General features: G+C 62.3%; 54 protein-coding genes (2 of these 54 only partly in view). 32 read left to right on the top strand and 22 right to left on the bottom strand.

The features are described 5' to 3' along the window. Positions 1-223 carry the start of a M949_RS01915 family surface polysaccharide biosynthesis protein gene (locus tag LVS58_RS11505; protein WP_233691157.1) on the bottom strand. Its footprint begins 473 nt before the window's first position, so 223 of the gene's 696 nt are visible here — the first part of the coding sequence; its start codon is at positions 221-223; its stop codon lies off the left edge, out of view. A 150-nt stretch (positions 224-373) separates the two neighbouring features. Between LVS58_RS11505 and rapA the strand changes: the two genes are divergently transcribed. After that, on the top strand, positions 374-3,220 hold the full coding sequence (gene rapA, locus LVS58_RS11500; RefSeq protein ID WP_233691156.1) for an RNA polymerase-associated protein RapA: 2,847 nt from the start codon (positions 374-376) through the stop codon (positions 3,218-3,220). A gap of 276 nt (positions 3,221-3,496) precedes the next feature. Beyond that, a complete protein-coding gene (locus LVS58_RS11495; protein ID WP_233691155.1) occupies positions 3,497-5,761 on the top strand; it encodes a putative bifunctional diguanylate cyclase/phosphodiesterase in 2,265 nt (754 codons plus the stop codon). Here the strand turns inward: LVS58_RS11495 and LVS58_RS11490 are convergent. Beyond that, positions 5,661-6,548 (bottom strand): NAD(P)-dependent oxidoreductase, encoded by an 888-nt coding sequence (locus LVS58_RS11490; RefSeq protein WP_012051428.1) that lies wholly within the window; start codon positions 6,546-6,548, stop codon positions 5,661-5,663. The two genes, LVS58_RS11495 and LVS58_RS11490, sit on opposite strands and share 101 nt — an antisense overlap. A gap of 193 nt (positions 6,549-6,741) precedes the next feature. Next, positions 6,742-7,053: a DUF2288 domain-containing protein gene (locus LVS58_RS11485; protein WP_233691154.1), complete on the bottom strand. Its 312-nt coding sequence runs from the start codon at positions 7,051-7,053 to the stop codon at positions 6,742-6,744. 360 nt (positions 7,054-7,413) lie between these two features. On the opposite strand from LVS58_RS11485, the gene LVS58_RS11480 reads away from it, so the two are divergent. The 8 genes from LVS58_RS11480 (at position 7,414) to nhaA (ending at position 16,304) form a co-directional block, all read left to right on the top strand. After that, the gene (locus LVS58_RS11480) at positions 7,414-8,529 is read left to right on the top strand and encodes a branched-chain amino acid ABC transporter substrate-binding protein (protein ID WP_233691153.1); all 1,116 of its coding nucleotides are present in this window, start codon (positions 7,414-7,416) and stop codon (positions 8,527-8,529) included. Between the two features lie 185 nt (positions 8,530-8,714). After that, positions 8,715-9,638, top strand: coding sequence for a high-affinity branched-chain amino acid ABC transporter permease LivH (livH, locus tag LVS58_RS11475; RefSeq protein ID WP_008097482.1), 924 nt, complete (start codon positions 8,715-8,717; stop codon positions 9,636-9,638). Then, positions 9,635-10,891 carry a high-affinity branched-chain amino acid ABC transporter permease LivM gene (locus LVS58_RS11470; protein WP_233691152.1) on the top strand — a complete coding sequence of 419 codons (1,257 nt, stop codon included), beginning with the start codon at positions 9,635-9,637 and terminating at the stop codon, positions 10,889-10,891. The genes livH and LVS58_RS11470 overlap by 4 nt, the downstream gene beginning before the upstream one ends. After that, positions 10,888-11,655, top strand: coding sequence for a high-affinity branched-chain amino acid ABC transporter ATP-binding protein LivG (gene livG, locus LVS58_RS11465; protein WP_003254878.1), 768 nt, complete (start codon positions 10,888-10,890; stop codon positions 11,653-11,655). Before LVS58_RS11470 ends, livG begins: the two co-directional genes overlap by 4 nt. Beyond that, entirely contained in the window at positions 11,656-12,357 is a 702-nt protein-coding gene (locus LVS58_RS11460) for an ABC transporter ATP-binding protein (RefSeq protein WP_003254879.1), read from the top strand. Positions 12,358-12,446: 89 nt separating this feature from the next. After that, complete coding sequence (locus LVS58_RS11455; protein WP_233691151.1) at positions 12,447-13,121, top strand: COG3650 family protein; 675 nt, start codon at positions 12,447-12,449, stop codon at positions 13,119-13,121. A 103-nt stretch (positions 13,122-13,224) separates the two neighbouring features. Further along, positions 13,225-14,832 (top strand): NAD(P)/FAD-dependent oxidoreductase, encoded by a 1,608-nt coding sequence (locus LVS58_RS11450; RefSeq protein WP_019750617.1) that lies wholly within the window; start codon positions 13,225-13,227, stop codon positions 14,830-14,832. A gap of 278 nt (positions 14,833-15,110) precedes the next feature. Beyond that, entirely contained in the window at positions 15,111-16,304 is a 1,194-nt protein-coding gene (gene nhaA / locus LVS58_RS11445) for a Na+/H+ antiporter NhaA (RefSeq protein ID WP_233691169.1), read from the top strand. A gap of 69 nt (positions 16,305-16,373) precedes the next feature. Here the strand turns inward: nhaA and LVS58_RS11440 are convergent, their stop codons facing one another. Further along, positions 16,374-16,838, bottom strand: coding sequence for a glycine zipper 2TM domain-containing protein (locus LVS58_RS11440; protein ID WP_003254883.1), 465 nt, complete (start codon positions 16,836-16,838; stop codon positions 16,374-16,376). Between the two features lie 147 nt (positions 16,839-16,985). On the opposite strand from LVS58_RS11440, the gene LVS58_RS11435 reads away from it, so the two are divergent. Continuing rightward, positions 16,986-17,219, top strand: a complete 234-nt coding sequence (locus LVS58_RS11435) for a hypothetical protein (RefSeq protein WP_233691150.1) — start codon at positions 16,986-16,988, stop codon at positions 17,217-17,219. Positions 17,220-17,258: 39 nt separating this feature from the next. On the opposite strand, the gene pdxH is transcribed toward LVS58_RS11435, so the two are convergent. The 5 genes from pdxH to dinG all read right to left on the bottom strand — a co-directional run bounded on the left by pdxH (position 17,259) and on the right by dinG (position 24,740). Continuing rightward, entirely contained in the window at positions 17,259-17,906 is a 648-nt protein-coding gene (gene pdxH, locus LVS58_RS11430; RefSeq protein ID WP_233691149.1) for a pyridoxamine 5'-phosphate oxidase, read from the bottom strand. A gap of 19 nt (positions 17,907-17,925) precedes the next feature. After that, positions 17,926-18,903 (bottom strand): OmpA family protein, encoded by a 978-nt coding sequence (locus LVS58_RS11425; protein ID WP_233691148.1) that lies wholly within the window; start codon positions 18,901-18,903, stop codon positions 17,926-17,928. 99 nt (positions 18,904-19,002) lie between these two features. Then, positions 19,003-20,148: a serine hydrolase domain-containing protein gene (locus tag LVS58_RS11420; RefSeq protein WP_233691147.1), complete on the bottom strand. Its 1,146-nt coding sequence runs from the start codon at positions 20,146-20,148 to the stop codon at positions 19,003-19,005. A 133-nt stretch (positions 20,149-20,281) separates the two neighbouring features. Further along, positions 20,282-22,516, bottom strand: coding sequence for a beta-galactosidase (locus LVS58_RS11415; RefSeq protein WP_233691146.1), 2,235 nt, complete (start codon positions 22,514-22,516; stop codon positions 20,282-20,284). A gap of 79 nt (positions 22,517-22,595) precedes the next feature. Then, a complete protein-coding gene (dinG, locus tag LVS58_RS11410) occupies positions 22,596-24,740 on the bottom strand; it encodes an ATP-dependent DNA helicase DinG (protein ID WP_233691145.1) in 2,145 nt (714 codons plus the stop codon). Between the two features lie 98 nt (positions 24,741-24,838). Between dinG and LVS58_RS11405 the strand changes: the two genes are divergently transcribed. Then, on the top strand, positions 24,839-25,303 hold the full coding sequence (locus LVS58_RS11405) for a CopD family protein (RefSeq protein ID WP_233691144.1): 465 nt from the start codon (positions 24,839-24,841) through the stop codon (positions 25,301-25,303). Between the two features lie 121 nt (positions 25,304-25,424). On the opposite strand, the gene LVS58_RS11400 is transcribed toward LVS58_RS11405, so the two are convergent. From LVS58_RS11400 to LVS58_RS11390, 3 genes are all read right to left on the bottom strand, one after another. Continuing rightward, on the bottom strand, positions 25,425-25,700 hold the full coding sequence (locus tag LVS58_RS11400; RefSeq protein WP_233691143.1) for a DUF1145 domain-containing protein: 276 nt from the start codon (positions 25,698-25,700) through the stop codon (positions 25,425-25,427). 97 nt (positions 25,701-25,797) lie between these two features. Then, entirely contained in the window at positions 25,798-26,517 is a 720-nt protein-coding gene (locus LVS58_RS11395) for an OmpA family protein (protein ID WP_233691142.1), read from the bottom strand. 89 nt (positions 26,518-26,606) lie between these two features. Beyond that, entirely contained in the window at positions 26,607-27,299 is a 693-nt protein-coding gene (locus LVS58_RS11390; protein WP_003254894.1) for an OmpA family protein, read from the bottom strand. Between the two features lie 159 nt (positions 27,300-27,458). On the opposite strand from LVS58_RS11390, the gene LVS58_RS11385 reads away from it, so the two are divergent. Genes LVS58_RS11385 through LVS58_RS11370 form a run of 4 tightly spaced genes read left to right on the top strand, consistent with a single transcriptional unit; the run spans position 27,459 to position 29,113 of the window. Further along, a complete protein-coding gene (locus tag LVS58_RS11385) occupies positions 27,459-27,953 on the top strand; it encodes a DUF6231 family protein (RefSeq protein ID WP_233691141.1) in 495 nt (164 codons plus the stop codon). A 2-nt stretch (positions 27,954-27,955) separates the two neighbouring features. After that, positions 27,956-28,432 carry a YchJ family protein gene (locus LVS58_RS11380; RefSeq protein WP_029615445.1) on the top strand — a complete coding sequence of 159 codons (477 nt, stop codon included), beginning with the start codon at positions 27,956-27,958 and terminating at the stop codon, positions 28,430-28,432. 2 nt (positions 28,433-28,434) lie between these two features. After that, positions 28,435-28,908, top strand: coding sequence for an LEA type 2 family protein (locus LVS58_RS11375; protein ID WP_233691140.1), 474 nt, complete (start codon positions 28,435-28,437; stop codon positions 28,906-28,908). A 7-nt stretch (positions 28,909-28,915) separates the two neighbouring features. After that, positions 28,916-29,113 (top strand): SEC-C metal-binding domain-containing protein, encoded by a 198-nt coding sequence (locus LVS58_RS11370; RefSeq protein WP_233691139.1) that lies wholly within the window; start codon positions 28,916-28,918, stop codon positions 29,111-29,113. 150 nt (positions 29,114-29,263) lie between these two features. Here LVS58_RS11370 and LVS58_RS11365 read toward each other — a convergent pair whose 3' ends face one another. The 4 genes from LVS58_RS11365 to LVS58_RS11350 are packed head-to-tail and all read right to left on the bottom strand — an operon-like array spanning position 29,264 to position 32,869. After that, positions 29,264-30,166: a pyridoxal-phosphate dependent enzyme gene (locus LVS58_RS11365; protein WP_233691138.1), complete on the bottom strand. Its 903-nt coding sequence runs from the start codon at positions 30,164-30,166 to the stop codon at positions 29,264-29,266. Continuing rightward, a complete protein-coding gene (locus LVS58_RS11360; RefSeq protein WP_233691137.1) occupies positions 30,163-31,374 on the bottom strand; it encodes an MFS transporter in 1,212 nt (403 codons plus the stop codon). Before LVS58_RS11360 ends, LVS58_RS11365 begins: the two co-directional genes overlap by 4 nt. Beyond that, positions 31,371-32,159: an alanyl-tRNA editing protein gene (locus LVS58_RS11355; RefSeq protein ID WP_233691136.1), complete on the bottom strand. Its 789-nt coding sequence runs from the start codon at positions 32,157-32,159 to the stop codon at positions 31,371-31,373. The genes LVS58_RS11360 and LVS58_RS11355 overlap by 4 nt, the downstream gene beginning before the upstream one ends. Then, entirely contained in the window at positions 32,156-32,869 is a 714-nt protein-coding gene (locus LVS58_RS11350) for a serine O-acetyltransferase (RefSeq protein ID WP_233691135.1), read from the bottom strand. The genes LVS58_RS11355 and LVS58_RS11350 overlap by 4 nt, the downstream gene beginning before the upstream one ends. 169 nt (positions 32,870-33,038) lie before the next feature. On the opposite strand from LVS58_RS11350, the gene LVS58_RS11345 reads away from it, so the two are divergent. The 7 genes from LVS58_RS11345 to pdeM all read left to right on the top strand — a co-directional run bounded on the left by LVS58_RS11345 (position 33,039) and on the right by pdeM (position 44,114). Next, positions 33,039-34,397: an aminotransferase-like domain-containing protein gene (locus tag LVS58_RS11345; protein WP_233691134.1), complete on the top strand. Its 1,359-nt coding sequence runs from the start codon at positions 33,039-33,041 to the stop codon at positions 34,395-34,397. 85 nt (positions 34,398-34,482) lie between these two features. Next, positions 34,483-36,924: a penicillin acylase family protein gene (locus tag LVS58_RS11340; protein ID WP_233691133.1), complete on the top strand. Its 2,442-nt coding sequence runs from the start codon at positions 34,483-34,485 to the stop codon at positions 36,922-36,924. A gap of 125 nt (positions 36,925-37,049) precedes the next feature. Further along, a complete protein-coding gene (locus tag LVS58_RS11335; RefSeq protein WP_233691132.1) occupies positions 37,050-38,066 on the top strand; it encodes a ligase-associated DNA damage response exonuclease in 1,017 nt (338 codons plus the stop codon). After that, on the top strand, positions 38,063-39,721 hold the full coding sequence (locus LVS58_RS11330) for an ATP-dependent DNA ligase (protein ID WP_233691131.1): 1,659 nt from the start codon (positions 38,063-38,065) through the stop codon (positions 39,719-39,721). The genes LVS58_RS11335 and LVS58_RS11330 overlap by 4 nt, the downstream gene beginning before the upstream one ends. 112 nt (positions 39,722-39,833) lie before the next feature. Then, positions 39,834-40,949, top strand: a complete 1,116-nt coding sequence (locus LVS58_RS11325; RefSeq protein WP_233691130.1) for a succinylglutamate desuccinylase/aspartoacylase family protein — start codon at positions 39,834-39,836, stop codon at positions 40,947-40,949. A gap of 67 nt (positions 40,950-41,016) precedes the next feature. After that, positions 41,017-43,467: a ligase-associated DNA damage response DEXH box helicase gene (locus LVS58_RS11320; protein ID WP_233691129.1), complete on the top strand. Its 2,451-nt coding sequence runs from the start codon at positions 41,017-41,019 to the stop codon at positions 43,465-43,467. After that, positions 43,464-44,114 (top strand): ligase-associated DNA damage response endonuclease PdeM, encoded by a 651-nt coding sequence (gene pdeM, locus LVS58_RS11315; protein WP_233691128.1) that lies wholly within the window; start codon positions 43,464-43,466, stop codon positions 44,112-44,114. The genes LVS58_RS11320 and pdeM overlap by 4 nt, the downstream gene beginning before the upstream one ends. A gap of 6 nt (positions 44,115-44,120) precedes the next feature. Here pdeM and LVS58_RS11310 read toward each other — a convergent pair whose 3' ends face one another. Both LVS58_RS11310 and dcd read right to left on the bottom strand, forming a co-directional pair. Beyond that, the gene (locus LVS58_RS11310; RefSeq protein ID WP_003254918.1) at positions 44,121-44,348 is read right to left on the bottom strand and encodes a hypothetical protein; all 228 of its coding nucleotides are present in this window, start codon (positions 44,346-44,348) and stop codon (positions 44,121-44,123) included. 94 nt (positions 44,349-44,442) lie between these two features. After that, on the bottom strand, positions 44,443-45,009 hold the full coding sequence (gene dcd / locus LVS58_RS11305) for a dCTP deaminase (protein ID WP_003254920.1): 567 nt from the start codon (positions 45,007-45,009) through the stop codon (positions 44,443-44,445). 326 nt (positions 45,010-45,335) lie between these two features. On the opposite strand from dcd, the gene LVS58_RS11300 reads away from it, so the two are divergent. Then, positions 45,336-45,545: a cold-shock protein gene (locus LVS58_RS11300; protein WP_027594207.1), complete on the top strand. Its 210-nt coding sequence runs from the start codon at positions 45,336-45,338 to the stop codon at positions 45,543-45,545. Between the two features lie 122 nt (positions 45,546-45,667). Here LVS58_RS11300 and apbC read toward each other — a convergent pair whose 3' ends face one another. Then, positions 45,668-46,762 carry an iron-sulfur cluster carrier protein ApbC gene (gene apbC, locus LVS58_RS11295; protein WP_003254924.1) on the bottom strand — a complete coding sequence of 365 codons (1,095 nt, stop codon included), beginning with the start codon at positions 46,760-46,762 and terminating at the stop codon, positions 45,668-45,670. Between the two features lie 158 nt (positions 46,763-46,920). Between apbC and metG the strand changes: the two genes are divergently transcribed. The 7 genes from metG to LVS58_RS11260 all read left to right on the top strand — a co-directional run bounded on the left by metG (position 46,921) and on the right by LVS58_RS11260 (position 52,623). Continuing rightward, entirely contained in the window at positions 46,921-48,960 is a 2,040-nt protein-coding gene (metG, locus tag LVS58_RS11290) for a methionine--tRNA ligase (RefSeq protein ID WP_233691127.1), read from the top strand. Positions 48,961-49,066: 106 nt separating this feature from the next. After that, the gene (locus LVS58_RS11285; RefSeq protein ID WP_233691126.1) at positions 49,067-49,615 is read left to right on the top strand and encodes an Rnf-Nqr domain containing protein; all 549 of its coding nucleotides are present in this window, start codon (positions 49,067-49,069) and stop codon (positions 49,613-49,615) included. Continuing rightward, a complete protein-coding gene (locus tag LVS58_RS11280) occupies positions 49,612-50,583 on the top strand; it encodes an RnfABCDGE type electron transport complex subunit D (RefSeq protein WP_233691125.1) in 972 nt (323 codons plus the stop codon). The genes LVS58_RS11285 and LVS58_RS11280 overlap by 4 nt, the downstream gene beginning before the upstream one ends. After that, positions 50,580-51,182, top strand: a complete 603-nt coding sequence (locus tag LVS58_RS11275; RefSeq protein WP_233691124.1) for an RnfABCDGE type electron transport complex subunit G — start codon at positions 50,580-50,582, stop codon at positions 51,180-51,182. Before LVS58_RS11280 ends, LVS58_RS11275 begins: the two co-directional genes overlap by 4 nt. Beyond that, positions 51,175-51,699 (top strand): Rnf-Nqr domain containing protein, encoded by a 525-nt coding sequence (locus LVS58_RS11270; RefSeq protein WP_233691123.1) that lies wholly within the window; start codon positions 51,175-51,177, stop codon positions 51,697-51,699. The genes LVS58_RS11275 and LVS58_RS11270 overlap by 8 nt, the downstream gene beginning before the upstream one ends. A 4-nt stretch (positions 51,700-51,703) precedes the next feature. Next, on the top strand, positions 51,704-52,342 hold the full coding sequence (gene nth / locus LVS58_RS11265) for an endonuclease III (protein ID WP_233691122.1): 639 nt from the start codon (positions 51,704-51,706) through the stop codon (positions 52,340-52,342). 104 nt (positions 52,343-52,446) lie between these two features. Then, the gene (locus LVS58_RS11260) at positions 52,447-52,623 is read left to right on the top strand and encodes a PA3496 family putative envelope integrity protein (RefSeq protein ID WP_233691121.1); all 177 of its coding nucleotides are present in this window, start codon (positions 52,447-52,449) and stop codon (positions 52,621-52,623) included. A 70-nt stretch (positions 52,624-52,693) separates the two neighbouring features. On the opposite strand, the gene LVS58_RS11255 is transcribed toward LVS58_RS11260, so the two are convergent. Further along, on the bottom strand, positions 52,694-53,317 hold the full coding sequence (locus LVS58_RS11255) for a response regulator transcription factor (protein ID WP_003254939.1): 624 nt from the start codon (positions 53,315-53,317) through the stop codon (positions 52,694-52,696). Between the two features lie 366 nt (positions 53,318-53,683). Between LVS58_RS11255 and LVS58_RS11250 the strand changes: the two genes are divergently transcribed. After that, positions 53,684-54,166: a hypothetical protein gene (locus LVS58_RS11250; RefSeq protein ID WP_233691120.1), complete on the top strand. Its 483-nt coding sequence runs from the start codon at positions 53,684-53,686 to the stop codon at positions 54,164-54,166. Positions 54,167-54,233: 67 nt separating this feature from the next. Here the strand turns inward: LVS58_RS11250 and LVS58_RS11245 are convergent, their stop codons facing one another. Together LVS58_RS11245 and LVS58_RS11240 are read right to left on the bottom strand one after the other, a co-directional pair. Then, positions 54,234-55,451 carry an argininosuccinate synthase gene (locus LVS58_RS11245; RefSeq protein ID WP_003254941.1) on the bottom strand — a complete coding sequence of 406 codons (1,218 nt, stop codon included), beginning with the start codon at positions 55,449-55,451 and terminating at the stop codon, positions 54,234-54,236. 185 nt (positions 55,452-55,636) lie between these two features. Next, positions 55,637-56,386, bottom strand: partial view of a flagellar protein MotY gene (locus LVS58_RS11240; RefSeq protein ID WP_233691119.1) — the 3' portion only. It continues 192 nt past the right edge of the window; 750 of the gene's 942 nt are visible here — the last part of the coding sequence; its start codon lies beyond the right edge, outside the window — the gene reads right to left on this strand; it ends in the stop codon at positions 55,637-55,639.

The following is a 56,386-nucleotide window of genomic DNA, read 5'->3' as shown; positions in this document are numbered from 1 at the left end:
CCAGGTCGCTGGCCTGGCCATCGCTGCGGCTCAGAACCAGCAGCCCTTCGCCGTCACCGTCACGAAAGTGCACGCTCTTTATCGGCGTCTGCACGCCCAGTACCTCAAGCTGCTCCATCGGAATGGGGGGCAATGTCTCAAAGTTTTTCTGCTCGCAGGCGCTCAGCAGCACCAGGCTGCCCACGGCCATCGAAGCGCTGATCCAGCGGTGCTTGGCAGACATGTTGATCCGGGGCCCTCATCGGCGGCGCTGTGCAGGGCGATGAAACGACTAGACTGTGCCTTTCGATACCTTTCGGTGCGCTCGGCACTTTGGTCTGACCGGCCGATCCGTTAACATAATCGGCTTTTTCATCGCGGGAGTTCAGGCAGTATGGCGCAGCAGTATCAACCGGGGCAACGCTGGATCAGCGACAGCGAAGCAGAGCTCGGCCTGGGTACCATCCTGGCGCAGGATGGCCGCCTGTTGACCGTGCTCTACCCGGCCACTGGCGACACCCGCCAGTATTCCCTGCGCAATGCGCCGCTGACCCGCGTGCGCTTCTCGCCAGGTGACCAGATCACCCACTTCGAAGGCTGGAAGCTGACCGTACGCGAAGTCGAGGACATCGACGGGCTGATGGTCTACCACGGCCTGGACGGGCAGAACCAGCCTCGCACCCTGCCCGAAACCCAGTTGTCGAACTTCATTCAGTTCCGCCTGGCCAGCGACCGCCTGTTCGCGGGGCAAATAGACCCACTGTCGTGGTTCAGCCTGCGCTACAACACCCTGCAGCACACCAGCAAGCAGATGCAATCGGCACTGTGGGGGTTGGGCGGCTGCCGCGCACAACCCATCGCCCACCAACTGCACATTGCCCGCGAAGTCGCCGACCGCAGCGCCCCGCGCGTTCTGCTGGCCGACGAAGTGGGCCTGGGCAAAACCATCGAAGCCGGCCTGGTCATTCACCGCCAGCTGCTGTCGGGTCGCGCCAGCCGCGTACTGATCCTGGTGCCGGAAAACCTCCAGCACCAATGGCTGGTGGAAATGCGCCGGCGCTTCAATCTGCAAGTGGCGCTGTTCGACGCCGAGCGTTTCATCGAAAGCGACGCCAGCAACCCGTTCGAGGATGCCCAACTGGCGTTGGTTGCCCTGGAGTGGCTGGTCGACGACGAAAAGGCTCAGGACGCGCTGTTTGCCGCTGGCTGGGACCTGATGGTCGTCGACGAAGCCCACCACCTGGTCTGGCACGAAGATCAGGTCAGCGCCGAATACGGCCTGGTCGAGCAACTGGCCCAAGTGATTCCGGGCGTACTGCTGCTCACCGCCACCCCCGAGCAGCTTGGCCAGGACAGCCACTTCGCGCGCCTGCGCCTGCTGGACCCCAACCGTTTTCACGACCTGGCCGCTTTCCGCGCCGAAAGCGAGCACTACCGCCCGGTAGCCGAGGCGGTGCAGGAACTGCTCGACGAGGGCCGCCTGTCGCCCAAGGCCCACGCCACCATCCTGGGCTTCCTGGGTGCCGAAGGCGAAGCCCTGCTGGCTGCGGTCAGCGACGGCGACAGCCAGGCCAGCGCCCGGCTGATTCGCGAGCTGCTGGACCGCCACGGCACCGGACGCGTGCTGTTCCGAAACACCCGTGCGGCGATTCAGGGCTTCCCCGAGCGCCAGCTGCACCCCTACCCGCTGGCCACGCCCGAGCAATACCGCGACCTGCCCGCCGGCGAGCACGCCGAGCTGTACCCGGAAGTGGCCTTCCAGGCCCAGGGTGAAGTGGCCGATGACGCGCGCTGGTGGCGTTTCGACCCACGCGTCGACTGGCTGATCGACACCCTGAAGATGCTCAAGCGCACCAAAGTGCTGGTGATCTGCGCCCACGCCGAAACCGCCATGGACCTGGAAGATGCCCTGCGCGTGCGCTCCGGCATCCCGGCCTCGGTGTTCCATGAAGGCATGAGCATCCTCGAGCGCGACCGCGCCGCTGCCTACTTCGCCGATGAAGAGTTTGGCGCCCAGGTCCTGATCTGCTCGGAAATCGGCAGCGAAGGCCGCAACTTCCAGTTCGCTCATCACCTGGTGATGTTCGACCTGCCAGCGCACCCCGACCTGCTCGAACAGCGCATCGGCCGCCTTGACCGGATCGGCCAGAAGCACACTATCCAGTTGCACGTCCCGTACCTGCAGGACAGCCCGCAAGCGCGCCTGTTCCAGTGGTACCACGAAGGGCTCAACGCCTTCGTAAACACCTGCCCCACCGGCAATGCCCTGCAGCACCAGTTCGGCCCGCGCCTGCTGCCGCTGCTGGAAGGCGGCGAACACAAGGCCTGGGATACCCTGGTGGCCGACGCCCGCAGCGAGCGCGAGCGCCTGGAGGCCGAACTGCACACTGGCCGTGACCGCCTGCTGGAGCTCAATTCCGGCGGAGCCGGCGAAGGTCAGGCGCTGGTCGAGGCCATTCTCGAACAGGACGACCAGTTCGCCCTGCCGATCTACATGGAAACCCTGTTCGACGCCTTCGGCATCGACAGCGAAGACCACTCCGAGAACGCACTGATTCTCAAGCCGAGCGAGAAGATGCTCGATGCCAGCTTCCCGCTGGGTGACGATGAAGGCGTGACCATCACCTACGACCGTGGCCAGGCGCTGTCGCGCGAGGACATGCAGTTCCTCACCTGGGAGCACCCGATGGTGCAGGGTGGCATGGATCTGGTGCTGTCAGGCTCGATGGGCAATACCGCAGTGGCGTTGATCAAGAACAAAGCACTCAAACCAGGCACCGTACTGCTTGAACTGCTGTTCGTCAGCGAGGTGGTGGCGCCCCGCAGCCTGCAGTTGGGCCGCTACCTGCCGCCGGCGGCACTGCGCTGCCTGCTCGACGCCAATGGCAACGACCTGGCGTCCCGCGTGGCCTTCGAAACCCTCAACGACCAGCTCGAAAGCGTACCGCGCGCCAGCGCCAACAAGTTCGTCCAGGCCCAGCGCGATGTGTTGGCCAAGCGTATCAGTGGTGCAGAGGAGAAGATCCTGCCGGCCCACAACGAGCGCGTGGCCGAAGCCCAGCGCCGCCTGGCAGCCGAGGCCGACGAAGAGCTGGCGCGCCTGGTGGCATTGCAAGCGGTCAACCCAAGCGTGCGTGACAGCGAAATCGACGCCTTGCGCAAGCGGCGTGAAGAGGGCCTGGCAATGCTGGAAAAGGCCGCCCTGCGCCTGGAAGCCATTCGTGTGTTGGTGGCCGGCTAACGCAGGCCCCGCGCCCCTTGTGGGAGCGAGCAAGCCCGCGAACACCGGCGAAGCCGGTGGCATCCACCGCGGTGGATGCTTCGCGGGCTCGCCCGCCCCCACAGGAAGGCATTAGGGCCCCAACTTTATTCCTCGCTGCGATTGAAGTTATAACCAAATCGTAGAAATCAATATGCCATTAGTCAGGAAGGCTTAAATACTCCTTCCTATACTGCCTCTGGACAGTCTGCACAGAGTGTAGCGCAGACGAGTGAAAACTCGATCAAGAGGCATTCCATGGAATGGCTGGGGCTGCAACTGTTCGCCGACCTTCCCGTATCCGGGCGCATCGTCATCGACTGCCGTCATGAGCCGCTCCTGGTTCTGCTCGCCTATTTCGTTGCTTGCGCGGCCTGTTTCGCCACCCTCGACATGGCCGAGCGCCAGTCCCACAGCGACGACCCCACCGCCCACCGGCAATGGAACATGCTTGGAGCCTACTGCCTGGCAGGCGGCATATGGGCCATGCACTTCATCAGCATGCTGGCCTTTCGGGCCCCGGTAGAAGTGCACTACGACGTCTCCCTGACCATTCTTTCGCTGCTCATCGCACTGTGCGTGGCCTGGCTGGCCATGCACAGCCTCGAACGCAGCAAGATGCGCGCGTACCACTTCGTGCCGAGCGCAGGGCTGATCGGCCTGGGCATCATCCTCATGCATTTTGTCGGCATGGCCGCGATGGAAACGGGTGCCCGCCAGTACTACCAAACCGGCTTGCTACTTGCCTCTGCCGCCATTGCACTGCTCACCGGCCTGACCTCGCTGTGCCTGGCCCGCTACTTGCGCAATGGCAGCGGCACCCTGTACCAGGCCATGAAGTACGGCGCCAGCCTGCTGATGGCGGGCGGCATCGTCGCCACTCATTTCACCGCGATGTCGGCCATGACCTTGGTCATCCCTGCCGATACGGCACTGCGCCTGCCGTCTGGCGACAACAGCCTGCAGCTGGGCCTGGGCATCGGCTTCATCACCCTGCTGATCAGTGGCGCCAGCATCAGCGCCGCGCTGGCCGACAAGAAGCTGCAAAGCAAGGAGCACGACCTGCGCCGGGTCAGCGTGCTGCTCAGCCAACTGGACCAGGCCCGCGCTTCGCTGCAGCAGGCGGCGCACTATGATGCTCTGACCAATCTGCTCAACCGCCGTGGATTCAACCAGGTATTCGCCGAGCGCCTGGTCGAAACGCAGGCCAGCGAAAACCGCCTGGCCGTGATGTTTCTCGACATTGATCATTTCAAGCGCATCAACGACAGCCTCGGCCACGACGCCGGTGACGAGCTGCTCAAGGTGATCGCCCACCACATCAAGGCCGCTACCCGCAGCCATGACCTGGTTGCGCGCTTTGGTGGCGACGAGTTCTGTGTGGTCACCGGCCTGAACAGCCGCGACGAAGCCCGCCACCTGGCCCAGCGCATCATGCAACGGATGAAGGACCCCATCGACCTAGGCGGGCGGCGCATGGTCATGACCACCAGCATTGGTATCAGTATCTTCCCGGACGATGGCGGCACAACCGAAGAGCTGCTCAAGCATGCCGACCTGGCCCTCTACCAATCCAAGGACAACGGGCGCAACAGCCTGAATTTCTTCAATGACAGCCTAAAGGCACGCGCGTCGATCGCCTTGCAACTGGAAGAAGAGCTGCGCCTGGCGCTGCTCGAAGAGCGCGGGCTGTGCGTGCACTACCAGCCGATCTTTGACCTGCGCAGTGGACAAGTAGCCAAACTGGAAGCACTGGTACGCTGGCAACATCCTCAACACGGCCTGCTCGGGCCCGACCGTTTTGTCGGCATTGCCGAAGCCAACGGCCTGATCATTGACCTGGACCTGTGGGTGCTGCGTCACGCCTGTGCCGACCTGGCCCACTTGCAGCGCCACGGCTACGACGAGGTCCAGGTCACGGTCAATTGCTCGGCAGTCACCCTCAGCCACGACGAACTGCCCAACGAAGTTGAAAAGGCGCTGTTCCACGCCGGCCTTGCGCCGCGCCACCTGGAGCTGGAAGTGACCGAGAACGCCCTGGTGGGCGATATCCAGCGCACGGTCAGCCTGCTCAAACGCGTCCGGGCCTTGGGGGTGGCACTTTCGATCGATGATTTTGGTACCGGCTACTCCTCGCTGGCCTACCTCAAGCGCCTGCCGTTGGATGTGCTGAAGATCGACCGCACCTTCCTGCAGGAGGTACCGGGCAGCCAGAAAGACCGCGAAATTGTCCAGGCGATCATCGCCATGGCGCATACCCTGCACCTGCGGGTAGTCAGCGAGGGCGTGGAAACCACCGAACAGCGGGCGTTCCTCGAAAGCCATGGCTGCGACTACCTGCAGGGCTACCTGTTGGGGCGCCCCGTACCGCTGGCCGAGTTGCGCCCACTGCTGGAGCGGTTGCAGCGTCAGAACGGCCGGATCACACCTTGTTGCGGTACAGTTCTACCAGGGTCGCCGGATCTTTTTGCAGGTAACCCTGGCTACCGTGCAAGCGCATCAGTTGCGCGGCAAGGCCACTGAGCGGCGTCGCCGAGCCTTGCTCGCGGGAAAACTTGACCGCACCATCAAGGTCCTTGAGCAGCGTGCGTACGTGCCACTTGATGGGCTCGAAGCGGCTCTCGGCCATTTGCGGCGCAAGAATCTGCAATGGTTTGGAATCGGCAAAGCCACCCGCCAGCGCTTCAGCGATCAGCGTCGCGTCCACGCCCGACTGTTCGGCCAGCGCCACCACTTCTGCAATTACCAGCGCATTGCACGCCACGATCATCTGGTTGCAAGCCTTGGTCACCTGCCCCGTGCCCACCGCGCCCATATGCGTCACGCGCTGACCAAGCACCTGCAGCACCGGGCGTGCACGCTGCAAGTCGGCCGCTTCACCGCCAACCATGATCGCCAGCGTGCCAGCTTCGGCACCGGGCGTACCGCCAGAGACAGGTGCATCCAGCCAGGCCATGCCGCACAGTGCTGCCAGTTCGGCAGCCATTTCACGGGTGGCGGTGGGTTCCAGGCTAGAGAAATCGATCAGTAACTGGCCGCTGCGCCCGCCCTGGGCAATGCCTTGCTCGCCAAACACCACTTCACGCACCACCGCCGTATCGGCCAGGCACAGCAGTACCATGTCACTGTCACGGCACAATTCGGCCGGGCTGCTGGCCAGGCGCGCGCCAGCAGCGACCAGTGCCGCGCACTTGTCCGGGCTGCGGTTCCATACCGTCAGCGGATAACCCGCTGCCAACAGCCGGCGGCACATGGGCAGCCCCATCAGGCCGATGCCGGCGAATCCAAGCGAAGGTAGTGCAGTGCTCATCGATAAACTCCTGACTGATTCGAACATTTCACAGGCTGGCTACGATCCCCGTGGGCGCCTGGCAGAACGACGGCCACATTACGCATCCCGTAAACTGTTACCGCCACGCCGAATTGTTACTTCCCTCTACCCGCCGTGATTGCTTTCAAGCACCAAAACGGAGCTGGTGCGTATTTATGCGCACCAAAAAAGATCACGCTTCTTTCTGGGGCTTGACCTGTATCACGATGAACGGCGAAACCACCACCGCCCAGATCTCTGGCTCGCGGCTTTGCAGGTCCAATGCCTGCTCGGCCGAGACCGGCCCAACAGTGCCATCACTACGCCACTTGGCGAAGATCTCGCTGCGATTCTCGGCCATCGCCTCAGCAACGGCGATCAGGTCAAGGCTGGGGTCGACCCAAATCAGGTCACCCTTGGCCCAGAAACGCTCCAGCGCTTTCCACTCGATGATTGCCGTCTCGCCAAGCAATTTGGCATAGAGGGTGCTTGTTTGATCAGTCATGGGCGGTATCCGCAAAAAATCGGTCAATAAAAAAGGCCGGCATTTTTGCAGAAAAACCCGGTTTCAAATATGTAATTTGGTCGATTGACCCCGAAGTTATGGGGCGGGATCGCAGATGCAGGCAGTTTGATGGCGCCTTTCTGTATCTTTCTGTCGATCAAGCGACAACGCAGGAAAGACGCACTTTTCGACCGCTTTTCAAGCGCTCGAACAGCGCTCTACACTGTACCGGTACAGTTCCGGGACATGTTCCGGGGGAAGGTGGGCTAGCGCGTTGGCATGGCCACGCCGCAAATCCCGCCCGGTCTGTAGCCCTGGCCGCCAGGACTATAAGAATTACAACAGAATGAGTGGAGCACTATGATCAAGATTTCCAAGCTGTTCGCCGCAATGGTACTGGCCGGGGTAGCCAGCCATTCGTTTGCCGCCGATACCATCAAGATCGGCATCGCCGGTCCCAAGACGGGTCCTGTGACCCAGTACGGCGACATGCAGTTCATCGGCGCCAAGCAAGCCATCAAGGATATCAACGCCGCGGGCGGCGTCGATGGCAAGATGCTCGAAGCCAAGGAATACGACGACGCGTGCGACCCTAAACAGGCCGTGGCAGTCGCCAACAAAGTGGTCAACGACGGCGTCAAGTTCGTGGTCGGCCACCTGTGCTCCAGCTCCACCCAGCCTGCGTCCGACATCTACGAAGACGAAGGCGTGATCATGATCACCCCGGCCGCCACTTCGCCGGAAATCACCGCCCGTGGCTACAAGCTGATCTTCCGCACCATCGGCCTGGACAGCGCCCAGGGCCCGGCCGCCGGCAATTACATCGCCGACCACGTCAAGCCGAAGGTCGTTGCCGTTCTGCACGACAAGCAGCAGTACGGTGAAGGCATCGCCACCGCCGTCAAGCAGACCCTGGAAAGTAAAGGCACCAAGGTTGCTGTCTTCGAAGGCCTGAACGCCGGTGACAAGGACTTCTCCTCGATCATCCAGAAGCTCAAGCAGAACAACGTCGACTTCGTCTACTACGGCGGCTATCACCCAGAGCTGGGCCTGATCCTGCGCCAGGCTCAAGAGAAGGGCCTGAAAGCCAAGTTCATGGGTCCGGAAGGCGTAGGTAACGACTCCATTTCGCAGATCGCTCAGAACGCGTCCGAAGGCCTGCTGGTCACCCTGCCGAAGTCGTTCGACGCAGACCCGGCGAACAAGAAGATCGTCGACGCCATCAAGGCTGACGGCAAGGACCCAAGTGGCCCGTTCGTATTCCCTGCCTACTCGGCTGTCGAGCTGATCGCTCAAGGCATCAAGAAAGCCGGCTCCGATGATACCGACAAGGTGGCCAAGGCCATCCACGAAGGCACCTTCAAGACCCCGACCGGCGACCTGTCGTACGACGAGAAAGGCGACCTGAAAGACTTCAAGTTCGTGGTCTACGAATGGCACTTCGGCAAGCCGAAGACCGAAGTCTCCCCTCAGTAACTGCGTGACTAATAGCTGACCTACGAGCCCACTGTGCGAGCAGTGGGCTTCGTTTTATGAGGTTCATGGGCCCGATCCCCGCGATCCGGGGGCAGGCTCACCTGAAAATCTTAAAACCGTCACCCGCGGTTTCCTGGCCGTACCCCTGCCAGTGAAATGCAAATCAGGTTTTTAGGAGCGCTGTAATGCCTGAGATCTACCATTTCTTCCAACAACTGGTTAATGGATTGACCATCGGCAGCACCTATGCCTTGATCGCCATCGGCTACACGATGGTGTACGGCATCATTGGCATGATCAACTTCGCCCACGGCGAGGTGTACATGATCGGTTCCTACGTGGCCTTCATCGCCCTGGCGGGCCTGGCCATGATGGGTATCCATTCGCTGCCGATCCTGATGACCGTCGCCTTCGTCGCGACGATCTTCGTCACCAGTGCCTATGGCTACAGCATCGAACGGGTTGCCTACCGCCCCTTGCGCAACAGCAACCGTCTGATCCCGCTGATTTCCGCCATCGGCATGTCGATTTTCCTGCAGAACACGGTCTTGCTTTCGCAGGACTCCAAGGACAAGTCTATCCCCAACCTGATCCCCGGCAGTTTCTCCTTCGGGCCAGGCGGTGCTGAAGAAGTACTGATCAGCTACATGCAAATCCTGGTGTTCGTCGTCACCCTGGTGGCCATGACCCTGCTCACCCTGTTCATCTCTCGTTCCCGTCTGGGCCGCGCCTGCCGCGCCTGCGCCGAGGACATCAAGATGGCCAACCTGCTGGGCATCAACACCAACAACATCATCGCCCTCACTTTCGTCATCGGTGCCGCCCTGGCTGCCGTGGCGGCCGTGCTGCTGAGCATGCAGTACGGGGTGATCAACCCCAACGCCGGTTTCCTGGTGGGCCTTAAGGCTTTCACCGCGGCGGTGCTGGGCGGCATCGGCAGCATCCCGGGCGCCATGCTCGGCGGGCTGGTGCTGGGCGTGGCCGAAGCGTTCGGTGCCGATATCTTCGGCGACCAGTACAAGGACGTGGTGGCATTCGGCTTGTTGGTTCTTGTCCTGCTATTCCGGCCGACCGGCATCCTGGGCCGCCCGGAGGTTGAAAAAGTATGAACAGAAATCTCAAACAGGCGTTCTTCAGCGCCTTGCTGGTCTGGGCCGTGGCCTTCCCGGTACTGGGCCTGAAACTGAGCATCGACGGCATCAGCCTGGTCGTGCACAGTCAGGGCTCGTTCACCATCAGCATCATTGCCGTGTGTTCGGTGCTGATGTTCCTGCGCGTGCTGTTCGACAAGCAGTGGAGTTCGGTGATGGGCCGCCGATCGGATCGCAAGCTGATCCCCCCGGCAGTCAGCAACTACCTCACCCTGCCCAAGACCCAGCGCTACGTCATCATCGGGTTGATCGTGATGGCACTGGTATGGCCGTTCTTCGGCTCTCGCGGTGCGGTCGACATTGCCACGCTGATCCTGATCTACGTGTTGCTGGGCCTGGGCCTGAACATCGTGGTCGGCCTGGCGGGCCTGCTCGACCTCGGCTACGTGGGCTTCTATGCCGTCGGTGCCTACAGCTACGCCATGCTCTCGCATTACCTGGGCTGGAGCTTCTGGGTCTGCCTGCCGATTGCCGGCCTGATGGCTGCCACATTCGGCTTCCTGCTCGGCTTCCCGGTGCTGCGCCTGCGTGGCGACTACCTGGCGATCGTGACCCTCGGTTTCGGTGAGATCATCCGCCTGTTCCTGCGTAACCTCACCGATTGGACCGGCGGCCCCAACGGCATCAGCAACATCCCCAAGCCGGAGTTCTTCGGCCTGACCTTCGAACGACGTGCGGCCGAGGGCATGCAGACCTTCCACGAGTTCTTCGGGCTGGAATACAACTCGATCAACAAGGTCATCTTCCTGTACCTGGTGGCCCTGCTGCTGGCCCTGCTGGCATTGTTCGTGATCAACCGCCTGCTGCGCATGCCGATCGGCCGTGCCTGGGAAGCCCTGCGTGAAGACGAGATCGCCTGCCGTGCACTGGGCCTGAACCCGACCGTGATCAAGCTCTCGGCATTCACCCTGGGTGCCTGCTTCGCCGGTTTCGCCGGCAGCTTCTTCGCCGCGCGCCAAGGCCTGGTGACGCCGGAGTCGTTCACCTTCATCGAGTCGGCGATCATCCTCGCCATCGTCGTACTGGGCGGCATGGGCTCACAACTGGGCGTGATTCTCGCGGCCATCGTGATGATCCTGCTGCCTGAGCTGATGCGTGAGTTCAGCGAATACCGCATGCTGATGTTCGGTGCGCTGATGGTGTTGATGATGATCTGGCGTCCGCAAGGCCTGCTGCCTATGCAACGTCCACACATGGAGCTGCGCCGATGAGCCGCGAAATTCTGCAAGTCAGCGGCCTGAGCATGCGCTTCGGCGGCTTGTTGGCGGTCAACGGCGTGGCCCTGACCGTCAAGGAAAAACAGGTGGTGGCATTGATCGGCCCGAACGGCGCCGGCAAGACCACCGTGTTCAACTGCCTGACCGGCTTCTACAAGCCCAGCGGCGGCACCATCCTGCTCGATGGCCAGCCGATTCAGGGCCTGGCCGGCCACCAGATCGCCCGCAAGGGCGTGGTGCGGACCTTCCAGAACGTGCGCCTGTTCAAGGAAATGACCGCACTGGAAAACCTGCTGATCGCCCAGCACCGCCACCTCAACACCAACTTCTTCGCCGGCCTGTTCAAGACGCCGAGCTTCCGCCGCAGCGAGAAGGAGGCCATGGAACGGGCGCAGTACTGGCTGGAGAAGGTCAACCTGACCGAGTTCGCCAACCGTACCGCCGGCACCCTCGCCTACGGGCAGCAACGCCGCCTCGAAATCGCGCGCTGCATGATGACCCAGCCACGCATCATCATGCTCGATGAACCGGCGGCCGGCCTGAACCCGAAGGAAACCGAAGACCTCAAGGCACTGATCGCCTACCTGCGTGAGTCGCACAACGTCACCGTGCTGCTGATCGAGCACGACATGAAGCTGGTGATGAGCATTTCCGACCATATCGTGGTGATCAACCAGGGTACCCCCCTGGCCCACGGCACGCCGGAAGAGATCCGCGACAACCCTGACGTGATTAAAGCCTACCTGGGGGAAGCGTAAATGCTGAAGTTTGAAAACGTTTCCACTTTCTACGGCAAGATTCAGGCGCTGCACAGCGTCAACGTGGAGATCAACCAGGGCGAGATCGTCACCCTGATCGGCGCCAACGGTGCCGGTAAGTCGACCTTGCTGATGACCCTGTGCGGTTCGCCGCAGGCGCACAGCGGCAGCATCAAGTACCTGGGTGAAGAGCTGGTCGGCCAGCCGTCCTCGCACATCATGCGCAAGAGCATCGCGGTAGTGCCGGAAGGCCGCCGCGTGTTCGCTCGCCTGACCGTCGAGGAAAACCTGGCCATGGGCGGCTTCTTCACCGACAAGGGCGACTATCAGGAGCAACTGGACAAGGTCCTGCAACTGTTCCCGCGCCTGAAAGAGCGTTACATCCAGCGCGGCGGCACCATGTCCGGTGGCGAGCAGCAGATGCTGGCCATCGGTCGGGCGCTGATGAGCAAGCCCAAGCTGCTGCTGCTCGATGAGCCTTCGCTGGGCCTGGCGCCGATCATCATCCAGCAGATCTTCGACATCATCGAACAGCTGCGCCGCGATGGCGTGACGGTGTTCCTGGTGGAGCAGAACGCCAACCAGGCGCTGAAGATCGCTGACCGGGCGTATGTGCTGGAGAACGGTCGGGTGGTGATGCAGGGCACCGGTGAGGCACTGCTGACCGACCCGAAGGTGCGCGATGCCTACTTGGGAGGTTGAATGAAAAAGGGCCTTCGGGCCCTTTTTTCTGCCCGCAGGACGTGTATCGTGGCCAGCTCTTTGGCAAAGATTCCCCGGAGCCCGCCCCCATGCGCCTCACCCCTACCCTGCTGCTCAGCGCCCTGTTGCCCCTGTTCGCTGGCTGCCAGCTACTGGCCGAGCCGCCCCGCGACCCGAACATCGGCACCACACGCATGCAGGGCGAACTAAGCGCCAACGGCGGCCGCCTGTTGTTCAAGCCCTGCAGCGAGGCACGCCGCTTCGTGATCAACGACGTCGCCGGCACCGGCATCCTGCAGGAGTCCGCCAACCTGGCCAAGGACGCCAACGCCAAGTTGTTCGCCGACGTGCGCGGTCGCCTCACTGGCGCCAAGCAGGCCGACAACGACGGCCAGCTGGAAGTCAGCCGCCTGTACCGCCTGGAACCCTCCACACGCGCTTGCGACGACCCCAATTTCAAGCAGCTGACCCTGCGCGCCAATGGCCACGAACCAGACTGGGACGTCAAGGCCAGCGGCAAGGGCATGGTGCTCAACCGCATCGGCAAAGACCCGCTGCCTCTGCCCTTCCTCGAAGAAGAAGTGCCCGGCGGCGGCCTGACCCTGACCAGCGAAGCCAACGGCCAGCACGTGGAACTGTGGGTCGCCCCGCAACGCTGCGTCGACAGCGCCACCGGCGCCATCCACCACCTGCGCGCCGAACTGCGCATCGACGGCCAGACCCTGCGCGGCTGCGGTTACTACGGTGGTGCGCGCGACAACTGATCGCCGGGCGCTTTTATCCTGCCAGTCGGGGCGTCTAACAGCTTATACTTGGCGGTTTGTGTAAAGCCGCCGGCCGCCCATGGCCGGGATACTGGACCCTGCCATGCTACGAATCACCGAACTGAAGCTGCCCCTGGACCATCCCGACGAAGCGTTGCGCGAAGCCATCGTCCAGCGCCTGGGCATCCGCGACGAGCAACTGCTCAGCTTCAACCTGTTCAAGCGCAGCTACGATGCGCGCAAGAAGAACAGCGAACTGCTGTTCATCTACACCATCGACCTGGAAGCCAGCAACGAGGCCGAGCTGCTCAGCAAGTTCGCTGATGATCGCAACATCGGCCCAGCGCCAGATGTCACCTACAAGTTCGTCGGCCAGGCCCCGGCAGGCCTGCAGGAGCGCCCGATCGTGGTCGGGTTCGGCCCGTGCGGCATCTTTGCCGGCCTGTTGCTGGCACAAATGGGCTTCAAGCCGATCATCCTCGAACGCGGCAAGGAAGTGCGCCAGCGCACCAAGGATACCTGGGGCCTATGGCGTAAAAGCGTGCTCAACCCTGAGTCCAACGTGCAGTTCGGTGAAGGCGGCGCCGGTACCTTCTCGGACGGCAAGCTGTACAGCCAGATCAAGGACCCGCAACACCACGGCCGCAAAGTGCTGGAAGAATTCGTCAAGGCCGGTGCGCCAGACGAAATCCTCTACATCAACAAGCCGCACATCGGCACTTTCCGCCTCACCGGCATGGTCGAACAGATGCGCCAGGACATGATCGCCCTGGGGGCCGAAGTGCGCTTCCAGGAGAAGGTCACCGACCTGCTGATCGAGGATGGCCAACTGACCGGTGTAGTGCTTGAAAGTGGCGAGCAGTTGCACAGTCGCCATGTGGTATTGGCCCTGGGCCACAGCGCCCGCGACACCTTCCGCATGTTGCATGCCAAAGGTGTGTACATGGAAGCCAAGCCGTTCTCGGTGGGCTTCCGTATCGAGCACCCGCAAACACTGATCGACAAGGCACGTCTGGGCAAGTACGCCGGCCACCCGAAACTGGGTGCCGCCGACTACAAGCTGGTCTACCACGCCAAGAATGGCCGCTCGGTATACAGCTTCTGCATGTGTCCGGGTGGCACCGTGGTAGCGGCCACCAGCGAGCCAGGGCGAGTCGTGACCAACGGCATGAGCCAGTATTCGCGTAACGAGCGCAACGCCAACTCCGGCATTGTCGTCGGCATCGACCCCGAGCGCGACTACCCGGGCGGCCCGTTGGCCGGTATCGAACTGCAGGAGCGCCTGGAGGCGCACGCCTATGTAATGGGCGGCAGCAACTACCAGGCCCCGGCGCAACTGGTGGGTGATTTTGTCGCCGGCCGGCCCTCGACCGCGCTGGGCAGTGTCGAGCCGTCCTACAAGCCGGGCGTGACCTTGGGTGACCTGGCGCCGAGCCTGCCGGACTTCGCCATCGAGGCGATCCGTGAGGCACTGCCAGCGTTCGACAGGCAGATCAAGGGCTATAACCTGCATGACGCGGTGTTGACCGGGATCGAGACGCGTACCTCGTCGCCACTGCGGATTACCCGGGGAGAGGATTACCAGAGCCTGAACCTCAAAGGGCTGTTCCCGGCGGGTGAAGGGGCCGGGTACGCGGGTGGGATCCTGTCTGCCGGTGTGGATGGCATTCGCATCGCAGAGGCGGTGGCGCGGGATATGCTCGGCCTCTGACTCTTTATCGACTGACAGGGCTTCTTCGCGGGTAAACCCGCTCCTACACGGACCAATGGTTCCCCGGTAGGAGCGGGTTTACCCGCGAAAGGGCTCGGGCAGGCATCAGAAGATTCCAGCACCTACTCCAGACTTCCCCTCCCCCCTCCTTCCCCAAATCAATCTAGGCTTGCCCCAGGCCTGTCGGCAACACCATATAACAAAAACGAATATTGTTTTTGTTTGAAAGCATATCTCTACAGGCTAGGGTGTCCGCCCGTACCATTCGTAAACTGCTCATGGAGGGCCTACCACCCGTGCGTAGCCTGTTTACCCGCTTCTTCCAGCTCGAAGCTGCCAGCGGCCTGCTGCTGATCACCGCCGCCGTTCTGGCCCTGATCATCAACAACTCGCCGCTGTCCTACCTGTACGGCGGCTTGCTCGATGTACCCGTTGCCGTCCAGGTCGGCGCGCTGAACATCGCCAAGCCATTGCTACTGTGGATCAACGACGGCCTGATGGCCCTGTTCTTCCTGCTCATCGGCCTTGAGGTCAAACGCGAGGTGGTCGACGGTCACCTGTCCAAGCCCTCACAAGTGATCCTGCCTGCCACCGCAGCGGTGGGCGGCATGGTGGTGCCAGCGCTGATCTACTGGTTCATCAACCGTGACAATCCTGCAGCTGTGGCAGGCTGGGCGATCCCTACCGCCACCGACATCGCCTTCGCTCTCGGCGTCCTGGCCCTGCTCGGCAAGCGTGTACCGGTGTCACTGAAGCTGTTCCTGATGACCCTGGCGATCATCGACGACCTGGGTGCGATCATTGTCATCGCCCTGTTCTATTCCGGCACCCTGTCGAGTGTGTCGCTGCTGCTGGCTGCGGCCTGTCTGGTGGTACTGGTGGCAATGAACCGGCTTGGCGTGGTCAAGCTTGGGCCCTACATGATCGTTGGCCTGATCCTGTGGGTCTGTGTGCTCAAAAGTGGCGTGCACGCCACTCTGGCTGGTGTCGCCCTGGCCTTGTGCATACCGCTGCGTACACGCAATGCTGAATCGTCGCCTCTGCTGGCACTGGAACACGCCCTGCACCCCTGGGTGGCCTATGCCATCCTGCCGATTTTCGCCTTCGCCAATGCCGGCGTTTCGCTGGCAGGCATGACCCTGGACAGCTTCACCCACCCCGTGCCGATGGGCATCACGGTCGGCCTGTTGCTGGGCAAGACCGTGGGGGTTTTCGGCCTGACCTGGGTGGCGGTCAAACTGCGCCTGGCCGCGCTGCCTGCAGGTGCTGGTTGGGGGCAAATTCTGGGGGTGGCGATACTCTGCGGCATTGGCTTCACCATGAGCCTGTTCGTAGGCTCGCTCGCCTTCGCCCCGGGTAGCAGTGAGTATGCCGGCATGGACCGCATGGGTATTCTTACTGGTTCGTTCTTTGCCGCGGTGATCGGCTACGCCGTCACCGCAATGGCCAGCCGCAAAACCAGCGTTGCCTGACTAGGCTGCAGCACGAAAAAACCCCGACTGGCAGCAGCCATGTCGGGGTTTTGTTTTACTGCGCTACGGTCAGTGCGAAACGCGGCTGGTACCGTCAACTGTCATGATGCGCACGCGCTCGCCAACGCGGAAGACTTCGTTCTCCTGCACGGCCTGCACATAGGCGCGCATGCTGCCATCATCTTCACGAACGGTAATTTCGACACCTTGGGTACGGGTTAGGCCTTCTTCTGCTGCGGAACCCGCCAGGCCACCGGCCACGGCACCGATCACGGCAGCCACGATGCTGCCACGGCCACCGCCCACGGCGCTGCCGGCTACACCACCCACGATGGCACCGGCACCGCCGCCAATCGGCGTCTTGGTGCCCTCTATCTTGACCGGACGCAGGGATTCGATGGTACCCATACGCACGGTTTGCACGCGGCGGGCTTCGTCACGAGAGTAGCTGTCACCGGTCAGGCTCGAGGCACAGCCCCCCAGCAGCAGCGACATGGTGGTAAAGGTCGCCACCAGCAAAGCGGATTTACGCATGGGTAAAGTCTCCATAAGTCAGGTGCTCATTAGACGCTGCACATTGACGGCTGTCACGGTACAAACGTAATAAAATTGTTTTCATTCAGCCGGGGTACAGCCTGCCTGGCTGTGTCGAAGGCCTTTCAAGTGAGACCAAGAATAGCCATGGATTACTTCATCGTCGTGGTCACCACCGTTATGGGACTCTATTTCCACGGGTGGTTGTATGTGCGCATGCGCCGCTGGATGGACCGCGACCTGGCGTTGTCGCTGGCAGGGGCCGATCCTGAAAAACGCGCGTTCATGCTGGAAAGGTTGGCGCAGGCGCGGCAGGAGAAGGTGGGGCGTAAGCAACTGGCGGGGTGGCTGGAGCGCGAGGCGGCGGGTTATCCGGGGTAGCTTGATCGATGGCTGGGGCCGCTTGGCGGCCCCAGTTGCTCAGGGCGCCAGCCGCTCCCGCAGCCATTGCCCATCCACCAGCCGATAGTTCAAACGATCATGCAGGCGGCTTGCCCGCCCCTGCCAGAACTCGATGCGCTCGGGCAACAAACGGTATCCCCCCCAATGCTCAGGGCAGTGCGGCTGGGTGTCGGAGAAACGCGCTTCGGTAGCCTTGACCAGGCCCTCCAGCTCTTCACGCCCAGCAATCACACGGCTCTGTGGCGAAGCCCAGGCCCCCAGGCGACTGCCCAGCGGGCGCACCTGGTAGTAGGCATCCGACTCCTGCGCCGTGACCTTCTGCACCCGGCCCTCGATGCGCACCTGACGCTCCAGCGCCGGCCAGAAAAAGGTCATTGCCGCAAAGGGGTTGGCTTGCAGTTGCTGGCCCTTGGCGCTGTCATAGTTGGTGAAGAAGGTGAAACCCTGCTCGTCGAGCCCCTTCAACAGCAATACACGGCAATGCGGGCGACCTTCGCCGTCCACGGTGGCCAAGGTCATGGCATTGGCTTCCACCGGCGCCTGCTCGGTTTTCACCGCATCGGCGAACCACTGGTGGAACAGGGCGAACGGCTCCCCTGGTGCCTGGGCCTCGGCCAGGCCATCACGGGTGTAGTCGCGGCGCATATCGGCCAGGGATTGGGTCATTACTGCGGTTCCTTGACGATCAGTTGGTCTTCGCAGGGCTGTTGGCAGCTACTTTCTTGTCAACGGCAGCTTTCTTGGCAGCAGGCTTGGCCGGCGCAGCTTTTTTCTTGGCTGCAGTCTTCGCAGGCGTTTTGGCCTTGGCAACAGGTTTCTTCGCCGCAGCCTTGACGGCCGGCTTGCTGTCAGCGGCCTTGGCGGCTGGCGCCTTGGCATCCTGCACCGCCACCATCGACGCCGGGGCGGGTGCCGGGGCGGCCTGCTGGTATTTGGCCAGCAGCGCGACCATGGTGTTTTGCGGGGTCAGCAACATTTCCACGCGGCGGTTCAGGGCGCGCCCCTCGGCGCTGTCGTTGGCAGCGCGCGGCATCACCGAGCCCATGCCCTTGAGGGTCAGGCGGTCACGCTGCAGGCCGCTGAGGCGGAAGATGGCCGATACCGAAGCGGCGCGCTCCAGGCTGAGCTTCTGGTTGGCAACGGCGGCACCGCTGCTGTCGGCATGGCCCAGTACCAGCACGGCAGTCTTGGGGTCGCCTTCGACAGTCTTGGCGACGCGGGTGATCGGGCCCAAGGACATGGGCAGCAACATGTTCGGGCGATCAGGATTGTACGAGCTGTCCACCGGCAGGGTTACCGCCAGCACATTGTCACGACGCTCCAGCTCCAGCTTGCTGTCCTTGATCGCTTCGCGCAGCTTGGGCTCGTATTCATCCAGCCAGGCCTGAGTGGCCTTCTGATCGATCTTCGGCACCACCGGCCCTTTGGCTTGCTTGTCGTCACCGCCAAACGGCCACCACCAGCGGCTGGCGCTTTCGGATTTGGCATCGGCTTTGGCCACGTTTTCGGTGACGGCTGATTTCACTTCCTGCTCGGCAACCTTGTCCGAACCGAAAGGCCACCAGCTGGAGCCACCTTCCTTGGAGCCGTCCGGGGAGTGGCTGGCGCAGCCGGTAACGGCGGTCAGGCACAGGGCGAGTGCTAAGGTTTTATGTGAAGACATCAGCGATACACCATGAAATAGAAAGATATTTTGCCTACGAACTTCAGGCGTTGGCATTGAGGATAGTCAAAGGGGTGTGCCAATACCCGCATTACCCGATCAAAGGCAACTGGCAAGGACGCGTACCAGTTTCTGGGCACGGGGGTCCATCAGCACATATGGGCCTAGGGTATTGACCACAAAACCGAAGGCCACGTCGTGCTCAGGGTCGGCAAAACCGACCGAACCACCGGCACCGGGGTGGCCAAAGGCGCGGACGCCGAGACCAAAGGTGGCATTGGCCACATCGGGCTGGTCGAGCATGCAGCCCAGGCCGAAACGGGTCTGGGTGAGCAAGGTACGGTCCTGGCCAAGGCTATGCTCGCGGGTCAGCTCATCGAGCAGTTCCGATTCAAGCAAACTACCGTCCAGCAGCCCGGCATAGAACCCCGCCAGGCTGCGTGCGTTGCCATGGCCATTGGCCGCTGGCTGCTGCATGCGCCGCCATTCCGGTTTGTTGGTGCTGGTCAGTATCGCGGGCGGGTTGGTAAAGGCACGGGTCGACAGTGCCTCAGGCTCGCGCATGGTCACCTGCAGCAAGCGTTGCGCTGCACTGTCTCCAGCATTGCCCTTGCCACGGGCGATATGCGCCACGCGGTGGAACTCTTCGTCGGCCAGGCCAACATGGAAATCCAGCCCCAATGGGCGGGCGGTGCGAGCCACGATCGAGTCGCCAGGGCCACGGCCGTCGGCACGGCGAATCAGCTCGCCGATCAGCCAGCCATAGGTGATGGCGGCATAGCCGTGTTCTGTGCCTGGCGTCCACCACGGTGCCTCGGCTGCCAGGGCATCGACCATGTACTGCCAGTCATACAAGGCTTCAGCCGGCAACAGCTCGCGAATGGCCGGCAAGCCGGCGCGGTGGCTAAGTAGCTGACGCAAGGTGATCGACTGCTTACCCGCCTGGGCAAACTCGGGCCAGTAGTTGGCCACCGGGGCATCGAGGGCCAGCTTGCCCTCGCCGACCAGCTGCAGGGCGGTAACAGCCGCGAAGGTCTTGGTGCAGGAGAACAAGTTGGCGATGGTATCGCTGTGCCAGGCCTGCTGGCCGTCCTTGTCGGCACTGCCAGCCCACAGGTCAACGACGGTTTCGCCACCCACCTGGATGCACAGCGCAGCGCCACGCTCCTGGGGATCATCGAACAGCGCGGCAAAAGCTTCGCGCACAGCTTCGAACTTCAGCTCATAGTGACCCTGGATCTGCACCCGCTGCTCTCCGTACGACCATATCCAAAAAGGTGTGCATTGTTTCAGTAGTTGGGTGTTTTGCAAACTGGCTCGGGCCAAGTGGTCGCGACACAAGGCCGCGCTCACTTGAGTTGACTGCATCTGCCTGATCTCAGGGAGCCGGTTTTTCCAGCTCGGCACGCAGTTGGCTCATGGTTTGCAAATTGCTTTTGCGCACGGCATCGACAAAACCTGGATACGGCATATCGGTAATCGCCACCAGCCCGAGGTGACCGTTTTCACCATCAAGCAGGCGACCGCTGGCCGGTTGGTCGAGGTACTGGAACCAGTGCGCGCCAACGATCATCGGCTGCGCCAGGGCCGCCTTGAGGAAGTTTGCGTAGGCCGGGCCGCGATCCTCTTCCCGCGCCAGCTCCAATGGCCCCGGCCAGAACGGCCCGCGATCACGCGAGCCGAACTGGAACTCGGACACCAGCACCGGCTTGTCGAGCTCCGCCAGGCGGGCAAAGTCGTAACCGTCCTGTGGCTTGAGGGTATAGAAGTTGAAGCTCAGCACATCGCAGAACTCGGCGCAGGCCTTGACCGCCTCCGGTGTGCTGACCGCATAGCGGCCCCCCAGGAGCATGTGATTGGGCGCATGCCACTTCAACGAATCGGAAATGGTCTTGAAGTAGGTCTCGGCAAATACCTGCTGGAAGTGCTGGTAGTCACGTTCGATTTCCGGATGCTCCGGGTCAGGCAGCGGCGCCTCGAAGCCAGGATCTTCCATGAGCTCCCAGGCGGACAGTTCGATGCCCCAGGCCTTGGACAACCCTTCCTGGTTGCGATACTTGTCGCGCAACTGCTTGAGGAACGCGCGCTTGGCTGGCACGTCGGTGGTCAGGCGCAAGGTGCCGTAGGCCAGGCCATAACGGCTTTTGGGGTCGCTTCCAGGGGCTGCCCAGGCCAGTTCGTTATCTGCGAAGTAGCCGATGAGCCAAGGGTCGTCACGGTGATCACGCGCGGCGATGGCCACGGCACGTTCGGTCGCCATGGCAAAACGCGGGTCGAACGGGTCGGGCATGCGGCCCCACCAGTCCATGCCAGTGCTGATGCTGGCGTAGTCGCCTACGATCGACAGCGGCAAGGTATACGGCATGCGTCTGGCTTGGCCAAGCGCCGGCTCGCTCCAGTTGCCAACGGTGTTGAACCCCCAGGCCTGAAGGCGGTCAAGCGCGTGCGCCTGCCAGCGGTCGGCATCCAGCACCGGCGGCGCGCAGTTGGCTGGCTGGCCCTCCACTGCGGGCGGGCAGGGTTTGCCATAGGTACGCTGCAGGTTGGCGGCATAGAAGTCGAACCAGCGGCCCTGCTTGAAATTGCGCCCTTGCGACGAGGCATTGCCATCGTCGTTGTTGCTTTCGCCATAGAACGCCGCCAATGCATCGCCCTCAGCGGGCAGGGCCTTGAACATGCCCTCGCGCCCGGCGACATACGTTCGCCCGCCGTCTGCCGCCACGGCGTTCACCCCCAGGGAATAGAACGGGTGCCCATCCGGCGTTACCAGGTACCAGCGGCCATCACGCTTTTCAGTGCGAAAGAAGCCCTTGGCTGCAAAGGCCGGCCCGCCCACCAGGCCGCCGTACGCGTCCAACTGCTGCTTGCCACGCTCTGCCAACCAGCCCTTGAGCTGCTGCTGTTCACGGGTATCGGCCGCCTTGAGCTGCTCGTCACTGGATACCTTCTCGGGCCAGTTACCGCGAGTCGACTGGCCATAAGCATCAATCAGCGCGTGGTAGGCCGCCCTGTACGCCTGGTCGTCATCCTGGATACCGACACGCTCGATCAGCAGGCTCTGCGCCACCTTGGGGCTGGGGATGCTCAGGCTGACCGAGGCCACCTGCTTGAGGTCGATGGCTCCGGCACTGCTGGCCAAAAGGAGGCGCTGACCGCCATGGTTCCAGGGCATCGGCGGGCCGGCGCGCATGCCCTGGTCCAGCGGCGAACTGGCCGTCAGGGGCACCATCACGGTTTGCGCGGGGCCGGCGGGCAGGTCGATACGGCTGGTCAAGGCGCGGCCATCGCTGCCTTGCACTGTGACATCCACGGTCAATGCCCAATCCATGGCACTTTGCAGGCGCAAGGTCAGGAACTGCCCGGCGGACCAGTCCCACACCCCGCCCTGCGGGCTCAGACGCAGGGTCGGCTGCTGGGCCGGGTTGAACACCACACGCCGCAACACCTCACCCTCGGCCGTTTGTTCCGCGTTGTACTGCGGCATGCCGGCGTCCACGGTCGCCACATTGACCACCGAAGCCGGGCGCACGAAGCTGAACAGCGTCTGCTGCCCGGCCAGCAAGGGCGAACTGCACAACAAGGCGAAAACGGCGGGCAGGGTGCGGCGGATCATAAGGCTGGAGCTCTCCTTCAGGACCCTGATGGGTCCAAGACGAGTAATGGACAATGCGCCGGCGCAAGTGCTCCGGCGGTCAGGAAATTTCCCGCCGGAACGGCGGCAGCGCATTGAGAATAGCCTTGCCGTAGCGCTGCGTGACCAAGCGCCGGTCAAGCAAGGTGATAACGCCGCGATCCTGTTCGGTACGCAGAAGGCGACCGCAGGCCTGGATCAGCTTCAACGAGGCGTCGGGCACGGCAATTTCCATGAACGGGTTACCGCCACGTGCCTCGATCCACTCGGCCAGCGCAGCTTCGACCGGGTCGTCGGGCACTGCAAAGGGAATCTTGGCGATGACGACGTGCTCGCAATACGCACCCGGCAGGTCGACACCTTCGGCAAAGCTGGCCAGGCCAAACAGCACGCTGTGCTGGCCATCGTCGACCCGCGCCTTGTGCTTGTTCAGGGTTTCCTGCTTTGAAAGGTTACCCTGGATGAGCACCAGCTTGCGCCAGTCACGGTCCAGACCATCAAACACATCCTGCATCTGCTTGCGTGACGAGAACAGCACCAGCGCGCCACGGGCATCCTCGACGATGTTCGGCAGCTCGCGGATGATCGCCGCGGTGTGCGCAGCTGCATCGCGTGGGTCGGCCTGCAGGTCGGGGACCCGCAACAGGCCGGCATCGCCATGCACAAACGGGCTGGGTACCACGCAAGTGACTGCGTCGCGCGGCAACCCCGAACGCATGCGGAAACGGTCGAACTTGCCCAGCGCGGTCAATGTCGCCGAGGTCACCAATGCGCCGTGGGCGACGCTCCACAGGCTGCGCCGCAGCATGTCTGCAGCGAGGATGGGGCTGGCGTTGACTTCGATGTCGAACAACGCGCCACTTTCGGCCAACGTCAGCCAGCGCGCCATGGGCGGGCTGTCTTCCGGGTCTTCGGCGGTGAAGGCCGTCCACAGCTCCCAGTTACCCTGGGCACGGGTGACCAGGCTGCCGAACAGCGGATACCACTCTTCGGCCTGGTGGCTGGCAATGCCGATATTGACCTCGCCATCCATGCCTTCCTTCAGCAGATCAGCCAGGCGGGTGAACAGATCGTTGAGGCGGGCAAAGCCCTTTTTCAGTTCGATGCCCACTTCGCGAATCTGCTCCGGCACCACCCCACCCTCGAAACGGTAACGCGGGCGCTCACGGCCTTCGGTGTCCTCGCTGGGACGGAAGTCAGCCACCTGCTCGCAAAGGGTAAACATGAACTGCTGCTGGGTGCGCACTTCTCGCGCCAGCTCCGGCACCTGCTCGATGTACTTGCCCAGGTCGCCGGGCAGCGGATGCTGTGCCAGCAGTTTGGTCAGGTTCTTGGCGGTCTGCTCCAGCCAGTCGGCGGTGGAACGCAGCCGCGAATAATGGGCGAAATGGCCGATGGCCTTGTCTGGCAGATGATGGCCTTCGTCGAACACGTACATGGTATCGCGCGGGTCGGGTAACACCGCACCGCCCCCCAGGGCCAGGTCGGCCAGGACCATGTCGTGGTTGGTGACGATCACATCCACCTTGCCCATGCCTTCGCGGGCCTTGTAGAACACGCACTGCTGGAAGTTGGGGCAGTGGCGGCCGGTGCACTGGCTGTGGTCGGTGGTCAGCCGTGCCCAGTCCTGGTCTTCCAGGGCCTCTGGCCAGCTGTCACGGTCACCGTCCCAGCGGTTGCCGGCCAGCTTCTCTATCATGCTGTTGAACAACTTCTGGCTGCGCTCGTCGACTTCGATGCGGAAGCCTTCTTCCTCGAACAACTGAGCCGTGGCTGACTGGGCGTGGCCTTCCTGCAACAGGATGTCGAGCTTGGACAGGCACAGATAGCGGCCACGGCCCTTGGCCAGGGCGAAGCTGAAATTGAGGCCGCTGCTGCGCATCAGGTCGGGCAGGTCCTTGAAGACGATCTGCTCCTGCAGGGCCACGGTGGCCGTGGCGATCACCAGGCGTTTGCCGGCGGCCTTGGCAGCCGGGATGGCAGCCAGGCTGTAGGCTACCGTCTTGCCGGTACCGGTGCCCGCTTCCACGGCCACCACGGCAGGCTCGCCAGCGCGGCGGCCTTCATCGTCGCAGGCAATGTCGCCAAGCACCTTGGCCACTTCGGCGATCATCAGACGCTGGCCATAGCGCGGCTTGAGGCTCTTGGCTTCGAGAAAACGCGTATAGGCGCCCTGGATAGTGGCTTTGAGTTCGTTGCTGATCATGGTCTGCAGGCGCCCGGAGGGCTGGATATATTTTCAGTGTTTCGCATGGGGCGGCTATCATACCCCGCTATTGCCCTTTCTGCCGCATGGAGATCCGAATGCTCGCCTTTGCCCTGCCCTACACACTGCATGTTCTGGCCGCGCTCGTTTGGGTCGGCGGCATGTTCTTCGCCTGGCTGGTGCTGCGCCCGGCAACGGTTGCAGCCCTTGAAGGGCCTGCCCGCCTGCGCTTGTGGGTGGAAGTTTTCCGACGCTTCTTCGGCTGGGTCTGGCTGGCGGTGGCGATTTTGGCGATAAGTGGTATCGGCATGTTGCACATGCGCTTCAGCGGTTTCGAGACAGCGCCCCGGTACGTGCACGTGATGATCGGCGGCGGGATCGCCATGTTTGCCTTGTTCATGCGCATTCAGGCGTTGCTGCTGCCGGAATTGAAGGCGGCGGTGCAGGCCGAGGACTGGCCGACGGGGGCGGCGGTACTGGGGCGCATTCGGCGGATGGTGGGGGCCAATCTGCTGCTGGGGCTGGCAGTGGTTGCGGTGGCCAGTTCGCGCCTGGTCATCTGACAGACGCTGCGTGCAACCTGCAGCGAAGCCGGTGCCACGGTGCATGGCACCGGCGTTGCCGGTGTTCGTGGGCAAGCCCGCTTCCGCAGGGATCGCAGTGAGCACCAGAGGCACTGCACAATCAGTTCACCCGCGGCGCCTCCCGCGGACGGGGAATGGACATGACATGGAAGATGCCCGTCAACAGGATTTGCAAACGGTCAAACCACCGGTGACTGCGCCCGCGCAGGCTGCGATTGAAAAACAGCACTTCAAGCAGGTGCAGGCCAAACAAGACGATGCCTGCGGCATTGATCAGCAGATTGAAGGGCAAGGGTTGTGGGATCAGCTGATTGAACAGCACCACCCCCCAGAAAGCGACCGTCAGGACCTTGCCCAGGCCCAGGATGAATTTCATACCCGCCCCTATGGATGGTTGTCATGTCGAGGTGGCCTGATCAAGCAAACCGTGCAAGCAACATTAACGGCAATGCCAAGGCAGGCGCCAGCACCACTCAGTTGAGGTGCAGCTCCACCCGTCGGTTGCGCGCGCGGCCCTCCTCGGTCTCGTTATCGGTAACCGGCTCGCTTTCCCCACGGCCCTGGCTGGTGACCTTGCCCATCTCCAGGCCCTGGCCGATCAGGTACTCGGCAACGCTGCTGGCGCGGCGTTCGGAAAGTGCCTGGTTGTAGCTGTCGGAGCCCACACCGTCGGTGTGCCCGATCACACGAACCTTGGTCACCGTCGGTGAATTGAGCTTCGCCACCAGGCCTTGCAGGCGTTGTTGGGCCGCCGGCGTCAGTTCGGCGGAGTCGAAGGCGAACATCACCGCGCCGTTGTCATCGAGGGTGATCACCTCTGGCGAGGGTTCGGGTGCACTGGCGGGTGGCGCGGCCGGGTACTGTTTCAGTGGGCAACCCATGTGGTCGACCGCCGTGTTGGCTGGGGTCTCGGGGCAGTGATCGCGCCGGTCGAAAATGCCGTCACCATCTTCGTCACCGTCCTGGGCGTAACAAATCAGCCCGCCGGCGATGGCGCCCAAGGCGCCACCACCGGCAGCCCAGGAAGAACTCTCGATGGCGCCAAGGCCGCCACCGACCAAGCCGCCCAGCAGGCTACAGATGGGCCAGGTCCTTTGATTGAGGGGCGCGCCGCCATCGCTGTGCGTAGCGCAACCCGCGAGCAGGCTGACAGCCACCAACAGCGGCAATGCCGCCTTCGACGTCACACTCATGCTGAATGCTCCTGTGTCATTGGCCACAAACGGCTGGCCGGCATGAAGACGCGCCCGTGCCACTGCTCGTGGCACGGGCGCCCGCCGTCTTACCGCTGGATCTTGATCTCGGTACGGCGGTTCATGGCACGCCCTTCGGCCGTGGCGTTGTCTGCCACCGGCTGGGTTTCACCCGCGCCGACCACCGAAACGAAGCTGCTGCGCGGTACACCGCTCTCGACCAGGTAATCGGTCACCGAATGGGCGCGTCGCTCGGACAGTTTCTGGTTATAGCTGTCGGAACCGACGCTGTCGGTATGGCCGCTGACGCTAAGGCGGGCAGATGGCGCTTCCTGTTTCAGGCGCGTGGCAATGGTATTGAGGCGCTCTTTGTCACTGGCCGTCAGGCGCGCAGAATCGAACTCGAAGTGCACATCGCGGATGACAATGACTTCTTCCTTCTGCACCACCACTTCTTCGACCACCGCAACCGGCTCAGGCGGACACCCGTTGGCATCGACCTGCACACCACGCGGTGTGCCAGGGCACTTGTCACGGCTGTCTGGCACGCCGTCGCCATCCTCATCGCCATCGCCATGGGCCCAGCAATAGCCCGCCGCCAGGCCACCGCCCAGCAACGCACCCCAGCCAGCCCAGCTGGAACTTTCGATGGCGCCCAGGGCGGCGCCGCCTACACCCCCGACGGCGGCACATTTCGGCCAGTCGGTCTTTTGCAAACCTGCACAACCAGTCAACACACTGGTGAGCAGTACCAGGGGTATCGCTGTGCGTACTATGCTCATTTCATTGCTTCTCCTAGGGGGAATCGGCATAAGGCCGATCTCTGGGAGTAAAGACCGCGCATTCCAACCCTGCCAGCAATAAGCTACGACACGGTCACATGCCTCTTTGCCCGCACGCCGCAGCCCGCTAGTCTTGGATGACTAGAACGAGGAATGGCAATGACCGAAGGTTTCTCCAAACGCACCCCGCAACAGGCCCTGGCAGCCCTGCTCGAGCGCTTCACTCCACAACGGCTGCTGCTGGTAGGTACGCGCTTTCCGGCGCTGGACGCCTTCGCCCAGGCGCACCCCCAGGTGACCATCGACACCGCCGCCCCTGGCCCGCTGCCGGCCAAACTGGCCGCCCAGCGCTTTGACCTGGCGGTATTGGTGGACTGCCTGGAACACTTGCCCAAGCGCACCGGCCTGGAGCTGCTTGGCGGCATTCGCAACCTCAATGCCAGCCGGGTTGCAGTGCTGGCCGACCTGGCTGCCTGCGGCTGGCAGGACACCGACTTTTTCGCCCTGGCCATGTCGGCCAGCGAGAAATTCTGCCGTGACCAACAGGTTTTGAGCCTGTTCACCTATGATCTACATGACTATAAGCAGGTCCCGGACTGGCTCAATGCCAGGTTCTGGGCCAACCCTGAAAACTTCGGCAAGTACTGGTGGTGATGATGAGTGTCTCGGTCTGCCCTTGTGGCAGTGGCAACCTGCTTGACGCCTGCTGCGGGCATTACCATGCCGGTACCCCGGCACCGGATGCCCAGGCCCTGATGCGCTCACGCTACAGTGCATACGTGCTGGGCCTGGTCGACTACCTGGTAGCCACCACCCTGCCGGCCCAGCAAGCCGGCCTGGACCGTGCTGCCATGGCTGACTGGAGTGCACAGAGCACCTGGCTGGGCCTGGAGGTGGAAAGCGCAGAAGTGCTGGGCGGCCAACCAGAGCACAGTTTCGTCACCTTTACCGCGCGCTGGCACGACCAGGACGGCGATCATCAGCACCGCGAACGCTCGGCGTTCGTCCAGCATGCCGGCCGCTGGTACTTCATCGATCCAACGGTCGGGCTGAAGGCCGGGCGCAACGACCCCTGTCCCTGCGCCAGCGGGCACAAATTCAAGAAATGCTGCGCCAGCTACGTAGGGAGCTGAACATGATCGAGCGCCCCCGTCTGCTACTGCTCGGTGCGCTACTGGCATGGCTGACGGGGTGTGCCAGTTGGGGCGAGGACTGGCGCGAGCCCGAAGTGCATCTGGTCGAGGTCGAAACGGTCAAGGCCAGGCTGCTGGAACAGGAGTTCGTGTTGCACCTGCGGGTCGACAACCCCAATGACAGCCGACTGTTTCTTCGCAACGTGTCGTATGCAATACGCCTCAATGACCTGCTATTGGTGCAGGATGAAGCCAGCGTATGGCGCAGCGTGGGCGGGCATGCCGGGCGCACTTTCAAGATCACCGCACGAACCAACCTGTGGCAGCACCTGAAGCCACTGGCCAAGCTGCTCAGAAGCAAGCAGCCGCTGCATTACACCCTGCAGGGCGAACTGGCGACCGGCTTGCTCATCCATCGGGACCTGCACATCTCGCGCAGTGGTGAGATAATCCCCGGCGATCACCTACCGGAGTAACCCTGCAATGTCCCAACAACCCCACGTTCATGGCCCTGACTGCAACCATGACCATGATCACCACCACGACCACGGCCATGTACACGGCCCGCACTGCAACCACGGCCCCCAGGAACCGGTGCGCAACGCCCTGAAGGACGTTGGCCGTAACGACCCGTGCCCATGCGGTAGCGAGAAGAAGTACAAGAAGTGCCACGGCGCCTGATCGACTGACTCGATAAAAATCTGAGAGATTGCACGATCACTGTGGGAGCGGGCACGCCCGCGAACACGGGCGAAGCCCGTGCCATCCACAGCGTCGCCTGCTCCACAGGTACCGTGCCAGCCTCTGGAACATGTGTCTGACACAGGTGGGCTATGCGGCTTTGCGCCGGTTAGCCCCCAGCAGGTCCTGGTACCAGAGGCCGGCATCATAGGCGATGGTCACCAGGGTGGACTCGGCATACTGCGGGTGCTGGGCCATGCGCTGGGCAACGGCAAGACAGGCTGCAGCGGTATTCCCCACGAAAATCCCACTCTGCATATAGAACCAGCGCTGGGCAGCCAGCATCTCTGCGTGCTGCACCTGGGCCCGCTCATCCACCAGCGACCAGTCCATGAACGGCGGGCATACGCCCACGGCCATGCCTTCAAAACGATGATCGACGAACACGCCAGCCCTCGAATCACAGCCATTGGGATCGACCAGCACCGTCGACACCTCGAAGCCATGGTCCTTCAGCCCCAGGGTGATACCTGTGAAACTGGCACCAGTACCCGCACAGCCCACGAACAGGATCTGTCGCCCAGCCCCGGCGTTGGTCAGTTGCACGGCCAGTTCACTGGCGGTCTGATAACGATGGGCCTCGATGCCCACCGGGTTGTTGAACTGGTCGGTGTAGAAGTATGACTTGCCCAGCGCGGCCTGGTTATCCAAGTGATGCATCACCACGTCCTTGGGTGTGGCACCGGCCATCAGCATTTCCTTGCCGATCAGTCGGGCACCGAAACACTCCAGCAGATCCCGCTTGGTCTGGCTGAAACTCAGCCCGACCGCCAGCTCTACGGCGACCTGGTACTTGTGGCAGGCCGCCAGCAAGCCAAAGCCGAAACTGCCACCGGTTTTTTCGATGACGGTCGTCACCCCGGGAATGATGTCACCGTTGCGCACGGCATGTTCGATGATCCGCCGCGCCGCCCGGTATTTGTGGCTGCCGCCTGGGTTGTTCATTTCCAGCTTGGTGTAGATACGATCGCTGACACTGATGAGCTCGCTCATTTGCGGCCACCTTCCATTGAAGTATGCAGGCGGGCCTTGTTCTGCAGCAGGCCGGCAGTGGCAACCAGCAGGCCCACGCAGAGGACCATGCAGATGGCGTTGGTACCGTCCCAGCCAACCGAGCTCAGCAACAGCGAAGGGCTGAATGCACCGATAGTGGCAAAGATGGCAATGGCCAGGTCGTTCTTGCCCTGCATCTGCATCGCGGCCGGGCTGTTCTGCAGTGACTGGGCCAGCAAGGCACCTCCGCCTACATAAGTGAGGTTCCAGCCCAACCCGAGAGCAATCAGTGCCAGGGTCATCATGGCGTAGCTGTGCGACCAGATATTCATCGCCGAGCAACCGATCAACAGGGCCAGGCCCGCGCAAATCGTGGTCTTGATACCCAGTCGCTGGATAATGGCGCCGGTGAAGAACGACGGGGCGAACATGGCAATCACATGCCACTGGATCGCCAGGCGGACGTCAGTGAAGTCCTCGTGCATGTGTTTCATGTGCATCGAGGCCTGGATCATCAGCAGGTTCATGATCCCGTAGCCCAGCGCAGCGACAGCCATTGCCACAACCACGCTCGGGTCTGCCGGTTCGGCAAGGGTGCTTGCCGGCTTTGTTGCGCTGTTGACCGCGCTGGCCGTGCCCGCATCGTTGGGCAGGCACAGGGCAATCAACAATGACAGCAACGCCAGGCCGACAAACGCCGCATAACACAGCGAAAACAGTGGGTAGCCACCCACATCACGCAGCCACTCGGTAAGCGTTGGCCCGACGACAGCCGCGATGACCCCGCCCGCCACGACCAGCGAAAGCGCCTTGGGCTTCAAGGCCTGGGAAAGATTGTCGGTTGCCGCGAACCGGTTGAAGTTGGCGAACGCGATGTACACGCCCAATGCAGAATGGCTGAGGACCAGCGTTGGAAAATGCTGGTGCTCCACCGCCAGAAAGCCGCTGACACCAGACAGCGCCAGGGGAATCGCGCCCAGCATGAAAGCCTTTTTACGGCCGATGCGACCCATCAGCCTGGAGACCGGATAAGTTGCCAACATCAGGCACAGAAACTGGAACCCGTACGGCACCGTGGACCATGCAGCGTCAGGCGCCAGTGCGGCCCCGACAATGGCGGCCATCGTCACCGACATCACGGCAGTCGTCAGGTTGATCGACTGTGCAGTGAAGTACAGGTACGTGCGCCGCGGTAACGTGCTGTTCATAGTGCGTGCTCGTGATAAGTGGACAGGTCGATTTCGGCCTCGGGGAACACGCAGATCAGCCGTTCCTTGCCTTTACCCAGGCGTTTGCGCTTGACGCTAAGGCGCCCGATGCGCCGAGGTGAATCGAGGTGTGTGCCCCCGCACGGGATTTCGATCCCGTTGTAGGTCCATAAACGCGCGTCTTCCAGGCCTTGAACCGCGTAGTGCTCGATGGGCGCATCGCAGCCGATCAGCTCATTCGCCCGTCGTTCTATTTCAAGCACGTCTTCAGCAGTGAAAGCGTCCTCGACCAGGAAGTCGAAACGTGCCGTGTCCTCCTTGATATGGCAGCCGATAGTCCACTGCTTCAATTCTTCGCGCAGCCCGATGGCGGCGGCATACAGGAAGTGGCTGGCACTGTGAGACAACGTCAGCCGTTCGCGCCGTTCAATATCGATAGTGACGCGGGCCGGCATACCTACGGTGACTTCATCCAACAGGTGTAAATCATCCGGGTGCAGGCTGTGAATAATGATGCCGCCCAGTTTTCCGCCTTTGAAACCGTCCAGGCGAATTGGGCTACCGTAGAGTTTTTTAACCCAGACGAATCGCACGGTACCCACCGGTAATTCAATGGTGCCGAAATCCGCCTCCTGGCCGCCCCCTTCCGGATAGGCCACCGTACTCAGCAACTCGATGCCGTCACTGTGCACCCGCGCTACTTGAGTATTCGCGCCCGCCAGGTACTGGTCTTTGTAATACAGTTTCTCGGTATTTCTTAAAACTTCATAGTTCAGAGAGTTCATGATTCCAATACCACCTGCAATGATGTTTTAACTTGTACCCGGGCAGCGGCCGGGACGTCTTTGGTCACAATGCAGCCCGGCCCGATAAACGCACCGTCACCGACATGAATAGCGCCCAGCACACTGGCGAAAGCGCCGATCTGTACCCGGTTGCCCAACGTCGGGTGCCTGGGGCTAGAGGGGTTGTCACTGATACCGCGAGCGCCCAGGGTTACGCCGCCAAGCACGTAGCAATCGTCACCAATGGTCGACGTTTCTCCGATGACGGTGCCCATGCCGTGATCGATGATGAAGCGCGCACCAATGCGGCTGCGGAAATGGATCTCCGCCCCCGAAAGCATTTTTCCGCGCCGTGAGATCATGGCGGCCAGACATTGACCGCCGGCGCCGTAGGTCGCGGCGCTATTGGTGTAGATCCAATGGGCAAGCCGATAATGCAAAACCGCAGAATAAGAGGTGTAGGTTTTTGCAATGAATACCAGGTCGCGGCCGGCAGCCGGATCTTTCATGGCAAATGCCTGTAAATCGGCATGTGCCTGTTCAGTCACACATTCAATGACCGGTGTTTCTTTCAGTGCTTCGAACTCGACGATTGAACAACACTCCAATAACGCCGAGGTCACAAGATTCTTTACAACTTTGAATGACTCCAGTTCGTCAGGGACAGGAAGCCTGGCAATGACGGCTGATTGCATGTCCATAGGGTGCATGGGCTTGATATCCAGTTGTCTGGTCTGCACAGACGCTAAAAGTGCCGCCGTTGGCAGCCGAAAGTTCCGACACGGGGATATTGGCATGTGCTGGCCATTTGCAAACGAACAGTCGACAAGCATTTCCGTTAACTGTTAGGCTTTTTTTTCTAACGGTTTCGGACCTGCCATGATCCCCTGCAGCCTTCATCAACTGTTGAAACAACGCCTGGATGCAGGCGAGTGGTTGCCCGGGCAACGCATGCCCTCCATCCGCAAGCTGACGGCTGCAGTGGACTTCAGTTACCACGACGTCGTGTCGGCCTATGCCCAGTTGGTCAGCGAAGGTGTGTTGACGGCATCACCCGGCCGAGGCTACTTCGTCGCAAACCGCGCCCGACAAACCAGCGTGATCCACGAACCCGAATGCATGGCCGGCGACCCGCTGTTCCGGCTGCTGCAGGGCGGCCAGCACTTCACCAAGCTGGGCAGCGGATGGCTGCCCCCTGCGTGGCGCGACACCGAACTGCTGGCCAAGGCCATTCGTCGCACGGCGCGGCTGGAACAAAGCTCGCTGGCAGAGTACGGCGACATCCAGGGGTATCTGCCCATGCGCAAACAGCTGTGCGTGCACATGAAACGGCTGACCCGTGTCGAAGCCCGCCCCAACCAGTTGCTGACCACGCTGGGGGCCACGCAAGGCCTGGACCTGGTGGCACGGCTGCTGATCAAACCAGGCGACCACGTTTTCGTCGACGAGCCGGGCAACGGCAATCTGATCAAGCTGATCCAGCTGGCTGGCGGGCACGTCGTCGGCATACGGCGAACCCAGGACGGGCCGGACGTGGAAGAAATGAGAAGCCACCTGGCCAGGCACAAGGTCAAGGCGTTTTTCTGCAACAGCACTTTCCACAACCCGACCGGCAGCAACATCAGCCCGCACAATGCCTTCAGCGTCCTGCGCCTGGCGGTGGAGCACGAGTTCTTCGTGGTCGAGGATGATGTCTATGGGGACTTCAGCCCTGCTGTGCGCCAGACCTTTGCCGAGCTGGACAACCTTGACCGGGTTATCTACATCGGCAGCTTCTCCAAATGCCTGTCGGCATCGTTGCGCGTGGGGTTCATTGCCTGCTCGCAAGACCTGATCGAGCCGCTCACCCGCCTTAAACTGCTGACCTGCGTCGCCGTCCCCGCGTTTTGCGAACGCTTCGTCAACACCATATTGTCAGATGGCACTTATGCCCGGCACATGAAGGACGTGCAGCAGCGCCTGATCCGCCAGCAAGTGCAAACCCAACGCTTGCTGCTCGAGCGCGGCTGGCAGTTCGACATTGCACCGCAAGGGGGCATGTTCCTCTGGGTCTACCACCCGGACCTGCCCGACCTGCAACCTTTCATGCGTAAACTGGAGCAACACAAGATCCTGCTGATGCCCGGCTCTGCATTCGCGGTGAGCCGTGACTACCAACGCTACACGCGCATCAATTGCACGCATTTTTCCGACGCCTTGGCCGAGCACTTCGACGTTTCACCCGGCGCGATCAAATAAACCGACCTGGGACCTTGCACGGCGCCTGCGCGCTTACTACCTTAGCGCCTTTCCAAACCAGCCTCGCCTTGCAGGAGCCCTTGCCATGGCCGCCCCCGCCTTTCCTCCCTTCCGCCTGCGGTTCGCAACCGCTGCCACCCTGCTCGGCATGCTCGGGCTGGCCGGCTGCCAGACGGGCGGCTTCCAGGACAGCGTGCCACCGACCAGCGGTGTGCAGCCGCTCAAAGGCCTGGCGCAGAATGTTTCGGTACGGCGCAATGCCATGGGCGCGCCGCTGATCGAAAGCAGCAGCTTCCATGATGCGCTGTTCAGCCTGGGCTATGTGCACGCCGGCGACCGCATCGAACAGATGGTCGCCATGCGCCTGCTCGCCCAGGGCCGTCTGGCCGAACTGGCCGGCAGCGAGGCGCTGGATATCGACCGCCTGATGCGCGCCGCCAACCTCAAGCAGAGTGCCGCCCAGCAATACGCCGACGCATCGCCACGGCTCAAGCGCTTCTTCGAAGTGTACGCGCGCGGGGTCAACGCCTACCTGTTCCGCTACCGCGACAAGCTGCCAGCAGGCCTGGCCAGTAGTGGCTATCGCCCCGAATACTGGAAGCCTGAGGACTCGGCGCTGATCTTCTGCCTGTACGCGTTCAGCCAGTCGGTCAACCTGCAAGAGGAACTCAGCGCCCTGACCCTGGCGCAGAAAGCCGGTAGCAACAAGCTGGCCTGGTTGCTGCCCGGGGCCCCGGACGAGCCGTTGGCCGAAATGGAAGTGGACAAGCTCAAGGGCCTGAACCTGGCCAGCCAGTTGCCGGGGCTGCCAGCCCTGGCGGCTGCCAGCCAGAAGCTCGCCGACCTCGACCTGCTCGGTAGCCCGGGGTCGGCCAACCTGGCCCTGGGCCCGCAGCGCAGCCGCAGCGGCAAGAGCCTGCTGGCCAGCGACAGCCGCGCCGCCTGGGCCTTGAGCCCGGTACACATCAATACCAGCAAGTATCAGGTTGCCGGCCTGTCCTTGCCGGGCCTGCCGATTGTGCTGGCCGGCTACAATGGCAAGCTGGCCTGGAGCAGCAGCGCGGTCATGGCCGATAATCAGGACCTGTTCCTCGAGCAACTGCGCCGCCAAGGCAATCAGCTGAGCTACCTGGCCGACGGTAAATGGCTGCCGGCCCGCGCCCGTAGCGAAACCTACTTTGTACGTGGCCAGCGGCCCGTGCGCGAAGTGATGTACGACACCCGCCACGGCACCCTGCTGGCCCAGGCAGAAAACGCCAGCCTGGGTCTGGCGCTGAACCTGCCACAGTTCAAAGGTGATCGCAGCCTGGATGCACTGTTCGACCTGACGCGGGCCAAGAACGTGGAGCGGGCCTTCGACAGCACACGTGAAGTGACTGCTGCTGCCGTCAACTTCGTTTTCGCCGAGCCTGAGCACATCGGCTGGCAAGTCAGTGGCCGCTACCCCAATCGCCGCGAAGGCCAGGGCCTGCTGCCCTCGCCGGGCTGGGACGGGCGTTACGACTGGGACGGCTATGCCGATCCGATGCTGCACCCGTACGACCAGGACCCGCCTGCTGGCTGGATCGGCCACGCCAACCAGCGCAGCCTGCCGCGCGGCTATGGCATGCAGCTGTCCAGCACCTGGTACTACCCCGAACGTGCCGAACGCCTGGCACAGCTGGCCGGCAACGGTCGCCACGACAGTCGCAGCCTGATGGCCCTGCAGAACGACCAAGTGACCTTGCTGGCCAACAAGCTCAAGCAGATGTTCGACGCGCCCGGCATGGCCCAGCCGCTGAAGCAGGCAATCGACGCCCTCCCCGCCGGGCAGCGCGACCAGGCCCGCGACACGCTGGCCCGGCTCAAAGCCTTCGATGGCCGCCTGAGCCCGGTGTCGGCAGACGCCGCGCTGTATGAATTGTTCTTGCAGGAGGTCGCTCGACAGACCTTCCTCGACGACCTGGGCCCGGAGGCCGGCCCGGCCTGGCAGGCATTCGTAAGCAATGCACGCTTGTCGTTCTCGGCGCAGGCCGATCATCTGCTGGGCCGCGATGACAGCCCCTTCTGGGATGACCGCAACACGCCGCAAAAAGAAGACAAGCCCGCCATCCTCGCCCGCAGCCTGGCGGGCGCGATGGAGGCCGGTATCGCGCAGCTGGGTGCCGACCGACGCACCTGGCAGTGGGGCAAGCTGCACCAGTACCGCTGGCCGGCACCGGCCTACCATGGCCTGGGCGATGCGATCAGCCGTGCGCCGCTTGCCGCAGGCGGCGACTTCACGACCCTCGCCCTCACACCATTCGCCTGGGGCAGCGACTTCGACACGCGTCTGCCCGCCTCGGCACGGATGATCGTCGACTTCGGCCAGGCCGAACCGTTGCAGATACTGACCAGCAGCGGCCAGTCCGGTAACCCGGCCAGCGCACATTACCGTGACGGGCTGGATGCCTGGTTCAAAGGGCACTTCATGAGCTTGCCATTGCAACAGCAGAACTTCGCCAGGGCGTATGGCAGCCAGCGGCTTACATTGGTGCCGGGGCGGTAAGGGCGTACTTCAAGGCGTATGAGGGGGCTTGGTGGACTTTTTCCGCAGCGCCCTCCCAAATCCATCCGAACTAACGTCCAGAACCAGGTCTCTTAACGGGTAACCCCAGAACCAGTGCCCGTGCCATGGACCTCGTCATCGCCCGCCCCGAAGGCCTGTACTGCCCGCCCGGAGATTTCTATATCGACCCCTGGCGGCCTGTGGACCGGGCTGTCATTACCCATGGCCACGGCGACCACGCACGCACCGGCAATGGCCATTATCTGACCGCCAGCGCCGGTGCCGGCATCCTGCGCAGCCGCCTGGGCCAGGACATCAATCTGCAGACCCTGCCCTACGGTGAGCGCCTGCAGCACCACGGCGTGACGTTGAGCCTGCACCCGGCCGGGCACGTGCTGGGTTCGGCACAGGTACGCATGGAGTATCGAGGTGAAATCTGGGTGGCATCCGGTGACTACAAGGTAGAACCCGATGGCACCTGCACGCCCTTCGAACCGGTGGCGTGCCACACCTTCATCACTGAGTCGACCTTCGGCCTGCCGATCTACCGCTGGCCAAACCAAAGCGAGATCTTCGCCAGCATCAATGCCTGGTGGCGGGCCAACAGCGAACAGGGCAAGGCCAGTGTGCTGTTCTGCTATGCCTTCGGAAAGGCCCAGCGGATTCTGCATGGGCTGGATGCCAGCATCGGCCCGATCCTCGTGCATGGCGCCATGGAGCCGCTCAACCGGGTGTACCGGGATGCTGGTATCCGCCTGCCGGAAACCCGCTACGCAGGCGATATACTGCGCAACGATCCACTGCTGCGCCAGGCACTGGTCCTGGCGCCCCCGTCAGCCGGCGGTAGTAGCTGGATGCGCCGTTTTGGCGATTACAGTGATGCCTTCGCCAGCGGCTGGATGCTGCTACGCGGCGCCCGCCGACGGCGCGGCGTGGACCGGGGCTTTGTGCTGTCCGACCATGCCGACTGGCCCGGCCTGCTCTGGGCCATTGGCCAGACCGGCGCCCAGCGGGTGATGGTCACCCACGGCTCGGTCGACGTACTGGTGCGCTACCTCACCGAACAAGGCCTGGATGCCCGCGCCTTTGTCACCGAGTATGGCGACGAAGACGATGTGCCGAACACCGCCCCCTCGCCATGAAAGCCTTCGCTACGCTATTCCTGCGCCTGGACGCGACCACCTCCAGCAATGCCAAGCTCGAGGCACTGCGCGACTACTTCAACATGGCGCCCGCCGACGATGCTGCCTGGGCGGTGTATTTCCTGGCCGGCGGGCGCCCACGCCAACTGGTGCCCACCCGCCTTCTGCGCGAACTGGCAACGACACTGGCTGGCCTGCCAGACTGGCTTTTCGAAGAAAGCTATCAGGCTGTGGGCGACCTGGCCGAGACCATTTCACTGCTGCTGCCGGTACACGCCGATGGCAACGAGGAAGGCCTGGCCACCTGGGTGGAACAGCACTTGCTGCCCCTGCGCGGGCTGCCGCTTGAGCAAGTCAGCCAGCGCCTGCCGCCGCTCTGGGCCCGGTTGGACCGCGCCAGCCTGATGCTATGCCTGAAGCTGATCACCGGCAGCTTTCGCGTGGGCGTGTCAAAGCTGCTGGTCACCCGCGCCCTGGCGCAAGTGGCCGGGCTGGACGCCAAACGCGTGGCCCAGCGCCTGGTCGGCTACACCGATATCGGCCATCGCCCCACTGCTGCCAGTTACCAGAGGCTGATCGCCCCAGAGTCCGCCGATGAACACAACCAGCGTGGGGGCCAGCCCTACCCCTTCTTCCTGGCCCATCCGCTGCAAGTGTCCAGCGATCAATTCGATGCCCTGCTCGGCCCACCAAGCGCTTGGCAAATCGAGTGGAAGTGGGACGGCATTCGGGCGCAGGTGGTGAAGCGCGATGGCCAGCTGTGGGTGTGGTCACGCGGCGAAGAACTGGTGACCGAGCGTTTCCCCGAACTGCAGGGTCTGGCACAGACGTTGCCCGATGGCGTGGTGCTCGATGGCGAGATTCTGGTCTGGAAACCCGGTGAAACCGAGGCCGACCTGGCCGTGCAGCCTTTTGCCTTGCTGCAACAGCGCATCGGTCGCAAAACACTGGGCAAAAAGCTGCTGAACGATGCGCCGGTGGTGCTGCAGGCCTACGACCTGTTGGAGTGGCAGGGCGATGACTGGCGCAGCCGACCGCAACACGAACGCCGAAGCCAGCTGGAACGCCTGTTGGATGAACACCCACTTGCCCCCGTGCTGTTGTCGCCTTTGCTGCAAGGCCGGGACTGGGCCGACCTTGCCCGTCAGCGCGAGCAATCGCGCAGCCTGGGCGTGGAGGGCCTGATGCTGAAGCAGCGCGAGGCACTGTACGGCGTGGGGCGTACCAAGGAGATGGGCATTTGGTGGAAGTGGAAGATCGACCCTTTCAGTGTCGATGCGGTGCTGATCTATGCCCAACGGGGCCACGGCCGCAGGGCCAGTCTGTACAGCGATTACACCTTTGCCGTATGGGATGCACCGGCAGGTACCCCTGGTCGGGCGTTGGTGCCCTTTGCCAAGGCCTATTCAGGGCTTAGTGACGAAGAAATGCGCAAGGTCGACGCCATCATTCGCAAGACCACGGTGGAAACGTTCGGCCCGGTGCGCAGTGTCACCCCAACGTTGGTGTTCGAGCTGGGCTTCGAAGGCATCGCCCTGTCCAGGCGCCACAAAAGCGGTATCGCCGTGCGCTTTCCGCGCATGCTGCGCTGGCGGCTGGACAAGCCCGTGGAGGAGGCAGATGACCTGGCCACCTTGCAGGCGCTACTGGCCTGAAAAGTTTGCGATGCCCGACTGCTGCAGGATGAGGCGCATTTGCTGAAACTATGCTTCTATTTTTGAGCCGACCCGTGTCGCAGACCGTTTTCGCCACGCAGCCAGGACCAACATGCACCATTCAACCCATGACCTGCTCTCCCCCGTACCGGGCATCACCCGCCAACTGCACAGTTTCCACTTCGGCCCTCGCAGTGGTGGCAAAGTCTATATACAGGCCTCACTGCACGCCGACGAGCTGCCAGGCATGCTGGTAGCCTGGCACCTCAAGCGCCGCCTGGTGGAGCTTGAACAGCACGGCCGACTGCAGCGCGAGATCATTCTGGTGCCGGTGGCCAACCCGGTGGGCCTGGAGCAAGTGCTGCTGGATGCGCCATTGGGGCGTTTTGAACTGCAAAGCGGCGAGAACTTCAATCGCAACTTCGTCGACCTGTCGGACAGCATCGGCGACCTGATCGAAGAACACCTCACTCAGGACCCGACGCACAACCTTGCCCTGATCCGCGAATACCTGCGCCGCGGCCTGGACGCATACCCGGTCCGCACCCCTCTGCAGGCCCAGCGCCTGATACTGCAGCGCCTGGCCTGCGATGCCGACATGGTGCTGGACCTGCACTGCGACTTCGAAGCAGTCGAGCACCTGTACACCACACCCGATGCGTGGCCCCAGATCGAACCCTTGGCCCGTTACCTGGGCGCCCAGGCCAGCCTGCTGGCAACCGACTCGGGCGGGCAGTCGTTCGATGAATGTTTCAGCCTGGTCTGGTGGCAGTTGCAGCAGCGTTTCGGCAAACGCTTCCCGATTCCGCTGGGCTGCTGCTCGGTCACCGTCGAGCTGCGTGGCCAGGCGGATGTCAGCCATGATCTGGCCAGTAAGGACTGCCAGGCGATCCTCGACTTCCTGACCCAAGCAGGTGTCATCGAAGGCACCAGCGCCGCCCTGCCCGCGCTGTTACGCAACGCCACGCCGTTGGCCGCGGTGGAGCCCGTGGCAACGCCACTGGGTGGCTTGCTGGTTTACCACGCCAAACCGGGCCAGCACCTGGAGGCCGGCCAACTGATCGCCGAAGTCATCGACCCACTCAGTGACCGAGTCACCGCCCTGCGCAACAGCCAGCCGGGCCTGCTGTATGCGCGGAGCGTACGGCGCATGGCCACGGCTGGCATGGTCATCGCCCATGTGGCCGGCGAACAGGTATGCCGCAGCGGCTACCTGTTGGCCAATTGATCCGGTAAAACCATTGCAGCCGGCAAGTGGTCTGTAGAAGCACAGACTTCGAAGGACCCCCTGCCTCATGCCTGCTGCTACCGACCTCGCCAATGCCTGGTTTGCCAAGCGCGGCTGGAAGCCCTTCGCTTTCCAACGGCGCGTATGGGCTGCCGTCGAACGGGGCGAGTCCGGTTTGCTGCATGCCAGTACCGGTGCCGGCAAGACCTACGCGGTCTGGCTCGCGGCGCTACGTGCGTTCAAGCCCAGGCCCCAGGGCCGTCAGCTGGCCCCCATACAGGTGGTGTGGGTGACGCCCATGCGTGCCCTGGCCGCCGACACCGCACGTGCGTTGCAAGCGCCGCTCGATGAGCTCCAGCTGCCTTGGAGCGTAGGGGTGCGCAGCGGCGACACCAACAGTGCCGAGCGCGCGCGACAGGCCCGGCGGCTACCCAGTGTGCTGATTACCACCCCCGAAAGCCTGACCCTGCTACTGACCCGGGCACAGGCACGTGAGGATTTCGCCACACTGCAACTGGTGGTGGTGGATGAATGGCACGAGCTGCTTGGCAACAAGCGCGGGGTACAACTGCAGCTGGCCTTGGCGCGCCTGCGCTATTGGCACCCAGGCCTACCGACCTGGGGCTTGTCGGCAACGCTCGGCAACCTGCAGCATGCACTGGATGTCTTGCTGCCCCAAGGCGGCCTGCTGGTGCAAGGCCGGCAAGACAAGGCACTGCAAGTCGACACCCTGCTGCCAGCCGCGATCGAGCGCTTTCCTTGGGCTGGACACATGGGCCTGAAGATGCTCGACCAAGTCAGTCATGAGATCGACGTAAGTGCCAGTAGCCTGGTGTTCACCAACACCCGTGCCCAGGCTGAAATCTGGTATCAGGCCCTGCTTGAGGCCCGCCCGGACTGGGCCGGGCTGATCGCCCTGCACCACGCCTCGCTGGCCCGCGAGACCCGCGACTGGGTCGAGCGCAGCCTCAAGCAAGGCAGCCTGAAGGCGGTGATCTGCACGTCCAGCCTGGACCTGGGCGTGGACTTTCTGCCAGTGGAACGGGTGCTGCAAATCGGCTCGGCCAAGGGCATCGCCCGCCTGATGCAGCGGGCGGGCCGCTCAGGACACGCGCCTGGGCGGCGTTCCAGGGTTACCCTGGTGCCCACCCATAGCCTGGAACTGGTGGAAGCGGCGGCGGCCCGGCAGGCGCTGATAGCCGGCCACATCGAAGCCCGCTATTCACCGCGCCTGTGCATGGACGTACTGGTACAGCACCTGGTCAGCATGGCCTTGGGCAGCGGCTTTCGCCCGGAGCAACTGCTCGCCGAAGTGCGAAGCACCTGGGCCTTTCGCCAGTTGCGCGACAGCCAATGGCAATGGGCGCTGGACTTCGTCTGCCACGGCGGCAGCTCACTGACCGCCTATCCTGACTACCAGCGCGTCGAGCGCCAGGCCGACGGTATTTATCGAGTGACCAGCGAACGCTTGGCGCGGCGCCACCGCATGGGCATCGGCACCATCGTCAGCGATGCCGACCTGCAACTGAAATACTGGAGCAAGGGCGGCGGCGGGAAAACGCTGGGCAGTGTTGAAGAAGCCTTCATCGCCCGCCTGCGCCCCGGCGATACGCTGGTATTTGCCGGGCGGGTACTGGAGCTGGTACGCGTGGAAAACATGACGGCGTATGTGCGGCGCAGCACGGCGCGAAAGGCTGCGGTAGCGCGCTGGAACGGCGGGCGCATGCCGCTCTCGAGCGAGCTGGCCGAGGCGCTGGTCGAGCAGCTCGATGCAGCAGCCCATGAACGTTTTGACGGGCCAGAAATGCGGGCAGTGCGCCCGCTGCTTGCGCTTCAGGCGCAGTGGTCAGCGTTACCCACCACCGGCACGCTGCTGGCCGAGACCTTTAAATCGCGCCAGGGCTGGCACCTGTTCCTGTATCCCTTTGCCGGGCGCATGGCCAACCTGGGCTTGGCCAATCTGATTGCCTGGCGGGTTAGCCGCACACAACCGCTGTCGGTGTCGATTGCCGTCAATGATTACGGATTCGAACTCCTCAGCCCTGCCAAGGTGGACTGGGCCAGGCACTTGCCCAAAGCGCTCGGCACCGGGGACCTGCTGGAAGATGTGCTGGCCAGCCTGAATGCCGGGGAAATGGCATTGCGGCGCTTTCGTGAAATTGCCCAGATTGCCGGGCTGGTGTTTGGTGGCTATCCCGCCGCGCAGAAGAGCACGCGGCAGATCCAGGCCTCCAGCGGGCTGTTCTATGAGGTGTTTCGCAGGCACGACGCGGGGAATTTGCTGCTTGGCCAGGCGCGGGATGAAGTACTGAGCGAAGAACTGGAAATCGAACGGCTGCATCGGCAACTGCTAAAAATGAGTGCGTTGCAACTGGACCTGCGGGCGTTGAAGCGGCCAGGGCCACTGGCGTTTGCCTTGTTGGTGGAGGGCATGCGCGAGACATTGAGCACCGAGAAACTGGCAGACCGCATTGCGCGGATGGTGGCGGAATTGGAACAAGCGGCGGACGCGGGATGAACTACCAACCCATCGAACACTGGGGTCAGGCGCTCTGGCTGCTTGCCGACAAAGCCATCTATTGGCCCGCCCGCCGCGCCCTGCTGGTGGCCGACGTGCACATCGGAAAGGCCGCCAGCTACCGCACCCTGCATCAACCAGTGCCACGTGGGACGACGGAGGCGACACTCGCCAGGCTCGATTGCCTGCTGGCCGCGCATGACTGTGAGCAGATGATCATCCTGGGCGACTTTCTGCATGCGCGCACGGCCCGTGCACCGGCAACGCTGGCCAAGGTGGATGATTGGCGCAAGCGGCACAAAAATCTCAAAATAGTGCTCATACGCGGCAATCATGACCGCAACGCCGGCGATCCGCCTGCCTCACTCGATATTCACGTAGTGGACGAACCTTGGTTTCTGGAGCCCTTTGCCCTGCAGCACGAACCGCAGCCCCACCACACGCATCCGGTGCTGGCGGGCCATGTACACCCTGTCTTCGTCCTGCGCGGCAAGGCCCGTCAGCGCTTGCGCTTGCCTTGCTTCGTGATCGATGAGCACGTCAGCCTGCTGCCTGCATTCGGTGAGTTCACCGGAGGGTGGGAAATCACCCCCGCCAGCGCCAGCCGGCTGTACCTGGCGGGCGCTGACCGCGTCTGGCCGCTTTAGCGACGCTCAGGCGACAGGTGCGGGAGGTGGCTCGTCCGGCAAGGTCGGTTCACCTGGCTCCATGGGAGGCGTCTCACCGGGTTCCGGCGGCTGCGGGGTATCGGGGTCAGGCTGATGGGGCACGCCCCCCGCCTGCATGGGCAGCGGGTGCGCCAGCAGTGACCAGGGCAACAACCCTACGTGATTGGGCTGCAGGCCTGCCAGCTTGGCACTGATTGCGGGATGGAGTTTCATTGGCTGCTCCTGACGAAAGCCGATGTACATCATGCACACCGGCGTTACTGCGTTGGAGTGCCAAAGGCGCGGGTAATTCCCCGCGCTTGTCGGCTCAGGTACGCGGCAGGGTGACGCCGCGCTGGCCCTGGTATTTGCCACCACGGTCCTTGTACGACACTTCGCACTCTTCGTCGGATTGCAAGAACAGCATCTGCGCCACGCCTTCGTTGGCGTAGATCTTCGCCGGCAGCGTGGTGGTGTTGGAGAACTCCAACGTCACGTGGCCCTCCCACTCCGGCTCGAGCGGCGTGACGTTGACGATGATGCCGCAACGGGCGTAGGTGCTCTTGCCCAGGCAAATGGTCAGCACGTCACGGGGAATGCGGAAATATTCGACAGTGCGTGCCAGGGCGAAAGAGTTTGGCGGAATGATACACACGTCGCTCTTGATATCGACGAAGCTGCCAGCATCGAAATTTTTCGGGTCGACAGTGGCCGAGTTGATGTTGGTAAACACCTTGAATTCGTCGGCGCAGCGTACGTCGTACCCATAGCTGGAGACGCCGAAGGAGATCACGCGGTTGTCCTGCTCGCCGCGCACCTGGCGTTCGACGAAGGGCTCGATCATGCCGTGTTCCTGCGCCATGCGGCGAATCCACTTGTCCGATTTGATGCTCATGGCGGGGTGTCCTGAAGAGTTGCGAGGTGAAAATCGTGACGCGCATATTACCGGTCCCGGCGCCCAGGTTAAAGTTCCATCCCTCATCCCGCGCCGGGTGGGGCTGTAGCCGCCGCCGATCCGAATTTGCCTAAAGCGCCTTCTGACCATTGGCAGGTTGCGGAAAGTGGGGTAAGGTGTTGCCACTGTGCTGCACGTGACACCGAGAATCTCTAGTTTGATGCACGATCCTGATCGGCCCATCGCTGAATTTTCTGCTCTCTTTGCGCTCAGTCCCGGGCAGGGTTTTTCCTGACCGTTATCAAATTGTCCAAGGAGACAGAAAAATGTCCAATCGTCAAAATGGCGTTGTTAAGTGGTTCAACGATGAGAAAGGCTACGGCTTCATCACCCCTCAGTCGGGTGACGATCTGTTCGTGCACTTCAAAGCCATCCAAGCTGACGGCTTCAAAACCCTGAAAGAAGGCCAGGCTGTTACTTTCGTCGCTACCCGCGGCCAGAAAGGCATGCAGGCTGAAGAAGTTCAGATCGCCTAAGTCGATCTAGCTTCCTAGCTTTCAAAAAAACCCGCCTTCTGGCGGGTTTTTTTATGCCTGCCTGAAGGCCATGCATGCAAGTGTGGGAGCAACTGCCGTGTATCGCTCCCACAGGTAATGCGTCAGTCTTCGCTGATGGTAATGCTGGGCATCGCCGGCGCCGCAGCTTCCTGCAGCACGATGCGCGCACCCACCTGGCGGGCCAGTTCCTGGTAAACCATGGCAATCTGGCTTTCCGGCTCGGCGATCGCCGTCGGCTTGCCGCTGTCTGCCTGCTCACGTATCAGCATCGACAACGGCAGCGACGCCAGCAGGTCGACGCCATACTGGCTGGCCAGCTTCTCGCCGCCACCTTCACCGAACAGGTGTTCGGCATGGCCGCAATTCGAGCAGATATGCACGGCCATGTTCTCGACCACGCCCAGCACCGGAATGTTGACCTTGCGGAACATTTCCACGCCCTTCTTGGCATCCAGCAGAGCCAGGTCCTGCGGCGTGGTGACGATCACCGAACCGACCACCGGCACCTTTTGTGCCAGGGTCAGCTGTATGTCCCCGGTGCCCGGTGGCATATCGATCACCAGATAATCCAGGTCGTCCCAGGCGGTCTGGGTGACCAGTTGCAGCAGCGCGCCAGACACCATCGGGCCACGCCATACCATCGGCGTGTTGTCGTCGGTAAGGAAGGCCATGGACATGACTTCCACGCCGTGGGCCTTGATCGGCACGAACCACTTCTGCTCGCGAATCTGTGGACGGGTGCCCTCGGCGATGCCGAACATCACCCCCTGACTGGGGCCGTAGATATCGGCATCGAGAATACCTACCCGCGCGCCTTCGCGTGCGAGGGCCAAGGCCAGGTTGGCAGCGGTGGTCGACTTGCCCACACCGCCCTTGCCCGAGGCCACGGCGATGATGTTCTTGACGTTGGCCATGGCTGGCACCTGGGCCTGGGCCTTGTGCGCAGCCACCACGCAATCGATCGAAACCTGGGCGCCAGTGACGCCCTCAAGGCTGCCAATGGCGGTCTGCAGCACCTGGGCCCAGCCGTTCTTGAACAGCCCAGCGGCATAACCCAACTGCAACTGCACGCTGACCTGCCCGCCCTGGATATCGATGGCGCGCACGCAGCCGGCGCTGACCGGGTCCTGGTTCAGGTAGGGGTCGGTGTACTGGCGAAGCACGCCTTCAACGGCGGCACGGGTGACGGCACTCATGGAGACTCCCATTGGCAAACTGAATGTAAAACAGCCGCCTATCCTAACCCGTCAATCGTCAGCAGATGCGCTTGCGGGGTGAAATATCTTCGCCAGCCCTTTATAGTGGCCGATCACCCTCATTTTTACCCCGTAGCCAGATAAGTAGCCGAGCCACCATGTCCGAGCCACGCCAGATTCTCGTCACCAGCGCCCTGCCCTATGCCAATGGATCGATCCATCTCGGCCATATGCTGGAGTACATCCAGACGGACATGTGGGTGCGCTTCCAGAAGCTGCGCGGCAACCAGTGCATCTATGTCTGCGCCGACGACGCCCACGGTTCGGCCATCATGCTGCGCGCCGAAAAGGAAGGCATCACCCCGGAACAGCTGATCGCCAACGTCCAGGCCGAGCACAGCAGCGATTTCGCCGACTTCCTGGTGGACTTCGACAACTTCCACTCCACCCACAGTGAAGAGAACCGCGAGCTGTCGAGCCTGATCTACTCGCGCCTGCGTGAGGCCGGGCACATCGCCACCCGTTCGGTGACCCAGTACTTCGACCCGGAAAAAGGCATGTTCCTCGCCGACCGCTTCATCAAGGGCACCTGCCCGAAGTGCGCGGCCGAAGACCAGTACGGCGACAATTGCGAAAAATGCGGCGCCACCTATGCACCCACCGAGCTGAAGAACCCCAAGTCGGCAATCTCCGGTGCCACCCCGGTACTGCGTGATTCCCAGCATTTCTTCTTCAAGCTGCCCGACTTCCAGGCCATGCTGCAGCAGTGGACCCGAAGCGGCACCCTGCAGGACGCGGTAGCCAACAAGCTGGCTGAATGGCTGGACGCCGGCCTGCAGGAGTGGGATATCTCCCGCGACGCGCCGTACTTCGGCTTCGAGATCCCGGGTGAGCCTGGCAAATACTTCTACGTCTGGCTGGATGCGCCAATCGGCTACATGGCCAGCTTCAAGAACCTCTGCGCACGCCGCCCGGAGCTGGACTTCGACGCCTTCTGGAACGAAGGCTCCAAGGCCGAGCTGTACCACTTCATCGGCAAGGACATCGTCAACTTCCACGCCCTGTTCTGGCCAGCCATGCTTGAAGGCGCCGGCTTCCGCAAGCCCACCGCGGTCAACGTGCACGGCTACCTGACGGTCAACGGCGCCAAGATGTCCAAGTCGCGCGGCACCTTCATCAAGGCCCGCACCTACCTGGACCACCTGCAGCCGGAATACCTGCGTTACTACTACGCGGCCAAGCTGGGCCGTGGCGTCGACGACCTGGACCTGAACCTGGAAGACTTTGTGCAGAAGGTCAACTCCGACCTGGTCGGCAAGGTAGTCAACATTGCCAGCCGCTGCGCCGGTTTCATCCACAAGGGCAACGAAGGCGTGATGGTAGGCGGAGATGCCGCGCCTGAGCTGACCGAAGCCTTCCTGGCTGCCGCACCCTCCATCGCCGAGGCCTATGAGGCCCGTGATTTTGGCCGCGCCATGCGCGAAATCATGGCACTGGCCGACCGCGCCAACGCCTGGATCGCCGACAAGGCACCATGGTCACTGGCCAAACAGGAAGGCAAGCAGGATGAAGTCCAGGCCATTTGCGCCCAAGGCATCAACCTGTTCCGCCAGCTGGTGATCTTCCTCAAACCGGTACTGCCGGTGCTGGCCGCTGACGCCGAGGCATTCCTCAACGTGGCCCCGCTGACCTGGAACGACCACCTGACACGCCTGGAAAACCACACGCTTAATCCGTTCAAGGCCTTGATGAGCCGTATCGAGCCGGCCAAGGTCGAAGCCATGGTCGCTGCCAGCAAGGAAGACCTGCTGGCTGCCGAAGCCAAGGCCCCGGCGGGCAATGGCGAGCTGGCCAAGGACCCGCTGTCGGCAGAGATCGAGTTCGATACCTTCGCTGCCGTCGACCTGCGTGTGGCGCTGATCGTCAAGGCTGAAGCCGTGGCGGGTGCCGACAAGTTGCTGCAACTGACCCTGGACATTGGTGACGAGCGCCGCAACGTATTCTCCGGCATCAAGTCGGCCTACCCAGACCCGTCCAAGCTGGAAGGCCGCCTGACCATGATGGTCGCCAACCTCAAACCCCGGAAGATGCGCTTTGGCGTGTCCGAAGGCATGGTCATGGCTGCCGGCCCTGGCGGTGAAGAAATCTACCTGCTGAGCCCGGACAGCGGCGCCAAGCCAGGCCAGCGCATCAAGTAACCGCCTTGCGGGCCATTGTGGGAGCGGGCTGCCCGCTCTCACAATTACGCAGGCCCCTTCATGTCAAACCCGGACAATCGCCCCGATTACCGGCTATCGTCATCTCATGAATGACTACATCCTGGTCCTGATCAGCGCCGCGCTGATCAATCACCTGTGCCTGCTCCGACAGCCACTCTCCGGGCTGCAACTGCACGTGCACGGCCTGGCCTGCGCCCTGTGCATCGCCCTGGGTGTAATCGGCGCGCAGTTGCTGGTGCACACGGTACTAGCCCCGCTTCACATCCACGATCTTGCCCTGTTCCTGCTGTTGCCCTGGCTGGCCTTGCTCGCCTGGGGCCTGCCCTGGCTATTGGCCAAGTGGCGCCCGGCCTGGCCAGTAGTGGGGTTGCCAGCACTGCTGTTGAGCAATGCAGCAGCGCTTGGGCTGGCCCTGCAACAGACAAGCGACGACGACACCTGGCCAACCATGCTGCTCCAAGGCTTGCTGACGGGGGGCGGCTTCTGGCTGGCATTGATGGTGTTCGCCGACCTGCGCCAGCGCAGCGCCCACGCCGATATCCCCAACGCGATGCGCGGCCTGCCGATCGAATTGATCGGCGCCGGGGTAATGACCATGGCGTTTTCCGGTTTCCATGGAATGTTTGGTCAATGAGCAGCCCCGATCCGCGGCTACGTACCAGCATGCGCCTGGTCTTGCTCGCCTGCACGCCTGGGCTGCTGACGCTGGTGTGGCTGCATGGCTGGGGCATGGTGCTGAACCTGTTGCTGTGCGCCAGTGCCGCGTTGCTGTGCGAGGCATTGCTGCTGGCTCTGCGCAGTCGCTCACTGAGCCAGGCGCTAAACGACGGCAGCGCACTGGTGACCGCCGTGCTGCTGGCGGCTGCGCTGCCCACCCTGGCTCCATGGTGGCTGCCGGTCATCGCGGCATGTGTCGCGATCGGTATTGGCAAGCAGGCCTACGGTGGGGTCGGGCGAAATCTGTTCAATCCGGCCATGGTGGGTTATGCCTTCGTGCTGCTCAGCTTCCCGCTGCAGATGAACCATTGGCCTGTGCAGGCCCCAGGCCTGCTCGACAGCTTGCAGCAGGTGTTCGCTGGGGGCGAACAGATCGATGCCTGGGCCCGGCCGACATTGCTCGACGGCTTACGCCACAACCGCAGCCTGACCATTGACGAGCTGTTTGCCAGCCATCCGGGCTTTGGCAGCATTGGCGGGGCAGGCAGCGAATGGGTCAACCTGGCATTCCTGCTTGGCGGCCTGTTCTTGTTGCAGCGCAAGGTGATCAGTTGGCATGCGCCGGCAGGTTTGCTGGCAGGGCTAGTGGTATTCAGCCTGTTGGGCTGGAACGGTTCGGGTTCGGACTCCAATGGCTCGCCTTTGCTGCACCTGTTTTCCGGCTCGACCATGCTGGCAGCATTCTTCATTGCGACCGAGCCCGTGTCCGGCCCCAGAGACGACTGGGCCAGGCTGTGCTTCGGCGTAGGAACAGGGGGGCTCATCTACCTGATTCGTACGTGGGGCAGCTACCCGGATGGCACCGCGTTCGCCGTCCTGCTGATGAACCTTCTGGCACCGGCGCTCGAGCGTATGGCTGTGCAGCGTAAGCAGGCAGCCCGATGAAGCGCGGGGTTCGGGATGTAGGCCTGTTACTGCTGACTGGCGTATTGGCAGTGTCTGCCACCCTGGCCTGGCGGCAGTGGACCGGTCCCGCCATCGCCGGCGCTGAAAAGCAGTTGCAAAGCCGCCAGCGGCTGGCCGTGCTGCCCGACGGTAGCTATGACAACCAGCCCCTGGAAAGCCCGCTGCCAAGGCCCGCCGCACAGAGGCCCAACAGCCGTATCCTGGCGGCTTACCGTGCCACTGTGGCAGGTAGGCCAAGCGCCATTATCCTGATCACCCAGGCCCAGGGGTATGCCGGGCCGATCGTGCTGAGCGTCGCCATCGCCACAGACGGCAGGCTGATCGGCAGCCAGGTTGTCGAACAACAGGAAAGCCCTGGGCTGGGCGATAACCTGACTGATCCGCAGCTGCACTGGCTGAGGCAGTTCGACAACCGCCATCAGGGCGATCACTGGGCGCTGAAGCGGGACCAGGGTGACTTTGACCAATTGGCCGGCGCAACCGTGACCTCGCGAGCGGTGATCGCCGCATTGCAGGACGCGCTGAGCTATTTCGACGAGCAGCGTAGTGTATTGCTGGAGGGCGCCGCGCATGACTAGGTTCGGCCTGCTGGCCATGAGCCTGGCGCCGCTGCTGGGTGCAACCCGAACGCTGGCTGAAGGCGCGGCCATCGGCCTGTGCGCAATAGTGATGGGCTGCCTGCACCAACTGTTGCTGACACCACTGCGTAGACACATGGCCAGCTGGGCATATGTACTGGCCAGCCTGCTGCTGCTGGCAGCCCTGGCCAGTTGCCTGCAGTTGGCAATGCGGACCTGGCTGCTACCACTGGCCATTGCCCTGGGCCATTATCCCGCATTGCTGTGCCTGCAATGCCTGGCCACTGACCACCTGCTGCCTGACCAACACCGTTGGCGCCTCCTCGCAAAGCACCTCGGCGCTGTCTTTGCCGTTTGCCTGCTGCTGGGCGCCAGCCGCCAATGGCTGGCTGACCCTGCCGAGCTGCACTTGGCCAGCCTCGCCCCCGGGGCGCTACTGCTGCTGGGACTGCTGCTGGCCTTGTACAATCGCCTGTTTTCGGGCCCTGCCCACCCACATCGTCAAGGAAAGCACTGATTTCATGAATGCCGCCAAACGCCTGGAGATTTTTCGCAGGCTGCACGAAGACAACCCCGACCCAAAGACCGAACTGGCCTACACGACCCCGTTTGAACTGCTGGTCGCCGTGACACTGTCCGCGCAATCCACCGACGTCGGCGTCAACAAGGCCACTGCCCGCCTGTTCCCCGTCGCCAACACCCCCGAGGCCATCTATGCCCTAGGCGTTGAAGGCCTCAGCGAATACATCAAGACCATCGGGCTTTACAACAGCAAGGCCAAGAACGTCATAGAAGCGTGCCGGCTGCTGATCGAGCGCCACAACAGCCAGGTACCGCAAACCCGCGAAGCGTTGGAGGCGCTACCCGGCGTCGGCCGCAAAACCGCCAACGTGGTGCTTAACACAGCGTTTCGCCAACCGGCCATGGCCGTGGATACCCATATCTTCCGGGTAAGTAACCGCACGGGTATAGCGCCAGGCAAAACGGTGCTGGAAGTGGAAAAGAAACTGATGAAGTTTGTACCCAAGGACTACCTGCTCGACGCCCACCACTGGTTGATCCTGCACGGGCGCTACGTGTGCCAGGCGCGCAAGCCCAGGTGCGGCAGCTGCAGGATCGAAGATTTGTGCGAGTACAAGCACAAAACCTCCGACGATTGAGCCGATAGCAAAAAACCACCCGCGTCGATTGAAAAAATCTTTTTTACCAGCGTCTGCTTTCTGGTTATAAGGACGGCCAATGGCCCCTTGGCTTGGAGCGACTCATGAGTACCGATAAAGACGACCTGTCGATCGATGATGATTTTGTTGCCGTAGACGATGACGCGGAACCACAGGTTGAAATCGCTAAGACCAACCTGAGCAAACGCCGCACCATCGACAACATGCTGGAAGAACGGCGCCTGCAAAAGCAGCTGGCCGATTTTGATTACGACCTGTAGTTCTGGTCCTGTAGTCATGGCCCCATAGCCCTGGCAAAGCCTCCTGACGGGAGGCTTCAAGGCTTGGCGATCAGTTCAGACCTTGCCGTTGCGCCAGCTCGATCAGGTCAACCAGTGACCGTGCATTGAGCTTGAGCAACAGCCGCGACTTATAGGTACTGACCGTCTTGTTGCTGAGGTACATGCTGTCGGCAATCTCCTTGTTCGAACGCCCTCGCGCCAGTTGTTGCAGCACCGTCATTTCTCGCGCAGAAAGGCGATTGACCATATCCGTCTCGCTGCCCGCGCCCCTGCCACGTGACGCATGCAAGGCCTGGTTGGGGAAGTAGCTGTAACCTGACAACACAGCCTTGATGGCGCTAAGCAGCTCGGTAAGCTCCTGCTGCTTGCACACGTAACCCGCCGCCCCTGCCTGCATGCAGCGCATCGAAAAGTTGCCGGGGGCCTGCGACGTCAACACCAGTACCTTGCTACCCGGGCTGAATGTCGCCATGCGCGCGATCACCTCCAGGCCATCCAGTTTCGGGATGCCGATATCCAGCACCACGATATCCGGCAGGTGTTGCCGTGTCAGCTGCAGTGCAGCTACCCCATTGTCAGTCTCCGCCACAACGTCATACCCATGCCGCTCCATCAGCATGCGTACGGCCAGGCGTATGACCGGATGATCATCCACGATAAGCACTTTATTCATGCGATATCCATACATTGTTGTTGCTTTGGCACGCCAAGATAACCGACAGGACGCTTGCTGGCGCGGCGATTTACCAGCGAAAGCCATCGACAGACAAAGCCTACAGAACTTACAGAAACTTCCTACACATAATGACTAGAGTTGTAACAAATAAATTACTTATTACCGAAATAACGGTACACCCACAGACATAAGCGTACCAGTTGAATACTGATGTTCAGCAGAGGACAGTTTCCGACTCAAACACGTTGAAAAAGGAACACAACGAGGCTCCCTGACGATCATCCCTCCACCGGGAAACACTCCAGCCTTTAGTTGAGTACAGCAGTAAGGTAAAGATGGACAAAACCGCTGGAGACGGCCCATATGACCCAAGCACAACCTGTCGCCCCGCTGACGATCATTGCCATCTTCGCGGGGATCATCGAAGCCTCCGCCCTTGCCACACTGCCATTTCTCGGCGAGTCCAGCCAAAAGCTCTACACCTGGTTCCTGGTAGGCTTTCCATTCTTTTTGACGGCACTGTTCTTTCTGACGCTCAACTTCAATTACAAGTCGTTCTACAACCCGCAACCCGGCAGTACAGCACAGCCCAACACGCCAGCACTGAACAGTGTGGCCACACCCGCAATTTCCAGTGATGCCCGTGAGGCGGTACAGGGCGAGCCTGTCACATTCATGTTCTCCGGTCCCGACGCCTATCGCATGATGGAGCAACAACTATTGCATGCACTTGCGCAACCGCCCGAGCCAACGCGAGTCTGGCGCTTTTGCAATCTGGACAGACGTCTATGTGCGCAGCTTTCGATCAGCGCACTTAAGGACGATGATGTGAGCCATCGAAGTTGAACGCCCCGCCTTTGCGCAGGCATAAAAAAACCCCGGGCTGAACCGGGGTTTTTGCACACACCCGCAATCAGAGCAGCGAACGGCCCTTGTTGGCGGCAATGCGCATACGCAGTGCATTGAGCTTGATGAAGCCAGCAGCATCTGCCTGGTTGTAGGCACCACCATCTTCTTCAAAGGTGGCGATGTTGGCATCGAACAGCGAATCATCCGACTTGCGGCCAACCACGGTCACGTTGCCCTTGTACAGTTTCAGGCGCACCACACCATTCACGTTGACCTGCGAAGCATCGATCATCTGTTGCAGCATCAGACGCTCCGGGCTCCACCAGTAGCCGGTGTAGATCAGGCTGGCATACTTCGGCATCAGCTCATCTTTCAGGTGAGCGACTTCGCGGTCCAGGGTGATCGACTCGATGGCACGGTGTGCCTTGAGCATGATGGTACCGCCAGGCGTTTCGTAGCAACCGCGCGACTTCATGCCGACGTAGCGGTTTTCGACGATGTCCAGACGGCCGATGCCGTTGGCACCACCGATACGGTTCAGGTCTGCCAGAACAGTGGCCGGGGATTTCTCGACGCCATCGATGGCAACGATGTCACCATTGCGGTAGGTCAGCTCGATGTAGGTAGCCTGGTCCGGGGCGTTCTCAGGCGAGACACTCCAGCGCCACATGTCTTCTTCGTGCTCGGTCCAGGTATCTTCCAGAACACCGCCTTCATAGGAGATGTGCAGCAGGTTGGCGTCCATCGAGTATGGCGACTTCTTCTTGCCGTGGCGCTCGATCGGGATGCCGTGCTTCTCGGCGTAGTCCATCAGCTTTTCGCGGGACAGCAGGTCCCACTCGCGCCATGGGGCGATGACCTTGACGCCTGGCTTCAGGGCATAGGCACCCAGCTCGAAGCGCACCTGGTCGTTACCCTTGCCGGTGGCGCCATGGGAAATGGCGTCAGCGCCGGTTTCGTTGGCGATTTCGATCAGACGCTTGGCGATCAGCGGACGGGCGATGGAAGTACCCAGCAGGTACTCGCCTTCGTAGACGGTGTTGGCGCGGAACATCGGGAACACGAAATCACGCACGAATTCTTCGCGCAGGTCGTCGATGTAGATCTCTTTAACGCCCATTGCCTGGGCCTTGGCACGGGCCGGTTCGACCTCTTCGCCCTGCCCCAGGTCAGCGGTGAAGGTCACCACTTCGCAGTTGTAGGTATCCTGCAGCCACTTGAGAATCACCGAAGTATCAAGGCCGCCGGAATACGCCAGTACGACCTTTTTTACGTCCGCCATGCCATCACTCCACGGGGTTGTACGGAAAGGGACCGATTCTACCGGCGTTGCGGATAAATTTACAGTGGGGCGACAGCTTCTGACGACAAAGCGACAAGAACTTTCGTAGGGGCGACGGGCGGTCGGTTGAGGGATGTGCCCCCCGGTGGCCTTGATGCGAGCCCATGACATGCACCGACCCGATCTCAGGGCGCCTTTGCCCCCGGGACACCCGAGGCAGGTGCAACAGCCGGCACCGCTTGCTCAACCGGCTTTTCCACCGGTTTCTCAAGCACCGCCACCCGATCCAGCTCGATATTTACCCGCCGATTACGCGCCCGATTCGACGCACTGTTGTTCTTCGCGAGCGGATAACGCTCGCCATGGAAGCGCACAGTGATCTGCTCTTCGGGCACACCGTTGGCCTTGAAGTAATCGGCAACGGCCAATGCGCGGCGGCGTGACAGGTCGCGGTTGGTCAGGCGGTTGCCACTGTTGTCGGAATGCCCATTGAGCTCGACATGATTGACCGTCGGGTCGGCTTTCATGTAATCGAGGATCACGTCGAGCCGCGCCTTGGCTGCTGCATCCAGCTCGATACCGCCCCCAGGGAAACCTACCTGGGTCTGGCGCACCTGGTCGTAGTTCATCGGCAACAGCTTGCCAGCACAGACCTGATAGTCATTGTAGGCTTGGGCGAAGCTGACCGGCAGCACACGCACCTCCATCGGCCTGCCCGCCTCACCGGTGTAGTTACGCACGACTGTGCTACGCCCGTCGAGCAAGCCGTTGATCAGCCGGCTGGCCTGCCCTTGGGAGGAGCTGAACAGCACACCACTGCGGGCCATACGCACACTGCCCAGGTTGATATCGCCACGCCCAGGTTGCCACGGCGCTGCGGCGGCCAGCAGGCTGGCGGTGCCGGCACCCAGTACGTTGCTGTCCGACCGCAGTTG

Source organism: Pseudomonas sp. JR33AA, from assembly GCF_021378985.1.
Classification (GTDB): domain Bacteria; phylum Pseudomonadota; class Gammaproteobacteria; order Pseudomonadales; family Pseudomonadaceae; genus Aquipseudomonas; species Aquipseudomonas alloputida.
Note: the sequence above shows the minus strand (reverse complement) of the source record. Positions and strands in the feature narration are given on the sequence as shown.

Bases quoted from the DNA above. Each gene is read 5' to 3' on its own strand.
- rapA (WP_233691156.1), top strand. From the start codon at position 374: ATGGCGCAGCAGTATCAACCGGGGCAACGCTGGATCAGCGACAGCGAA.
- LVS58_RS11495 (WP_233691155.1), top strand. From the start codon at position 3,497: ATGGAATGGCTGGGGCTGCAACTGTTCGCCGACCTTCCCGTATCCGGG.
- LVS58_RS11490 (WP_012051428.1), bottom strand. From the start codon at position 6,548: ATGAGCACTGCACTACCTTCGCTTGGATTCGCCGGCATCGGCCTGATG.
- LVS58_RS11485 (WP_233691154.1), bottom strand. From the start codon at position 7,053: ATGACTGATCAAACAAGCACCCTCTATGCCAAATTGCTTGGCGAGACG.
- LVS58_RS11480 (WP_233691153.1), top strand. From the start codon at position 7,414: ATGATCAAGATTTCCAAGCTGTTCGCCGCAATGGTACTGGCCGGGGTA.
- livH (WP_008097482.1), top strand. From the start codon at position 8,715: ATGCCTGAGATCTACCATTTCTTCCAACAACTGGTTAATGGATTGACC.
- LVS58_RS11470 (WP_233691152.1), top strand. From the start codon at position 9,635: ATGAACAGAAATCTCAAACAGGCGTTCTTCAGCGCCTTGCTGGTCTGG.
- livG (WP_003254878.1), top strand. From the start codon at position 10,888: ATGAGCCGCGAAATTCTGCAAGTCAGCGGCCTGAGCATGCGCTTCGGC.
- LVS58_RS11460 (WP_003254879.1), top strand. From the start codon at position 11,656: ATGCTGAAGTTTGAAAACGTTTCCACTTTCTACGGCAAGATTCAGGCG.
- LVS58_RS11455 (WP_233691151.1), top strand. From the start codon at position 12,447: ATGCGCCTCACCCCTACCCTGCTGCTCAGCGCCCTGTTGCCCCTGTTC.
- LVS58_RS11450 (WP_019750617.1), top strand. From the start codon at position 13,225: ATGCTACGAATCACCGAACTGAAGCTGCCCCTGGACCATCCCGACGAA.
- nhaA (WP_233691169.1), top strand. From the start codon at position 15,111: ATGGAGGGCCTACCACCCGTGCGTAGCCTGTTTACCCGCTTCTTCCAG.
- LVS58_RS11440 (WP_003254883.1), bottom strand. From the start codon at position 16,838: ATGCGTAAATCCGCTTTGCTGGTGGCGACCTTTACCACCATGTCGCTG.
- LVS58_RS11435 (WP_233691150.1), top strand. From the start codon at position 16,986: ATGGATTACTTCATCGTCGTGGTCACCACCGTTATGGGACTCTATTTC.
- pdxH (WP_233691149.1), bottom strand. From the start codon at position 17,906: ATGACCCAATCCCTGGCCGATATGCGCCGCGACTACACCCGTGATGGC.
- LVS58_RS11425 (WP_233691148.1), bottom strand. From the start codon at position 18,903: ATGTCTTCACATAAAACCTTAGCACTCGCCCTGTGCCTGACCGCCGTT.
- LVS58_RS11415 (WP_233691146.1), bottom strand. From the start codon at position 22,516: ATGATCCGCCGCACCCTGCCCGCCGTTTTCGCCTTGTTGTGCAGTTCG.
- dinG (WP_233691145.1), bottom strand. From the start codon at position 24,740: ATGATCAGCAACGAACTCAAAGCCACTATCCAGGGCGCCTATACGCGT.
- LVS58_RS11405 (WP_233691144.1), top strand. From the start codon at position 24,839: ATGCTCGCCTTTGCCCTGCCCTACACACTGCATGTTCTGGCCGCGCTC.
- LVS58_RS11400 (WP_233691143.1), bottom strand. From the start codon at position 25,700: ATGAAATTCATCCTGGGCCTGGGCAAGGTCCTGACGGTCGCTTTCTGG.
- LVS58_RS11395 (WP_233691142.1), bottom strand. From the start codon at position 26,517: ATGAGTGTGACGTCGAAGGCGGCATTGCCGCTGTTGGTGGCTGTCAGC.
- LVS58_RS11390 (WP_003254894.1), bottom strand. From the start codon at position 27,299: ATGAGCATAGTACGCACAGCGATACCCCTGGTACTGCTCACCAGTGTG.
- LVS58_RS11385 (WP_233691141.1), top strand. From the start codon at position 27,459: ATGACCGAAGGTTTCTCCAAACGCACCCCGCAACAGGCCCTGGCAGCC.
- LVS58_RS11380 (WP_029615445.1), top strand. From the start codon at position 27,956: ATGAGTGTCTCGGTCTGCCCTTGTGGCAGTGGCAACCTGCTTGACGCC.
- LVS58_RS11375 (WP_233691140.1), top strand. From the start codon at position 28,435: ATGATCGAGCGCCCCCGTCTGCTACTGCTCGGTGCGCTACTGGCATGG.
- LVS58_RS11370 (WP_233691139.1), top strand. From the start codon at position 28,916: ATGTCCCAACAACCCCACGTTCATGGCCCTGACTGCAACCATGACCAT.
- LVS58_RS11365 (WP_233691138.1), bottom strand. From the start codon at position 30,166: ATGAGCGAGCTCATCAGTGTCAGCGATCGTATCTACACCAAGCTGGAA.
- LVS58_RS11360 (WP_233691137.1), bottom strand. From the start codon at position 31,374: ATGAACAGCACGTTACCGCGGCGCACGTACCTGTACTTCACTGCACAG.
- LVS58_RS11355 (WP_233691136.1), bottom strand. From the start codon at position 32,159: ATGAACTCTCTGAACTATGAAGTTTTAAGAAATACCGAGAAACTGTAT.
- LVS58_RS11350 (WP_233691135.1), bottom strand. From the start codon at position 32,869: ATGCACCCTATGGACATGCAATCAGCCGTCATTGCCAGGCTTCCTGTC.
- LVS58_RS11345 (WP_233691134.1), top strand. From the start codon at position 33,039: ATGATCCCCTGCAGCCTTCATCAACTGTTGAAACAACGCCTGGATGCA.
- LVS58_RS11340 (WP_233691133.1), top strand. From the start codon at position 34,483: ATGGCCGCCCCCGCCTTTCCTCCCTTCCGCCTGCGGTTCGCAACCGCT.
- LVS58_RS11335 (WP_233691132.1), top strand. From the start codon at position 37,050: ATGGACCTCGTCATCGCCCGCCCCGAAGGCCTGTACTGCCCGCCCGGA.
- LVS58_RS11330 (WP_233691131.1), top strand. From the start codon at position 38,063: ATGAAAGCCTTCGCTACGCTATTCCTGCGCCTGGACGCGACCACCTCC.
- LVS58_RS11325 (WP_233691130.1), top strand. From the start codon at position 39,834: ATGCACCATTCAACCCATGACCTGCTCTCCCCCGTACCGGGCATCACC.
- LVS58_RS11320 (WP_233691129.1), top strand. From the start codon at position 41,017: ATGCCTGCTGCTACCGACCTCGCCAATGCCTGGTTTGCCAAGCGCGGC.
- pdeM (WP_233691128.1), top strand. From the start codon at position 43,464: ATGAACTACCAACCCATCGAACACTGGGGTCAGGCGCTCTGGCTGCTT.
- LVS58_RS11310 (WP_003254918.1), bottom strand. From the start codon at position 44,348: ATGAAACTCCATCCCGCAATCAGTGCCAAGCTGGCAGGCCTGCAGCCC.
- dcd (WP_003254920.1), bottom strand. From the start codon at position 45,009: ATGAGCATCAAATCGGACAAGTGGATTCGCCGCATGGCGCAGGAACAC.
- LVS58_RS11300 (WP_027594207.1), top strand. From the start codon at position 45,336: ATGTCCAATCGTCAAAATGGCGTTGTTAAGTGGTTCAACGATGAGAAA.
- apbC (WP_003254924.1), bottom strand. From the start codon at position 46,762: ATGAGTGCCGTCACCCGTGCCGCCGTTGAAGGCGTGCTTCGCCAGTAC.
- metG (WP_233691127.1), top strand. From the start codon at position 46,921: ATGTCCGAGCCACGCCAGATTCTCGTCACCAGCGCCCTGCCCTATGCC.
- LVS58_RS11285 (WP_233691126.1), top strand. From the start codon at position 49,067: ATGAATGACTACATCCTGGTCCTGATCAGCGCCGCGCTGATCAATCAC.
- LVS58_RS11280 (WP_233691125.1), top strand. From the start codon at position 49,612: ATGAGCAGCCCCGATCCGCGGCTACGTACCAGCATGCGCCTGGTCTTG.
- LVS58_RS11275 (WP_233691124.1), top strand. From the start codon at position 50,580: ATGAAGCGCGGGGTTCGGGATGTAGGCCTGTTACTGCTGACTGGCGTA.
- LVS58_RS11270 (WP_233691123.1), top strand. From the start codon at position 51,175: ATGACTAGGTTCGGCCTGCTGGCCATGAGCCTGGCGCCGCTGCTGGGT.
- nth (WP_233691122.1), top strand. From the start codon at position 51,704: ATGAATGCCGCCAAACGCCTGGAGATTTTTCGCAGGCTGCACGAAGAC.
- LVS58_RS11260 (WP_233691121.1), top strand. From the start codon at position 52,447: ATGAGTACCGATAAAGACGACCTGTCGATCGATGATGATTTTGTTGCC.
- LVS58_RS11255 (WP_003254939.1), bottom strand. From the start codon at position 53,317: ATGAATAAAGTGCTTATCGTGGATGATCATCCGGTCATACGCCTGGCC.
- LVS58_RS11250 (WP_233691120.1), top strand. From the start codon at position 53,684: ATGACCCAAGCACAACCTGTCGCCCCGCTGACGATCATTGCCATCTTC.
- LVS58_RS11245 (WP_003254941.1), bottom strand. From the start codon at position 55,451: ATGGCGGACGTAAAAAAGGTCGTACTGGCGTATTCCGGCGGCCTTGAT.